The following is a 57,671-nucleotide window of genomic DNA, read 5'->3' on the forward strand; positions in this document are numbered from 1 at the left end:
CAGCGGTATCAATCCGCAGCTGTACGAAGCGGCCAAGATGGACGGAGCTTCCCGCATGCGGCGCATTTGGCACGTCTCTCTGCCAGGGATCGTTCCTGTCATCGTCATTTTGCTCATTCTGGACATCGGCCAATTCATGAACATCGGCTTCGAGAAAATATTACTCATGCAAAACAACTTGAACCTCGAAGCGAGCGACGTCATTTCCACCTTCGTGTACACCACCGGGATTTTGAAGGGAGAATACAGTTACACCGCTGCAATTGGGCTATTCAACTCCTTGATTAACCTGACGCTGCTGCTGATGGTGAACCGGTTCGCACGGAAAACGTCGGAGACGAGCCTTTGGTAATGGAGGAGGAGACGAATAATGCCTAAAGAAGCAATCGTGAAAGGTCCATCGGATGAACGCTGGTTCGATGTTCTCGTATATTTCATCGCAGCGGTGATTATTATCATCGTGCTCTATCCTTTGGTATTTGTAGTCAGCGCTTCGTTCAGCGACCCGGCGAGGGTGTTGAACGGGGAGGTGTGGCTGCTTCCGAAGGGAATCACACTGGATGCCTACAATAACATTTTGCACAACGACAAGATCTGGATTGGTTACCGGAATTCGATCTTTTACACCGTCGTCGGTACGCTGATCAATATTACTATGACACTGTTGGCGGCTTACCCTTTATCAAGACCGGATTTACCGGGGCGTAAGGGACTCATGCTAATTATTACACTAACTATGTTCTTCAGCGGTGGCTTGATTCCGAGTTACCTGCTCGTCAAAAACCTGGGTATGGTCGATACAATGTGGGCACTCATTATTCCCGGGGCCATCTCCACGTACAATCTGATCGTTATGAGAACGTATTTCCAATCCAGCATCCCTTGGGAGCTGCAGGAGGCGGCCCATATCGACGGCTGCTCCAACTGGCGGCTGCTGATCAGCATTATTCTGCCGCTGTCGAAGCCGATTTTGGCGGTCATGGTTCTGTTCTATGCGGTCGGCCACTGGAACTCCTTCTTTAATGCGCTGATTTATATCCGCACGGAAGATCTTTATCCGCTTCAATTGGTGCTGCGGGAAATCTTGATGATCAGCCAGTCTGCGGGCGTGGACGGCGGCAACGTCGGAATGGAGGAGAAGATTCTTCTTTCCGAGAGCATTAAATATGCGGTTATTATCGTATCCAGTCTGCCGGTACTGATTATGTATCCTTTCGTGCAGCGTCATTTTGTTAAGGGCGTCATGATCGGATCGATTAAAGGATAAATGGCAAATGGCAATGGAGGGTGAAAATTGAACAATAAAGCGACGATTACAATCGATTGCAGCCGGGTAAGCGAGCATACGATCAATCCATACTTATTCGGTCATTTCGTGGAGGATATACGCGATCATATGGAGGCCATGCTGGCCTTTCCGTTGATAGACATGGATTTTGAGAGCGAGGCGGATAGCAAGACGGAGGTGTCGGGAAGCTGGTATGCCTTTACGAACGGACGGAATACCAAGTACGCGCTGGAGGCATCCGCACCGAAGCATTCGGGACGCGCCCAGCGGGTCCGCATTCTGAGTGATGATGAGGCCTATGCAGGGATAGCTCAGAAGACTGCATTCAAAGGGCCGATGAAATATACGGTCAAGCTGGTGGCCAGAGCCTCGATCGAGCTTAACTATGTGATCGTTGAGGCTGTGGACCGGCTCAGCCAGGAGCGGCTGGGGTTGGAGCGCATCGAGCTGAATAGCCACAATTGGCAAGAGTATGAAGCGGTGCTGGCGGTCAGCCGGGATTGCGCCGATGCGGAGTTCCGGGTATACGTGCCGGCTGAACATCCGAGATGGCGAGACAGTGTATCTACCGGCATGCTGTGGATCGATCACGTGTCCCTCCTCCCCGAGGATCATATCGGACTCGTGAAGCGGGAAGTCGTTGAAATGTCGAGAGATTTGAATGCCGGCATGATGAGGTTAGCCGGTAACTATATCAGCGCCTACCACTTCGAGCACGGCATCGGACCTGTGCTTGAGCGCCCTGTCATGTTCAATGAGGCATGGGGAGGATGGACCAGCAAATACTTCGGGACGGATGAGTTCATCCATTTCTGCCGGGAGTTGAACGTAGAACCGCTGATTTGCGTGAATGACGGCTCGGGTACTCCGGAGGAAGCTGCGCAGTGGATTGAATATTGCAACGGCGGCATCGACACGCCGATGGGGGCGAAGCGTGCCGCGAACGGACATCCTGAACCGTACGACGTCAAGTATTGGGAAATCGGCAACGAGGTATGGGGAGCCTGGCAGGTAGGGACCTGTACGGGCGAGCAGTTCGCACGGCGAACCTTATCCTTCATCGAAGCGATGAAAGCGGCGGACCCTTCGATTGTGATTCTTGCCTGCGGACATACCGATCAGGACTGGAACAAGGCGGTGCTGGACATCGCGGGGGAAAGAATCGACTATCTGACCCTGCATTTGTATCACGGCTACAATCGTTTTGCGATGGACCGGAGTACGCCTGCGGAGGAACGCTATAAAGCAATCACCGCCTTCCCGGAATGGACGCGGCTCAACATCGAAGAGACACGGGAACAGATCCTCTCCAACCCGAAGCACAGCCATGTGAAGCTGGCGATTACCGAGTACAATACGATGTATTATCCAAATAATGTCCGAAAGGGACTGCCCGACGAGCATACATTGGGCGCGGCGGTCGCTAACGCCGCCAACCTTAACGAAATGCTGCGTTCAAGCGATTTAGTGCATATCGGAAGCTTCTCCGATCTCGTGAACGGATGGCTCGGCGGCTGCATCCGGGTAGGCGATTATTATGCCGATCAATACTGCGGGAAAGCTCCCGGCTGGAGCGGGCATCCGCTCAAGGTATACGGAACGCCTACTTACGAAGTTATGAAGCTGTACGCGGGACGTGATATTTCCAGCATGCTTCCGGCAAAGGTAGAGGGCGGCACCTTCGCTGTTCAATCCAACAAACCGGCACCGATTGATTTGGACGCTTTGCCGGATCTGGATGTCGCTGCATGCACAAATAAAGACAGAAGCACGATCACTCTGTTTATCGTCAACCGGAGTTTGCAAGAGGTAAGAGCTGCTTTGGATCTTAGAGAGCTTTATACTGCCAAAGACACCGTGCTTTATGAAATCACTGGAGAATCCGAGTGGGATATTAATTCCGTCTTTGCCCCGGATTACATCTCCTGCAAGTCCAACTCCATTCCGTTCGAAGCCTGGAAGGCGGGTTATCCATTGCGTCCGGCATCGGTCTATGCACTGGAGATTAGAACTAAATAACTTTCTGGAGGAGCAAGATGACAACCAAGGGCTATATCAAAGATTATCCAAGACCCCAATTCGTGCGCGAAAAATGGATGAACCTGAACGGCGAATGGGACTTCCGTTTTGACGACTATAACGTCGGGGAAATCGAAAAATGGCAGGAACAGCTGGCAGGAAGTCATAAGATTACTGTTCCATTTACGTATGAAACCCAGGCTAGTGGTATCGGCACCTCGGAATTTCATTCGCGGGTATGGTACAGCAAGAATGTGTCGATTCCGAAGGAAGAGGAAGGAAAACGGGTAATCCTGCATTTTCAGGCCGTGGATTATATCGCCAAGGTATGGGTAAACGGTGTGCTTGCCGGCAGCCATCAAGGGGCCTATGCCGCATTTTCCTTCGATATTACGCCTTACCTGATATTTGGCGAGGATAACATTATCACATTAAAAGCGGAGGACAGCGACGACTGCACCCAGCCACGGGGCAAGCAGCGGTGGACGAAGGACAATTTCGAATGCTTCTATGTACAGACCACCGGCATTTGGCAGACGGTATGGCTGGAATATGTGGATGAGCAGCGGCTTGATAGGGTGAAAATTACACCTGATCTCGATCATGCCAGAGTAGCCTTCGATTACCGGGTACACGGCCTGGAAACGGCAAAGGGAACCCTAAGACTGGAAGCCATAGTGACGATGAAGGACCGCCATGTAAAGACGGTAAGCCTGGTGATCGACCGGCCTCGCCAGAGCGTGGAAGTGGACCTGGTGCATGAAGTGAACGGTCCTTGGAAAAGAATCTTCTGGTCACCGCAACAGCCGAATCTCTATGATGTAGAATTTGTGCTGTATCAGGATGATATCGTAGTGGACCGCGTGCTATCCTATTTCGGCATGAGAAAGGTATCCATCGAAAAGGGCAAGGTACTTCTCAACAATGTGCCAATCTATCAAAGACTGATGCTGGACCAGGGCTACTGGACAGAGAGTCATTTGACCCCGCCGAGCGAGGAGGCGCTTATTGCCGACATCGACTATATGCTGGAGATGGGCTATAACGGCGTGCGCAAGCACATGAAGGTTGAAGATGCCCGCTTCTTGTACTGGTGCGACGTTAAGGGCCTCCTGGTATGGTCGGAAATGGCCGCAACGTTCGAATTTCATGATGATGCGGTGGAGAACTTCACCAAAGAATGGTTGGAAATACTTCATCAGCAATATAACCATCCGAGCATTATCACCTGGGTGCCGTTCAATGAGTCCTGGGGAATTCCGTACATTCTGCATGATCAAAGACAGCAGAAATTTACGGAGAGCATTTACCATCTCACCAAGTCGTATGACCCTTACCGTCCGGTAATTACGAATGACGGTTGGGAGCACACGGTCTCCGATATTATAACTTTGCACGACTATGTGGAGACCGGGGAGAAGTTCCTGAAGCGGTATGCAGGTAACAAGGATGCAATCGTCAACAAGGAGATCACCTGCAATCAATGGAAGTACGCGCTCGCCGACGGCTACGAGTATAAAGGCCAGCCGATCATGATCACCGAATTCGGCGGGATCGCCTTCCAGTCGGATAAAGGCTGGGGCTACGGGCATCAGGTACAGACGGATGAAGAGTTCCTTGAGCGCTTTGACGGCTTAGTACAGGCGATCAAGAGTGTGGATTATATTTGCGGATTCTGCTACACCCAGCTTACCGATGTTCAGCAGGAAATCAACGGCCTTCTGACGGAGGACCGCAAGCCGAAATTCCCGCTCGCCAAGATCAAGGAGATTAACTTGAAATAACTCGCAATTGAAGAGAAAGAGCCGAAACTGATAATTTCAGTTTGGGCTCTTTTTTTGTGCAAGACGAATGATGTAAAGAGAGACGCAGTCAGAATTTGATTGCTGATGAAATAGGAAAGCGGATACAATTCCTGAGCTGGATAAAATTAGTCAAACCCTTGTTGCAGCGCGGATTTTTTTGTTTGACAGATCTAAGTAATTCACCCATAATACAATTCATACTAAATTTATCCGCTTTATTGGAATAGGGGGAGTAAGCATGTTGAAGTTAAAAGGGTCTTTTAAAAAATCGGCTTGGATTGGCGCATTATCAGTTCTTATTTTGGTTCTGGTTGCCGGCTGCTCCGGTTCCAACAATAAACCCGCTGAAAATAACGGCGCTCAAAGTCAAAGCACTAATCAGAACGCGGAAGCGGGCAAGCCTGCAGTAGGAGGTACCTTCGTTTACGGGCGGCCTGCTGCGGTAACATCGCTCGACCTACATAACCAGATCACGGCAAACAACGCTTTTGCCATTGATAAAGTATTCGAATCACTGGTCTCTTTCAACAACGAAGGGGAAATCGTAGATTGGCTGGCCGAGTCTCACAACATCAGCGAGGATGGCTTGAAATATACGTTCGTGCTGCGCGAAGGCTTGAAATTTTCAAACGGTAACGAAGTTACGGCGGAGGATGCCGTATTCTCTCTGGAGCGGCATTTGAAGGTAGGGGGACCATTAGCGATTGCGGCAAAAGTGGATTCCGTCAAAGCTACGGATAACCGCACGCTTGAAATTGTTCTCCAGGAGCCGTATACGCCTTTCATTTCCGAGCTGTCCAACTTCTCCAACGGGATTATCCCGAAAGATTTCGGGGGAGTTTCCGAAGAAGAATTTTTCAAAAATCCGGTGGGTACAGGGCCGTTCGTGGTTGAAAAGTGGGACCCGGCAGGCGATCTGACATTTGTTAAGAATTCGAATTATTGGCAGGAAGGGAAGCCGTATATCGACAAGCTTGTTTACAAGCTGATCGAAGATGACAGTCAGGCGATCAACCAGCTCAAAGCGGGAGAAGTGAACGGAATTGAATCCTTGGCGCTGCAAAACGCGAATGAGATCAAGCAAGGTCCCGATACGGCCGTCGTTACTAACGGAAGCTGGGTGACGGAGCAACTGTTCTTCAATACCCTGGATAAGCATTTTTCCGACGTGCATGTTCGCCGCGCTTTAGCGCTGGCTATCGACCGTGAAGGTTTGACCAATGCGCTGACCTTCGGTTTTGCAAAGCCTGCAATTTCCTTGCTGCCGACAGCAATCCCGTACAACTCACACGATCAGGTCAAAGCGCTTGATTTTAATATCGATGCCGCCAAGGAGGAGCTTGCCAAATCCGCCTTCCCTGACGGTTTCAGCACCAAATTGCTGGTCGCTTCCGGCAACAGCACAAGAGCTCAAGAGGCGCAAATTATTCAGGCAGCGGGCAAGGAGATCGGGATTAATATCGAAATTGAATCGATTGAACTCGCTACGTTCCGCGAAAGATTCTTTGCTTACGATTTCTCGGCCATGCTGAACAGCGGCCAAGCCGATGCTCCGGAAGCGAATTCGATCATCGCTTTCCAAACCGATCCGGAAGGCTTCAGCAAATCGTACTGGACGCATTATACCAATGACGAAGTGACCAAGCTGCTGCGCGAAGGACAGAAGTCGCAGGACGGACCGGAACGGGCCGAAATTTATTCCAAGCTGCTGCAAACCTTGGCGGACGAAGTGCCTTACATTCCGCTTTTCTATCCGGATATTTTGAAAGGCGTGTCTTCTTCCGTGGATGGCATCGTTGTTTTGCCGAACGGCAGTATCCGCTTCGAAGAAGTTCAATTTAAAAAATGATGAAACTAAGCAAAACGTTTAGTGCATCGGCCGGAATCAAATCCAGGGGATCCTCCCTTTGGCTGGTGATAGTTCTGGTAAGAGCGCTGGTCGTCATTCTCTGCGTGACTACAGCTGTGTTTTTCTTGATCCGAATTGTCCCTGGGGACCCCGCGAAAATGATCCTGGGCGAATACAGTACACCCGAGGCGCTCGAGAGCATGCATCATGCTCTCGGGCTCGACCTCTCTTTAGGGGAGCAGTTCCTCCGATTTCTCAAGATTCTGTTTACGCAAGGGGATACGGGGAATTCCATCATCTCGGGAACCTCCACAAGGGAGCTGATTGCGGACCGGGCGCCAGTTACCTTGCTGCTTATCGGATTGGCCAGTGTTTTTGCGATCATCATCGCCCTTTTGCTGGCTACGCTTGCGGCTACGAATAAAGATAAGCTGCCGGACCATTTGATCCGTATTTTTCCAACAATTACTTTAGGTATGCCCGTTTTTTGGGTTGGTTTGCTTCTAATTTTACTGTTTAGCGTCAGGTTGGGTTGGTTTCCCGTCGGAGGGGTCAAAGAAGGCTGGGTCGGTACCGTGCATAGCCTCGCGCTTCCGGCGATCACCGTAGCTTTTTCGCAAATTCCCACCCTGGTTCGTTCGTTACGAGCTCAAATGCTGGATGTATTGGAATCCGATTTCGTGGTCACGTTGAAGGCGGCCCGTATTCCAAGAGCGATCATTCTGTTCAAGCATGTGATGCGGAATGCGGCGCTTCCTACGCTGATGCTGTTCGGGGTAAATCTGTCGTACCTGATCGGAGGTACCTTAGTCGTTGAACAAGTATTCGGCATCAAGGGAATCGGCAGCTTGCTGTTCTCCTCCATTGCCAAGCGGGATTTCCCGGTCATCCAAGGAATAGCGCTTTATTGTGCGATCTCTGTCGTGATCATCAGCCTCCTCGTTGAAATCATTTCCTGGTGGCTTGATCCCAGAACGAAAGGAAAATCATGAAACAGATGAGAATAGACCCCAGGTTGAATGGATACGGGAATAGGACAAGTTTTTTCGGCAGAATTTGGAGCACTCCGACCCTGCTGGTGGGAACCTTCATGTTTGCGGTGCTTGTCCTCCTGGCCGTATTCATTCCGTTTATAAGTCCTTATCAGCCTTCCGAGCAAAACCTGAGCGCTTTTTTGCAGCCCCCGTCCGCCGAACATTGGCTGGGGACGGACCAATTGGGACGCGATCTGTTTACGAGACTGATTTATGCGGCCCGGACGGATTTGAAAATCATGGTGCTGGCCGAGATCATTCCGTTTTGTACCGGCCTATTTCTGGGTATGGTTGCGGGGTATTACGGGAAATGGCTTGATACCGTCATTACGTTGCTCACGGACACGTTTATCGCGTTTCCTTTTTATTTGATCGTTATCATCGTTGCTTTTGCCAGCGGGGCAGGGGAACGCGGCATTTATATCACTTTTATACTCGTAGGCTGGATCGTGTTTGCCCGGGTAACTCGCGGGCTTACCGCCTCATTTCGCCAGCAGGAATGGGTAGCGTCCGCTCAAACGCTTGGGCTGCCCGGCATAAGAATTATTTTGCGCCATATTCTGCCGAATGTATTGCCGCAAGCGATCGTGGTCCTCATGACCGATATGGTCGGGCTGCTGGTAGCGATTGTGACGCTAGGGTATCTTGGCATCGGGATTACGCCGCCAACGCCGGATTGGGGAACGATGATTTCCGACGGGCAGTCTTTTATCACCACGGCCTGGTGGCTCTCTGCAGTTCCGGGTTTCGCGGTGGTGTATACGGGAATTGCGTTGTCCCTTGTAGGTGACGGTTTGGCGGATCTATGGAGGAAAAAATAATGTCTTACAATATCATTCTGGAAGTAGAGGATCTGTCGCTGGAGACAAAGCAGCATCATAGATTGGTGAACCGGGTCAGCTTTGCGCTGGGCAAAGGCGAGACTATAGGCTTGGTGGGCGAATCGGGATCCGGGAAATCGTTGACACTGCGTGCGATTCTCGGACTTCTTCCGCGCGGTGTGGAGAAAGTGGACGGAACTATCAAAAGCGATGAGCGCACCGCCATGGTCTTTCAGGATCCCCGAGGGGCGCTCGACCCGCTTTGTCCGGTCGTGAAGCAGCTTTCGGAAGTTGTTCGTTTCAGGCAGCAGGTAAGCAAAAAAGCGGCTCGCGAAATCGCGCTTGAGCTGCTCGAAAGGCTTGGGCTGCCAGATTCTTTAAAAACGGCCGACCGGTATCCAAGCCAGCTTTCGGGCGGACAATGCCAGCGCGTGGTCATCGCGATTGCGCTGGCGTGCAAGCCGAGCATTCTGCTCTGCGACGAGCCTACGACGGCGCTTGACGTCACCGTTCAGAAGCAAATCATAGAAACGATTTCAGCTTTGCAGAAGGAACTGGGCTTTGCCATGGTATTTGTAACGCATAATCTTGCGGTAGCCGCGGCGATGTGTTCCAAACTGTGCGTGATGAAGAACGGGGAGATCGTGGAACAAGGGGAGACCCTCGAACTTCTCCAACATCCGAAAGATCCCTATACGCAAATGTTGATTAACTCGGTGCTTCCCGTGTCGGAGCTGGAAGGGAGCGGGCGGATATGGACTTAGCTCTCCAGGTGAACCATGTTTCGGTGCATTATGGCGGGTTTACGGCCCTGGATGATATCAGTTTGGATTTGCAGCGGCATAAAGTGCTGGGGCTTGTCGGAGAGTCGGGCTCGGGCAAATCCACACTCGCCCGGGTGATTGCCGGGTTAATCACACCCGGTAGCGGCGAGATTAAGCTGGGTACGCAGCCCTTGTTAAAGAAGAGAACCCGTGAACAGCACAAACAGATTCAGATGATCTTTCAGAACCCGGACGCTTCGTTGAATCCAAAGCACTCGGTCCGGCAAATTCTGTCCGAGGCGTTATTGTTTCACCGAATCGTGGATCGCGCCCAAGTCGAAAAAAGATGCAAGGAGCTTCTGTCCAAGGTTCATATCGAAGAAAGCGGGTTGGACCGGTATCCCCATGAATTTTCCGGCGGCCAGCGGCAGCGGATCGCGATCGCGCGCGCTCTAAGCGTGGAGCCGAGCCTGCTGATCGCGGACGAACCGACGAGCGCCCTCGACGTCTCGGTGCAACGAAGCGTACTGGAGCTGTTCGGCAAGCTTAAGGAGGAATTGAATCTGACCATGCTGTTCATTTCCCATGACTTGGGAGTCATCCATGAGATTAGCGATACGGTTGCGGTAATGCGTCAGGGACGGCTGGTGGAACTGAATCCCAAGGACCGGTTCTTCGCCAACCCTGAATCGGAATATAGTCTCGAACTATTATCTGCAGTGCCGAGAATGCCGAAACCAAGCACTCCAGGAGGTTTAACAACATGAGCCAACAATATGCGGGATATGTACCGTTGTCCTTATCCGAATATGAAATACTTAACGTTTTGCTGTCCCGGCTGTTGTCCACAAAGCATGCTCCGGTAATCATTCCCGGGGAGGCGATCCTGGGCATAGAAGCGGTGGCTGCCGGGATCTCGGCTCCGGGCCGTACGATTTTGAATGTAGTGACGGGGCCTTACGGGAGCTTGTTCGGGACATGGCTGGAACGCGGCGGAGCAACGGTAGTCGAGGTGAGAGTCCCTTTTGATGAGGTTGTGACGGTAAAAGAAATTCATGACGCAATCGTCCGGTTCCGTCCGGTCGCGATTTCTTTCGTCCATGCTGAAGTGGTTACGGGGGGATCCAATCCGGCCCGGGACATCTTAAAGCTTGCCCGTGAATATAACCTCATTACGGTGATGGATTCCGTTTCGGCTGTTGGAGGAGAGAGCTTGCCGGTTGATGAATGGGCGGCCGATTTCGTAGCGATCGGAGCGCAAAAGGCGTTGGCCGGTCCCAATGGCGTTAGCGCCGTAAGCGTCTCCCCGCGAGGCTGGGAGTTTCTTGAATCCAACAAGAACGCGCCGCGCAACTCCATCCTGTCTTTACTGGATTTGAAGCCTAGTAAAGATGGTACGGCACCGCTTCGGGTTCCTCCCAACATACCTGTCTTGGAGGCGAGGGCTCTAATCGCTGCTTTGTCGCTTGTCGAAGAGGAAGGGCTGGAACAGGTGATCAAGCGTCATGAACTTGCCGCGGCATCAACCCTGGCAGGCCTTAAAGCATTGGGAATCGAGACTTGGCAAAAGGATAGCAGACATTATTCAACGCTTACTACGACGGTAAGGATTTCCGGGGAAAAGAGCTTGCTGATCGACCGTCCTATCGGTATCGTAGCCCCTGGTGACGGGGAATTATTCGGGCAGCTGCTGCGAATCAACCATTTCGGGGCGAACGCTTGCCGCCGGAGCGTGGAAGAAGCCATCAAGACGCTTGCGCAGTTGTTGAACCGGGACCCGGATCAAGCGCTTGAAGCGATTCTACAAGTTTGGGGGGAGAAGCATGAGTAATAAAGGTCTCCAAGCTCAATCATTTAATCGAGTTTATATTGCGGGCATTCAGGGAGAACGCTTCGATATTTCCATTCGGAACGGAGTGTTCCATTCGATTGCCGAATCGGGGCCGGTTCCTGACGAGGGGGCTGTTCCAGCCCAAGACTTGTGGATTAGCCCGGGGATCATTGATCTCCATACCCATTTGGCTTGGACGGATTTCGATCACGCCGATCAATTGAAACGCGGCGGCCAGGAAATTGAAGAAATGCAGGCTCGAGCCTTTGAAGCCACACTTCGCACCGGCGTAACAACGGCGAGGGACGCGGGCGGACTGTTACCCGGCACGGCCCAACATCTGGTTCAGACGTATCAGGTACCGTTGCGGGTTCATACCAGCAGCGAGATGCTTGGAGCCGCGGACGCCAAGGGCACTATTCATTTGGAGCAGCGACTGAACCAGATCTACGATACTGGTGCGGGCTGGGTCAAGATTATGGCAACGGGCGGCCTAGGGGCGCCGACGGAAAAGGTGCTGGACCCGGTGTTTTCGGAGAAAGAGTTCTCCTTCATCGTGCGCCATGCACATGAACATGGCAAAAGGGTGCTGGTTCATACCTGGGGCGGTGCGACCGTGGACTGGTCCGTCGATGCCGGCGTAGAGTCGATCGAACACGGCATGTTCCTAACCGAGGAGCAAGCCGGAAGACTTGCCGAATCCGGCGTGGCCTTTGTGCCGACGACGTCGATCTACAGGATTGCCGCCGATCCCAAGGGCGTATTGGCGTTGAATCCGGTCATTTGTGAGCGGGCCGCCCGCGCCGCCGAAGCTCATCCTAAAGCGATTGCCTATGCCAAGAGAGCCGGGGTGCAGATCGGATTCGGAACGGATTATGCAACGCCTGCGCTTCATGGTTACAACCTGCAGGAGCTCGACACCTTGACGGATTATGGATTAACCCGCGCGGAAGCCTGGCAGTCAGCCACCGGGAATGCGGCCGAAATTTTGGGTTGGGGTCACCAATTGGGACACATTGCTGAAGGGTACATTGCGGATGCCGTAATTTTCGATACAGATCCGTTTTTGGCGGATAATGCAAATAGCCTTCGTAAACATATCGTTACCGTCCTTACCGGAGCAAAGGAGTAGTATATAAGATGAATAAAGAATGAGATGCAGGCAAGGGAGTAAAATGATTCCGAAGAAAACGACATGGTTGCATTTGGTTCCGGATTTCAACCGATTCAGATTCTATAAGATCATGAAATCTGGAACCAACAGCGATCGCAGGAACATTTTACGTACTTGCCACACATCCATTTCAATAGTTCATCTTATATCGCAAGATTTACAGATGGAATTGGGGAAAATAGGTTAAGCATGAGAGCCGGACTGTATAAATCAGCCCTGGCTCTTTTTGCATTGAGCATGGGAGTGACTCTGTACAGCTTCAAGCTATTGACTTGGAGTGCACTCTAAGTTGTACATTAGTTGCATTAGAAGGATTTGGAAAGGAGATCCATATATGACGGATAAGGATTTGACGATTCAACAGGTCGCAGGCCTGACGGGATTGAGTGTGCATACGCTTCGCTATTATGAAAAAATCGGACTGATGGATCCGATCCGACGGGCGAAAAACGGACATCGAGCCTATCATATGGACGATATGGAATGGATCCAGTTGATCGTTCGTTTACGCTCCACCGGAATGCCGATCGTAGAAATGCAGCGCTTTGCGGATATGATGCGGATGGGGGATGCGGGTATTAGCCGGCGGAGAGCGCTCCTTGAGGAGCACGAACAAAAGCTGATGTTACAGGCGAAGGAACTGGAGGATACGCTGGCGGTTTTGCGCGACAAGATCGCTTATTACCGGGCTTGGGAAAGCGGAGAACATTCGGGTTAGAGTCGGTGTTTTCTGGACTATCTGACGGACCGGATTCAAATTTAATGTTAAGGGGATGTTTTCAGTGCAGCAGATGAAATTAGGTGCCACAAGTCTACAAGTCAGTGCGCTGGCTTTAGGATGTTTGAATTTCGGATCCTGGACGGGCCTGAGTGACTCTTATCGTCTGTTGGATCAATATGTGGATGCGGGAGGATCCTTCCTCGACACGGCGAACAATTACGCTTTTTGGAATGAAGGATGTATTGGCGGGGAAAGCGAGTCCTTATTAGGACGGTGGATGAAAGAACGAGGCAACCGCGGTCAAATGTTTATTGCGACGAAGGCGGGAGCCAAGCCTGCGTATCCCGGAGCGGGGTTCGAGAATATGGAAGGTTTGGGCCGGAAGGCGATTGAAGCCGCCATCGATGAAAGCCTGCGGCGGCTTGGCACGGATTATGTGGATTTGTATTACGCTCATATTGACGATACATCCACCCCGCTCGAAGGGACGCTCGAGGCTCTGGACGAACTTGTTCGGAAGGGAAAGGTAAGGGCGATCGGCTGCAGTAACTACTCTCTCTCACGACTGAAAGAGGCCCAGGGCATCAGCGAAGCGGGGGGCTTGACCCCATACTCCTGCGTTCAGCAACGCTATACCTATCTGCGGCCTCGAAGGGATGCCGATTTCGGGGTTCAAGTCAGCGCCGATGAAGAACTGATAACTTATTGCCGGAACCGGGACGATCTTTCCCTCCTGGCGTATTCTCCATTGCTAAACGGCGCGTATACGAGGAAAGATGTGTCCATCCCGGAATCGTATGGAGGATCGGAATCGTTATCCAGATTAGAGATGTTAAAAGAGGTCGCCGCCGAAACCGGAGGGACGATGAATCAAATCGTTCTGGCCTGGATGTTGCATAGCGATCCGGCAGTAATTCCGGTCATTGCGGCCAGCACTCCGGAGCAGCTCGGAGAGAATTTGGGCTCACTGGATATCAAGTTGAGCAGGGAACAGTTAGAACGATTAAATCAAGCCTAAACAGAGATATTTTTTACGTTGTCATTTTCCCGTTTCCTCATTATAGTTAGTTTATTGCGCTTACATAGATTCGGCACCTTAGATGAGGGCCATGGGGAGAGAGAACATGATTTACGGGTTTTTATTGTTATTGGTAGCTTGTTTTTTTCAAGGAAGCTTCGGGCTCGGGATGAAGAAATATCAGCCTTTTTCCTGGGAAGCGTTTTGGGTGGTCTTCTCGGTCATCGGTATTTTGCTGATTCCGATCGGTTGGACATGGCTGGAAGTGCCGGAATTTATGACATATGTGCGGGAGACTCCGCCGCAAGTTCTGTGGTTGGCTTCATTTTGCGGTCTGCTGTGGGGGATCAGCTCGATCCTGTTTGGCAAAGCGGTGGACTCGATCGGGGTATCTCTCACCTATGGCGTGAATATGGGGATATCCGCTTCGGCGGGCTCGTTAATTCCTTTGCTTATCTTCGGAAATATTCCGGTAGCCCGTTCCTTTATTCTGCTGCTGGCCGGAATGATGATCATGCTGGTCGGGGTGGTTGTCATTACGAAGGCGGGGCTTGATAAAGAAAAAAGCCTCAAGAAGCAATTGCAGCAGGGACAAAAGAGTGGAGCCAAAGCAAGTGATAAGCCGTTGTCCAAGGGACTGATTATGGCTTCCATTGCCGGGTTGGGTTCGGCAGCGATGAATATCGGGTTTTCTTACGCCAACCAGACACTGGACATTGCGGCCGGGCACGGCGTATCCGAGATGAGCGCCAGTCTGATTCCCTGGGTGATCACGTTATCCGGCGGATTCGTGGCCAATTTCTTGTATGCCTTTATTATGCTGATCAAAAACCGGACCTACCGCGATTATGTCGCACCGGGATCGGGGAAGGCCTATGCCAAAGCGATCGTTACCTCATTTGTGTGGTTTTTTGCCCTTGGATTTTATGCGAAAGCTACGGTAATGCTCGGGCCGATCGGCGCAAGCGTCGGCTGGCTGGCTTTTAACGGCTTGGCTTTGATCGTAAGCAATGCATGGGGACTCAAGGACGGGGAATGGAAGGGATTTGCCAAGTCCAAAAACCTGCTGCTTAAGGGAAACGTGATTCTGATCGCTTCCTGGATTGTGGTGGGCATCGCCAATGGTTTGGCATAAACGAAAGCTGCGGAGACTAGAATGCAAAATGACGATGCAGAGGGTATTCATTCATCCTCGGCACCGTCATTTTTTATTGCCCGTCAGATTATAGGTATATCCATTCTTACCCCTGTGCCGAAGTACCCGGCTTCGAATTTGATTTGGGGGCGGCGAAGATGTCCCGGTATTGGCCTGGCGTCATGCCTTCCTGCTTACGGAAGGAACGGATAAAGTTCTGAGAAATTCGCCAAGACTGCAATCCTCTATTGCCGGGTGGGCCGGCATATTCATCCTTTGGGATGGGATAACTGGGATGATCCCGCAAATGAGTCAACCGTTCGCTACGAGGAATATGGATCGAGGAATGTCTCGAATGTGCAACCGGGACGCGTACCGTGGGCGGAATGCTCGGAGACGGCCCCGGGGAGGAGCGGTTCCGGAAGGAGTCGGTTTTTGGCGGGCTTCCATTTTTGTCTAAGACTACTTCGAGGATGCTGGCATACCATGAAAAGTAAGCTTCAAAAGAGATTTGTTTTGCTTGTTGACTCGCTTGAGAAAAGGTGATAATATATATTTCGTTGCTGCAAAACATTGCATCGGCGAAATTTGCGGTCGTGGCGGAATTGGCAGACGCGCACGGTTCAGGTCCGTGTGGGCTAACCCCCCGTGGAGGTTCGAGTCCTCTCGACCGCATCCTTTCATCAAAAACAGGTTTCTGATCTGCTTATCCGGCAGAACAGAAACCTTTTTGCTGTTTGAAATCTTTATTCCATTGCTTTAAACGTTGCAGTCCTCGTTGTGCTATTCCAATCCACTTGAACCCCAAGGATTTCAGCAAGCTGTCTAACGGGTAAGAAAATTACCCCGTTTTTAACGTAGGTACGGCACCTTCCAAATCAACCTTCTTACCGTCCACCCACATTTCCGATTTTCCGATATGCATGACGATGCTTTTTGATCGTCAAATCGTTGGGTGATCCATAACCGGACATGGGCTCCGGCTTATTCCACGGGTGAGACTCGGGCCTATGTCTCCACAATCGCTACCGAACCTGGAACAGGGCTAGCTGCTCTATGGGCGGGAGCAATAAATGAGAAAAGTCTGCTGATGATCTCAGAACCGCCAAGCAGGAAAAATACGGGAACCAGGCCGGTGTAATAATGCCAGGTTTGAGAACAATACTTCCGCGTAACGGGAGTCAGCATATTCTGCACCATCCAGAGGATTGTGCCAATGAATGATGCCAAGGGACCGAAATTTCGGATCATAGGCTCCAAATGTCGGGACAGCCGCTCGTCCTGAATAGAGAATGCTATAATGGTCGCCATAATCGGTTCAGCCGGGGAGGAGAGAAACTCATGTTTGAAAAGTGTGATCGTTCGCGGGTCAAAGGCTTCTTGCGGGCGGAAGGAAAAAAGGTAGTGAACGAAGACGGCGAGGAAATCGTCCTTACAGGCTGGGGACTAGGGAACTGGCTGTTGTGCGAAGGATATATGTGGCTGTCCCATAACAGCCGGTTCGATCGCCCGCACCGTATCGAAGCGGTGATCCGCGAGCTGGCGGGGAGCGAATATGCCGAACATTTTTGGAAGCGGTTTCGGGATGATTATGTTACCCGAGAGGATATCCGGCTTATGGCGGAGCAAGGATACAATTCGGTGCGCATCCCGATTGGATGGCGGGTTCTGATGGAAGACGAGCCCGGAATCCTCTGGAAAGAGGATGGCTTCCAATTGATCGACCGGTGTCTGGATTGGTGCGAGGAGTTCGGACTTTACGCCTTCCTGGATTTGCACGGCGCACCCGGCGGCCAGACCGGAGCGAATATCGATGATTCGATCGATGATTTCCCGCGGTTGCTGACCGATGAGGACAGCTGGATCAAAGGGATCGAGCTATGGAAGGAGCTTGCCCGGAGGTACCGCGACCGCTGGATCGTGGGCGGCTATGATCTTCTGAACGAACCGGTGCGCCCGGGGATCATGGAAGGAAAGCATGAGCACTATCTCGTACGAAAACTGGCGGCATTTTATGAGGAGGCCATCGCCGCGATCCGCGAGATCGACTCCAGGCATATGCTGTCGGTGGAGGGGCATCATTGGGCCACAAATACGGCTGTATTCTACAAGCCATACGATCACAACATGGTCATCCATTTCCACCGCTACGCTTGCATGCCCGGCAAAGAGGCGTATGAAGAATTTCTGGAGCTGTCCGAATCCCTGAATCAGCCGCTATGGCTGGGGGAAACGGGAGAAAACGATCTTGAATGGTTTGCAGCCATGTATCCGCTGGCTGTGTCGCTCGGGATCGGCTATAATTTATGGCCGTGGAAGAAGATGGAGCGCCCGAATTCCCCATACACCGTAAACAAACCTGATGGCTGGGATGAATTCCTTGCCTATACCGAAGGCGGGCCTCGGCCGAGCTATGAACGGACCCAACAGATTCTGGACGGTTACCTCGAAAATATCAAGGTGGAGAACTGCACCGCTCATCCTGTAGTCACGGCTTCCGCTTTCCGGCAGCCCGGATGCCGCGTCCGGGGGACGGATTTCGATGAGTTGCCGGGTAAAGGAGTATCCTTCAGCGGCAACCGCCTGGAAGGCAATCTCTATAAGTATCGGGCCGCTACCGGTATGGGAATCGTTCCGATTTCCGACGAGCCCCAAACAAAGGCGTTCGGTTTTGACAGCGGTTGGAAGAACCTCGCGCTCGAGCTTACCGCAGACGAATTCGCTACTTATAGTTTCTGCTCAATCAAACGAGGCAACACGGTCACATTAGAGCTGATTTGTAAGGAAGAAGCGAGAGTCTCTGTACTGCAAGACGGGGTGGAGACGCTAAAAACTACGCTGTCCCCAAGTGATAAAATATCCGCGCTGCTCACGGCCGAGCTTGCTCCGGCAGACAATTCAAAAATCACGGTCAAGGTGGAGAGCGGCCGTATCGAGCTTCACGCGTTAGGGCTTGACTGATCCTGCCAGGAGGTAAGAAATAAAAAAGAGTTGACTCATTTTATTCCGCGTGATATTTTATATCTTGTCGCTGCGGAAAACATTTCCACGGATAACGACGCCAAGCGGTCGTGGCGGAATTGGCAGACGCGCACGGTTCAGGTCCGTGTGGGCTAACCCCCCGTGGAGGTTCGAGTCCTCTCGACCGCACCACTTCATCAAATGACAGGTTTCTGATCTGCTTTTTCTAGCAGAGAAGGAACCTTTTTTTGTTGTTCAATATCTCTAAGCCGGTGCTCATTACCTGTACCTGGGTAGAATAAATCTTTGAACTGTAATCCAAACGAGCATAAATATTAGCCATTTTTGATCATCGTCTATGAATATCCCACCTTTGCCCAAATCGCGAATGCTGTAGAAAAGTTATTCGAGTACGAGAAAAGAGGCACGGTGTGGCGAGCGGAAGGCATCGCGCCGAACGACTTTAATACGAATCCAAAAGCTTCTGAAGAATAGCAACCATCTGCTAATTAATGAGCACTGCCGAAAAGTCAAATACCGATCCGAAAAAAGCAACAGCGGCGGACTAGGATGCGAATGACCTAGCCTGGCCGCTGTTGTATTTAATGCTCGAAGGAAATCTACCGGCTAAAGTCGGTAGATTTCCACAGGGAGCTAATGGAAAACGAAATTATTATTCTTGATGAATCAATAGCTCAAAAGGGTGGTTTTATTGTTTTTCACCGAGTTGTCGGAAAGAGTTGACCCTTCTATGAACATTTGGGGCGAAGACGTAACCAGGATTGAAATGCTAAAAAGTAAAGATATAATAATTTTAAATATCAGGTTTTGTAAGGCTTTGACGACGTTCAGCGGCAGACGCAGCAGGATCACATGCCGGCACGATCACCGGCAAAAAGGATGCAACTGGCAGGTAAAACGCTACAGGAGCTCGGTGCAAACATGGATGGCAGCCTGATTTGCGAAAAAAGCTCTCTTCCTGCATGCCAAGGCATCCGAATGTTTAATAAACAGCGAGGAACGGTATTGTTGAATATGGCCCAAACCTAGCGTCTTTTCAGGGATCGCTTGGTTATGAGGTGAATGGGTTTGGCGGTATCGCCACGAATGAGTGGGGCAAAAGCACGGTTCCAGGTGTGTACGCTGCCGGGGATGCTGCTTACGTAATGCCTTCCCAGTTGATTTATGCTGCAGCAGACGGAAGCAAAGCGGCAGTTGGCATCAATATGGAACTGACAGAAGAAGATTTCGTTTAACTCTAAGTGGACTGGTCCTTCTCTTTGGGAAATAGTTTCTTAGAGAGAAGGGCTTTTTTCAAAAGTGATAATTGTAATGATTAAGATCCAGATACAGCAGTTAGCAAAATGAAAAAAGCCGTAAGTAGTAAATTTTTGGGAAGCTTGGTGCGGGCCATGCAAAATGTTTGCTCTCGGCCTCTAAATGGAACGGAAAATGGTGAGGAACGTTATGAAAAGAAAACCCGTAATCATTGTCGCTTCTCTAATCGTCGCGAATTTTTTGGCACAATTCATGCAAACCATGCTGAACACGGCTTTGCCACAAATGATGCTTGACCTTGGAATCCAGGTCAATCGTGCGCAATGGCTGATCACCGTCTATCTTCTGGTTTCTGGAATTGTCATCCCTGTGACGGGATTCCTGATCGGAAAATACTCGACGAGAACCCTGTTTTTCGCATCCGCGGGGGCGTTTACGACAGGGACGCTAATTGCCGGCTTCTCCGCCGACTTTGCATTGATACTGAGCGGACGAATTATTCAGGGTATAGGCGCCGGATTGCTGGTACCGGTGTTCCTGAATACGATTATCCTAGTGTTCCCAAAGGAAAAACTCGGGGCAGCGATGGGGCTGGCCAGTCTCATTGTGGGACTCGCCCCTGCACTGGGTCCGACGATTTCCGGCTTCGTGATTCAAAATCATTCTTGGAGAATCTTATTCTACGGGGTGGCGCCCATTGCGATCGCGAACCTGTTTGTCGCCTATTATTGCTTGGAAAACGTTTGGGATACGCATAAAGCGAAATTAGACTGGAGATCTATTCTCTATTCGAGTATAGGCTTCGGCAGCCTGTTGTATGGATTTAGCATCCTTGGCGATCAGGGAAGGGGGATTATGCTTGCGCTGATCATCCTTATCGTAGGATTCGCAATGTCGTTTCTGTTTGTGAAGCGCCAATTCAAACTGGCGGTCCCTTTGCTGGATTTCAACGTATTTCGTTACTCGAGATTTACTTATGCATCGATTATAGGCGTGGTCCTGTTCATTGTAATGGCCGGGGTGGAACTGCTGCTCCCGTTATATGCACAAAATGTCAGGGGACTAATGCCTAGAGAATCGGGGCTAATGCTACTTCCAGGTGCATTGCTTATGGGGGTGTCCGGAGTGGTTTCGGGTAAAATCTACGACCGTTTCGGCGGTCGCTATTTGATTCGGATCGGCTTCTTCGGGATTGCTGCCGTAACGGCCCTATTAACGATGGCGCTATCGATTCATGCTTCCTATGGTCTGTTGGTAGGATTATATGGGTTGCTTATGACCGGGGTGGGTTTTATGATGACCCCAATTACTGCTTTTGCCTTGGCGAGCTTGCCGAATTCGATGATGAATTACGCTTCGCCGATGACAACGGCCATACGGACATTGGGCATGTCAATGGGTGGGGCTCTGCTCATCACCATGGTGACCATTACCGCAGATTATAGCTCAGTATCTTTTCCGTTCAATATGTATGAAGGAATTCAAGCCGCGTTTTGGTCATTAGCCTTCGTTGCGGCGAGTGGTTTTTTTCTTACCTTCTTTGTTCCGTATGGCAAAGGTTCAGCGGAACCGCAGGTCATGGAGAGCCGCCAGATGTCATAAATAAAGGAAGAATCCGGCAGAGGAGATTTGACATAGCCCAATCTAAAAAGTTATTATGGGCAGATAAAGTCCATGATTGAGGTGAACATCACGCTATGAAATTTTCAAAAGCGACAAACTATGCTCTTCATACTATGCTCTTTCTTGCCGCATTCCCGCCGAGCAAACTTATCGGCGTACAGCAATTGGCGGAAAGGCAAGAGGTTTCTCCAACGTATTTATCCAAAATCCTTACCAAGCTGGTCAAGGCGGGAATGATTGAATCCACTTCAGGGGCCAATGGCGGATATCGTCTAAAACGGAATTGGGAAGAAATCTCGTTTCTTGACGTTATTCATGCCATTGAAGGATCCGCCTCTTTATTCGAATGCGAAATGAAACATGGATCAGAGTGTATTATTCAGAAGGTGATGGTATCGGCGGAAGAGAAAATGGAGGACTTTTTAAAGAACCAAAAATTATCGGAGATTGCTAAGAAAATGACGGTTGTTCTGTGAAGAACAACTGTTTTTTCAGAGTTGTTATGGATATAAAAAGTCTTTAAAATCCTGAAAGTTTAGAGAGAAAAATACGCCCGTTATTCAACAGGTGGATCAGGGAAGGTGTACTCTGAATGGCCTGCTGCGTACAAGTACGACAGTGACGCATCCCGAAGTGTGGGCGTAGAGGTGCGATAAAAGGCCGGTGCGGGTAGGGAATGGGGAAGATGAAGCCCGATTAGCCTGGTATAGAGCTAATCGGGCCAATTTCTGCAAAGAATTTAATGTAAATGTAATCGAGCATGTGAAAGGTTACATTCAAAAAAAGGGCCTCCCGCAAAGATCCGGGCGGGATGCCCTTTCTGTGTATGCCGGTGATTATTGCGGGTTGGTCGTGAGAATGCCCGCGGTTTTTAAGACGACGCGCGATGGCAGCGTTAGGGCCGCGATCGCCAGCTGCGCCACGTCCTCGGGCTGCATCATCCGCTCCTCCGGGCCGACCGGCAAGCCCGTCCTGACGGCGAGTTCCGTGTTCACGGTGCTCGGCGTCAAGGCGACGACCCGGATGTTGGACTTGCGGACCTCATGGAAGAGGGATTCCGTCAGCCCCATCACGGCGAATTTAGACGCGCAGTAGGCGGAACCCGTCGCGAAGCCGCGTTCTCCGGCCGTGGACGCGACATTGACAATGTCGCCGGACTTGCGCTCCAGCATCGTTGGCAGCACGGCGCGTGTAACGTAGTACGTGCCCATCAGGTTGACCTGAACGATATGCTGCCACTCCTCGGGATCCATGTCCGCCACGGTGCCGAACGTCGCCGTTCCCGCGTTATTGATCAGGATGTCGACGGTGCCGAGCTCGCCGATCAAGCGGGCGACAGCCGCTTCGACCTCGCCGCGGTTGCCTACGTCGGCCATCGCGATGGCGGCGTCGACGCCGTACGTTTCCTTCAGCTCTTTCTGCGCGCGTTCCAGGTCTGGCGCGGAACGCGCCATCAGGCCCGGACGCACGCCTTCCTGCGCGAGGGCGCGGGCGACCGCGAGTCCGATCCCCTTACCCGCGCCTGTAATAATAGCCGTTTTACCTTTGAGCATGCTTGCCTTTCCCTCCTGTCCGTTATTCCAGATTCGCGTGATTGCCGTACATTTTGCCGGAGTTCTGGCGCTGCGATTCCATGATCCGAAGGATGACAGCGTCTAGTACAACCAGAAGCGTCTGCTCGAACAAGGATCCCATCGGCTGCACCGTCAAATCCCTGCCGGACGCCTGGTCCTTCGGCGCTCCCGGCAGCTGGACGACGATGTCGGCCAGCGCTCCGATCGTAGACTGCGGTTGGATGGTGAGTGCGGCGACGTCCGCATCCAGCGCCTTCGCCCTTTCGGCCATGCCGATCAAGGTCTGCGTCTCGCCCGAACCGGAGCCGATCAGCAACAGGTCACCTTTAGTAATACCTGGTGTTACCGTCTCGCCCACGACATGGGCTTGCAGCCCCAGATGCATCAGGCGCATCGCGAAAGCCTTCATCATGAGGCCGGAGCGTCCCGCCCCCGTCACAAAAATGTGTCCGGCCCCGAGAATCGCTTCCGTCAGCCGTTCGCCGGCGTCTTCTGTGAGCAGCGATGCGGCATGCTCGAGCTCTTGCACGATATGCGCCGCATGACTCTTGATGGACTGCATCATCGCTTAACGCGCCGAAATCAGTCGCTTCATTTCGGCCGCCGCGGCACGCTTGTCCGCCTCGCCCGTAATGCCGCCGCCGACGATGACCAGATCCGGGGACGCCTCGATGACTTCCGGCAGCGTGGCGAGCTTGATCCCGCCTGCAACCGCCGTCTTGGCGTTCTTCACGACCTTTTTGATCACGCGAAGCTGTTCGAAGGAATTCTCGCCCTCCGCCTGTAAATCATACCCGGTATGCACGCAGATGTAATCGACGCCGAGCGCATCGACTTCGCGCGCGCGTTCCTCCAGATTTTTCACATTGATCATGTCGACCAGAATTTTCTTGCCGTGCTTGCGGCCTTCCTCCACCGCACCGCGGATAGTGGAATCGTCGGTCGCGCCCAGCACCGTGATGATGTCGGCCCCGGCTTCGGAAGCCTTCATGACCTCGTAAGCGCCCGCGTCCATGATTTTTAGATCGGCCAGCACGTCCAGATTCGGGAACGCCTCCTTGATTTCCTTCACGGCGAGAAGCCCTTCGTTAATGACGACCGGAGTGCCGATCTCGACGATATCGATATATTCCTGTACTTCCTTGACGACTTCCTTGGCTTCCGGTATGTTCACCAGATCGAGTGCAAGCTGAAGTTTCATGATGAGTGAGTGCCTCCTTTGAGTGTGAATATACTAAGTATGCGCTAGGCTGAACTTAATTATAAAGAGAAGGTATCAAAACTGGAAGTAGGCACAATTTTGTTATATAGTGTCTAAAAGTATACTAAGGTGTAGGAGGCGGACTGCAGCATGAGCAGAAATAAAGACAAGGTATTCAATTGCGAGAAAGAACTGACGCTCTCCATTATCGGCGGCAAGTGGAAAATGATCATCATGTGGCACCTTGGAAAAGAGGGCACCAAACGGTTCAGCGAGCTTAAATCGCTGATTCCGGACATCACGCAGCGCATGCTGACGACGCAGCTGCGGGAGCTGGAAGACGACGGCATCGTGAACCGAAAAGTGTATCCTGTCGTGCCGCCTAAAGTGGAATACAGTCTGACGCCCCGCGGCGAGAGCCTGATTCCCATTCTGGATCTGATGTACGAGTGGGGAAAGGACTATATCGCGGATATGGGAGAGCAGGTGACGATTCGCGGCGCCGAGAGGTGAACTGCAGGGAGTCATTAAGAAACACGGTAAAGATAAGTTCGTTAAAATGCAAAAAAATTTAAAATAATAACAAGGCACAACCTTCATTTAAGCGAAGGTTGTGCCTTCTTTGATACCGGTTATTATCGTGTGATACAAATTGCTGGTCGTATGATTTTTCGATGACAGGGCAAGATAATAACCACACGATTTGGATTACTTTAATAATGGAGAAGACTATGGTTGAAAAAGACCCTCAAATGAAAAATTATCAAATGTCCACATGGCTTGAGGAACTAAAACAGAAATTAAACCATATGGATGATGCCGAAATTGTTGAGCACAGTATGGGTACCAGTACCTCAGTCTATCTTTTATACATAAAAACGTTAATTGATCAAGAGCGTTTAAACGAGACGATTATTCAGCCACTTGATCGTTCTGCCGGCAATTCGCTTTCTTCATGCATAACCAATGCCAAAGTTTCGGATGTTCTATCGATCGAAGATGCTGAGCAAAAAATAATGCAAGGATTTGTTCTTCTAAACGATTCAGTCAACGATCAGTGGTTAGGCGTCCAACTGGAAAACCCTCTTGGTCGGGCAGTTGAACCATCCCAAACGGAAACGGTTATCTATGGAGCGAAAGACAGCTTCAGTGAACAAATCGATAAAAACATTACAATGTTGCGCAGACGTTTGCCTATAACGACATTAAAAACGGAAAGCTTTACTATCGGGTCACTGAGTAAAACGAAAGTTGTGTTACTGTACATAGACGGATTAACTAATCCAGAATTTGTTTCCCTTGCAAGAAAGAAAATTGAAAGTGTGGATTTCGATCAATTTTTAGACTCCTCTCAGCTTGCAGCTTTTATTGAAGATCATAACCATACGGTCTTTCCGGAGTTTCTACAAACGGATCGGCCGGATGCCTGTGCCTACGCCTTAGGTGAGGGAAAGCTGACGCTATTGGTTTCCAATTCGCCGTTTGCCTTAATTGCTCCCATTACTTTTTTTCATCTCATCCAATCGCCGGAAGACTACTTCCTTCGTTGGCCGGTAGCCAGTTTTTTACGTTTAATCCGGTACGTAAGTTTTATTATTTCATTGACGATGATTCCTTTTTATGTTGCGTTAACGACATTTCATTATCAAATGGTTCCGCTGCCGATTCTTTTCGTATTATTGGAATCGAGAAGCAAATTGCCCTTTACTCCGTTTGCAGAAGGATTATTCATGATCGTAACGCTGGAAATCATCAAAGAAGCAAGTTTGCGAATGCCGACCAAAACCAGTCAAACGTTAGGAGTTATCGGTGGTATCGTCATTGGACAAGCTGCTGTAGAAGCAGGCTTTGCAAGTAAAGTATTGATAGTGTTGATGGGTATATCCGCTATTGCTTTCTTTTTAGTTCCCAATTATCAAGTGACAAAATCCATGGTGCTGATGCAAATTCTTCTTCTTATCCTTGCATCGTTTCTTGGGTTGCCGGGAATCGTGATCGGGCTGATCGGGATTCTTGCACATCTCCATGCATTAACGTCTTTAGGTCAACCTTATTTAGCACCGATTGCTCCTTTTTATGGGAAGGATTGGAACGACCTCTTTATCCGCGGCCCTTTAATTTGGATGAAAACGCGTCCGAAGTATCTAAAACCATTACGGAAATGGCGACAGGAGATGAAGAAGTGAAGAGTTTATCCTTATACAATCGAACTTCTACCCTTGGCGGCATCTATTTCCTTTTCTTAGTGAATCGCATGCAAATGCATTATTTTATTTTAATCATGCCGGTTTATTTGGTTCATTCGTATATGGTTTGGGGAATTGTCGTGATAGGGCTGCTGTCCCAACTTAATTTGATGATGATGTCCAAATGGTTTACTTCCAGTTATGCAGCGAAGGGCTATCAAGGATTTGTACAGCTTTTCGGGAAACGGGCGGTTCAAGTGTTCGCAATACTTGGTTTTTTGATCATATTGTTAAAAATTTCAATCATCACACTGGGATACGTTGAAATGCTCCATAGTTTTATTTATCCATCAATGAATAAAAGATGGCTGATCCTAATGATACTTTTGATCAGCCTATTTGTGGCTTCACATGGAATGGAGAACACATTGCGTTTTGTCGTTATCGCCTTTCTTTGCGGGGCTTGGATCGTAATCGTGTTTATTCCTTTTTTCTTTCCGCCGATTGCAAATTACCGCGATTTGTATCCTCTCATACCCACTGAATGGTCAGGGCAATCATGGCAGGGTTTGTTGTTTCTTTGGTCGGCATTTTCCGGTCCAGTATATTTGGTCTTTCTGGTCCCATGGTTAAGCTCCAATAAAAAAATATCGAAATATCTGGTCATTGGAAACATGCTGACGATCATGGAATATTCATTATTGTTCATTGCTTCGGTCTTGTTTTACGGTTCGAATTTCTTAAGCAAGATCAATTTTCCGATAGGATATATGGGAAGCTATATTCAAACGAGCGGTTTGGAACGAATCGATCACATTCTTATCTCTTTCCATATGTTTAATTACGTGTTTGACATTTCAATTCTTCTGTTGTGTTTTTATGGAGCCGGAAGAGTCTTTATGAGAAAAATGAACAAACGCGAGACTCGGATCAGCTTATTGTCGAGTTGGTTCGTCATATTGATAAGCATCATTTTAATGGATCAATGGTTATGGCAAACGGTTCCGGGTCAAAAGATGTTACTGAACATTCAAATCTGGCTGGGTGCTTTCATTTATTTACTTGTTCCTGTGATTCTTTTCACTGCAGTTAAACGAAAGGAGAGTATGTAGGCATGGTACCATATAAGCACTATAGTTTATTAGCGAGTGTATGTCTTATTTGGATGGCCGGCTGTTCTTCTCCATATGTCGAGAACAATTTGATCGAAGAGATCGCTCCGGTAGTTTTCTGGTCGATTGACGAGGGGACGGAAGGAAAGTTGAAAATCAGCACTTTAGTACCACCGCTCATCCAAGAAAAAAAACGTCTTCTCTCCAAGGAAGTCGATCTGCTAAAGCAGGGAGGCAAGGAGTTTGATTTAATTTATTATCGGGAATTAAAGCAGGGGCAGTTGCGAATGGTATTAATCAATGAGGAGCTGGCAAAAAAACGAGGCATTGAAAAGCTGATCAATACCATATTGGTTGATCCCGATATTTCAATGCGTGTCTATTTGTTGATTGTCAGAGGCGATTTTGATGAATACATAAAAAATCAATTGACGAAGCAAGAAAACCAAGATTATTTTCTTTATCGGATGTTAAAGCATTATGAGGAGCATAATCAAGGTGAAATGAGCATCGTCAATTTTCAAACATTTATGAAGAAGGTATATTCCCCTTTTAAGGATCCGATCCTGCCGGTTTTTCATTCGGATAAGAACAATTTCAATTACGTAGGAACAGCCTTCTTCCAAAACGATAAAGAAGTAATGGTTATTCAAGACATGGACGATAATATTTTCCAACTTCTGGATAACAATCATTTCCTAAAAGTCTTGGCCATTCCCAAGTTATCTACCAGTTTAGGACGTATCCGGTCCAATGTTCGAATGAAACTTTCGACGGACTATTCATCCTTGTCTTTACATGTGGGACTGACCGGAAGAATTGAGGAATACCTGGGAGGAAAGGATATTCAAAGTGAGGAACAATTGGAACATTTAATTCATGAGATTGAGGTCTACCTAGAGGAACAAACGTCAGAATTATTAAGAAGTATGCAGCGGTTGAAAGTGGATCCCTTAGAGGTCGGAACCCATTCGCTTAAGCCGTTTTCTAAAGAAATAACCGATGAGCAATGGTTGAAACATTGGGAAAATATGAAAATTAACGTTGACTTTGACATCAAGGTACATCCTTTGATTGATGTTGAACGGCTGTCGTGACTCAAAACAAGCCAATCGTTCCGAGCCGCTTGAAAAAAGCGTTTTTTTGTTTACATTAAAAAGATGCCGTCATTTATGATAGATACGGTTTTACGGCCCGGAACATTGTGTTTTAAGATTTTAACGCTTCAATGTCCACATATACCCTCCAGCTGTTTATAAAGTGGCCGACGGCGAACAGAAGCGAGGGAACGATGAACAAATAAGATCTCATCCAAAGTCCGAGAAGTATGAAATAAAGGATGGGGAACAAGGCCATAGGAACGGGAATAGGACCTAATGGTTTATACAGTAATGCGAATAAATTGCCGCCCGCGAAATAACGGATCCAGCAAGCGTAGTAGACCAGCAGGCAGATTCCCATGAGAACAGGAATAAGATTCATAGGCTGCTCTGCAATTTTTATCCCGAATAACAGGGGCATCGCAAAACAGGATATTTGGCCGACACGCTCCAGAATCGTTATGATCATGGGCGAGGGCGACAGGGATTTAGGCATGTTCCGAGGGCCGCGGAACAAGAAGAGAAGATTCGGCAGCATGACTAAGATCGATATCAGGATTCCGATGAGGTGAAGTCCCATCTTCAGCTGCTCCTTTCTATGTACTTCATACTCATAGTCATCTTATCATCTTACGCGAACTTAAAATGAGGCAAAACAAGGAAAATTTCACCGCGTATTTCTCCGGGGATCTGCAACCCGGGTATCTTTCGCGCATAATCGGACACGAGACAGTCATAATAGGAAAGACGATTGCTGGATAACTTTATGGAAAGGCGGAGGTGATACGTCGGTGACGGAATCGCTTTTTTATTTTATGGCCTACTCGGTTTGCGGCTGGTTCCTGGAAAATGTTTATAGCCTGGCTACAAGGGGCGTATTCTGGAAGGAAGGTTTTATGAAAGGGCCTTATAAGCCAATGTATGGTTTTGCGCCTTTGCTGCTGCTTCATTTCGGCAGGGAAGCTCCGAATCCGTTCCTGATGCTCGGGTTGTGTTTTGCGGTTCCAACGGCGGTTGAATATGCAAGCGGGATGTTGCTTCAAGGTCTGTTCGGGCGCCAGTGGTGGGATTACTCCAATAACCGTTGGCAGTTGCAAGGGCATATTTGTCTCCGGTTTTCACTTTATTGGGGGGTGCTGTCCCTGGGGCTCCTCACCTATATCCATCCTTTCATGGAAAAAGTATATGAAGGGCTGCGTCCGGTTTGGGACACGGCGGGTCCGTTGCTGCTGTTCCTGTTTCTGGTCGATTTGGCCTGGACAAGTACGGTTCGGCGCAGGGACTGGAAGCAAAGCCTCGTTTAGAGGAAGCTGATTATAATTAAGGGGCGTTGTTTATGAGAACCAGTAAAAAGAAGTTCGCGAAAGTAATCTGTATGCTAATGTGCCTGCTGCTATTAATTCCGTTTGGCGGGGTTACGAACGTTCAAGCGGACCGATCTGCTATATCCGTTCCATCCGCCCCGCTTCCGCAAGACGGTCAAGCCCAGGGCCCCGTGGCGAAGGTGGACTCCGTACGGCGGCTGGCCATCATTATTGATGATTTCGGCAATTCAATGGGCGGTACGGAGGAGATTCTGAATCTGCCGGTAAAATTGACGGTCGCCGTCATGCCGTTTATGAGGACAACGGAGCAGGATGCAAGAAGGGCGCATGAGCTCGGGCACGATGTTCTGATCCATATGCCGATGGAGCCGAAGCAGGGCAAACCTGAGTGGCTCGGGCCGGGCGCGATTCTGTCGGGCATGACGAATGAAGAGGTCCGGAAGAAGGTGGAGGAAGCCATTGACAATGTTCCGTTTGCGAAAGGAATCAATAATCATATGGGCTCCAAAATAACGGGGGATGACCGGATCATGGCGGTTATTCTTCAGGTCTGTCGGGAGCGGGGCCTGTTTTTTGTCGACAGTAAAACGAATTATTGGTCGGTTACATCGCAAATCAGCGAAAAAATGGGGATGCCGCGACTGTCCAATGATATATTCCTCGATGACGTGCACAATACGCGCCATATTGCCGGCCAACTGAATAAGATTCAGGAGCTATTGGATCAGAAAGGGAAATGTGTAGCGATCGGACATGTTGGGGTGAAGGGGGCCATAACGGCAGCGACCCTGAAGCAGTATGTTCCTGAATTTCAAGCCCGTGGAGTAAGGTTCATCGGGATTTCGGAATTGGCGAAGGAGCAAAAAGGCCCCGGAACCGAACCGGGGCGGGGAGTTACATCACCGTAAAATATTCTGCGATGCCTGCGTAAATTGCTTCAGCGATTTTCTGTTGACCGCGCGTGCTGATCAGCATGGCGCGGTCTTCGGCATTGCTGATGAATCCGGTTTCTACGATGACGGCCGGCGAATCGACATGCTTTAGCAAATAAAACGGCTTGCCCAGTTCGGGTTGGGTAAATCTTTTCAAATCATAAAGATCTTCTAATGCGTGCTGAAGGGAGCCTGCCAGCAGCGCGCTGCGCGCTTCATCCTGGTGAAGGACCACCGGCCCCCGTTTAGCTTTGTTTCTCCCCCAGTTCACATGCAGGCTCACGACGATCGAGGAGGGCACCTGCTCGCTGAGTTCTTTGCGTTGAGCCAAATCCCTTATATGCCTTGATCGGCTGTTCAGCCAGCGGTTATCATCGCTTAGCGCATAGTCTCCGGTCCGGTTCAGGATGGTTCTGTATCCGTGGCTTCTCAGGATCATATACAACCGGCGGCTGATGGCTAAGTTGATGTCTTTTTCAAGAATATCGCCATAGGAGGTTCCCCCGTCAATGCCTCCGTGACCCGCATCGATCAAGATGACCGGCTCCGGAAAGGCGTGGCGGAATTCATTGTTCCCGTCTTCCGCAAACGCCATGACGGGATTCCCCGCCAAGGTCAAAGCCATGATCACGGAGGCGAAAAGAACCCCAACTGTTTTTATTTGCATTCATATCACCCTTTACGGCTTCATAATCTGCACTTTCTTATCCGTCCATAGCTTGAGCCGATCATAGAAAAAACATGCATTCGTGTTTGGTGTTTATGAAGCGTGATTACGGTGCACAATACGAATAGAGCTTTAGTGTCAAAAGGAGGCGGCAGCATGGCCAAGGGCGATGAACTGGTAAAATATATTACGGAGCGGGTCGTGGATTATGTCGAGACGCCCAAGGAGGTGCGGCGGGAGCGTTCGAAAGGAAGGGAACCCTGGGCAAACAGGTGGTTCGGGATGATTCCGTTCTCGATATCACTCTGGATCGGGCAGATTCCGCGGAAGCGGAAAAAGGACAAGAGGGCATCGCATTTGATGCAGCATACAAAAGGCAGCCGGTAGGGATAACTACATCGGCTGCCTTTTATTATTTACTAATCCGTGTATGCGACAAATTTGCCGCTTTGTTTCAATGCGTCAAGAGCGATCCATCGCTGGGCGGTGTCAGAGCCTGTGAGAACATATATGGCGTCTTCACTGGAAGATTGCGGGTCAGCGCTCCATTTTTGATAACCGATGATCGGTAAAGGAATGGAATAAGTGCGTTCCGGGCCGTTGGTGACAAATACAAGGCGCTTGTAGTTAGCGAGGAGTTCCTCAAACCGGTCTGTTCCGGTCTGGATCGGATCCCCGGCCATCCATAGGATATTGTCGTACGGGTCAAAGAGATCGGCGTGACGGGTAGTCGCCGCTACGGCCAGCGACTTCTGGTCGCTTCCGGCTGCCGCGGAAGGCGGCACATAGCTTGCGGCCTGTTTGTTCCAGCTTTGCAGGCTTTCCGGAATCTGTTCCCCGGTGAGGGCATCAATGAAATGGACGGTGCCGGATTTACCTGCGGCCCGGACCATCCACTCCGCCAGAACCGGCCCCGCGTAAACCGGCGTGACGGTAGGGAGAGACTTTGTCTTCTTGGCTAAGCCGAGCCCGGCGAGACCGGATTCCAGTGTCGGCTTCGCATAAAGCGAGTTCTCCCCCAAACCGTACTCGACCAGCTTATAGTCGCCATCCGGGGTAGCGGAGATAATGAGATACCCCAAGGGAGCGGTGCTTTTGGAGGTGCCGCTGTTTAATGTAACAAGCCAGCTATGCGTCCCGGGGCCAAGCGGCTCGATGATCGGCTTGGCTGCGCTCCAGCCTGTAAATGGAGCGTTTGCCGCCAACTGCTGTATCGTATCGGCCGCAAACCGCCGCAGCGGCTCGGGAGCCGGCGCATCCGGGTTGACTGCCGCCGCGGCGGATGCATGGGAGATCACGGTAGGCTGGCCTGAGACTTGAAATGCCCCGAGCCAGATGATGCCCGCGCAAAGCATTATTTTGGCGAACCTGTGAGTCTTTGTTCGGTGGGTCATGTTTATATCACCTGCAATTCATTGAATTTAAGGTAGAGGCTAATGCTTCAGATGTCGCGATACAGGGCTGCTTGTCCATCCATTGTAGCCAAGCAGGGCTGAAAAGGATGCTGCAATCTGTCGTGCGCCCAAGCCTTCGTCAACTTCTATTTTTGAACTTTTTTAGCGAGAACGGTCAATGTCTGTACCCAGCGGCGAACGCAGGTGAAAGATGCCGCTGCCCAGGGCGGATACGACAATTCTCGGCTCGTATTGCCAGCGTATTTCTCCTCGCCTGGATTCGTACTGCTCCATGACGGCCTGTTTGCGCTCTTCATCGGGATCTTGAAGAAGATCCGTATAATAGGCATCGATCAGAGCCAACTCTTCGTTTAGGCGCTCCCGGGCTTCATCTGCCCAAGCGGTATCGTAAGCTTGCACCTTCTCGTTAATGGTTTGCTCCACCAACTGTCTTCCCTGATCTAGCGACAGGCGGGTCGGTGAAATGTGCATATTCTCCGGCATTCGGGGAACCAGGATTTTACCGTCTACTCTGGTATGAAACTCTGTGTCTATTTGCCCGGTACGCAAGGATACTCCGATAAAGTGCAGCTCCTCTCGCTTCATATCGCAGCTGAACTCAACCTTGAGGCGCACGCCGAGCCACGGCTCGTACGCCGCCGGGAGCAAGGTCGACCGCTGCCTGGGCCCGGGATCTTCAAACAGGTAGACGCTGCGTCCTCCTTGCCTCGCTGCGGCAAAGATCTGTTTGAGCCGGGGACTGCCGAAATGCATCTCCTCCCGCTGAATCCGGCCCGGCCCGAGAATAGGGAGCGGTCGCACCGCGCCGAAATGACGGCCGAGGATCGTATCCTCTTGCGGCGACGCCTCCGGCTGCGATGATGCCTTCTGATCTTCAAGCTGTTTATGCCGCTCGGCGTCAAAAATGAAGGAGAAGGTCATCGTCTCCGGCTCGACGCCCGTTCGTTCAATAAATCCCCAATAATAAGGACGATTCGTCAGATCCTTGTCGGCGCGGGGAGAGAGCTTCACCGTGACATGGTACGGCGACTTTTCGAGAAACTGGCACTCCGTCGTCTCCAAATATGTCAGCACATACTGGCGAATTTGATCCTGCGTCATCGTCATGCTTCATCCACCTCCAGAAGCTGCTGCAACCGGGAATTTTGTGCCGAATTCTCGCCGCTCTCATCCAGTTCGGTACGGATCGAGTGCAGCGATTGGCCCAAAGAATCGACCCGGCTGGCGATTTCGTCGTTACTGCCGGATTCCAGCAATATTTTGTAGAGGCTTTTTTCCAGGGAGTCGCTCTTCTCAAACCGCTCCAGAATGACATCGAGCTGGCCGATGACCATTTCGAACATATTGATTTTTTCATGCAAAAGATTCAGGATATGCTCTTCGATCGTTCCTTTGGTTGAAAGGTTGTAAATCTGAACGTCATTCTGCTGGCCCAGCCGGTGCACACGGCCGATCCGCTGCTCAACCCTCATCGGGTTCCACGGCAAATCAAAATTGATCATCTGATGGCAAAATTGCAGGTTGATTCCTTCTCCCCCGGCTTCGGTTGCAATCATGACCTGGGCGCGGCCGCGGAACAGATCCATCATCCAGTCTTTTTTGCCCCGGTTCATCCCTCCGCGGTAAGGCACTGCGGTCATATTCCGGTCCCGAAAATAATTCAGTAAGTATTCTTGGGTGGCGCGGTATTCGGTGAATACGATTACCTTGTCATCCATGCCGCGGATGAGCTCCATCGCTTTCTCGGCTTTGCTGTTGGCCTTAATCGTCTTGATGATGCCGACGAGGTCCCATATTTTATCGCGCAGCGGCGAATCCGGCGCCAGTTTCTTCGATAAATTGACGAGGGTCACGAATACCGCGTCCCGGCTGCTGCAGACTTCCCGCTGCAAAGTAACGAGCGAGAGCATGCTGTTCAAGTCGCCGCCGGCTGCATGATATTGGTCTTTGACAAAGGAAGTGACGCCATCGTATAATTTCATTTCTTCGGGTGAAAGCTCGACATGAATATTTTTGACGATGCGTTTGGTGAACTCGAGTTCACCGTCGCCGCGCCGGTTGCGGATCATAATTTTAGCTAGCTCGCCTTTGAGCTGGCTTTCGTTTTTTGGAATTCGTTTATCGAATACAAAGTTGGATGCAAAATCGTTTTGCCCGCCCAATTGTCCCGGTTTGAGCAGGGTAATCAGGTTAAACAGCTCGCTCAGGTCGTTCTGGACCGGGGTGGCGGTGAGGAGCAGGCAGTATTTTTTTCGCAGCTTCAACATGAATTGGTAATTGGTCGTCTTCTTGTTCTTTAGCTTGTGCGCTTCGTCCACGATGACCATATCGTATTCGTTGCCGAGCAGTATCTCCTTATGCGGATCGCGCTTGGCGGTATCCATCGATGCTACGACGACGTCATTTTGCCAGGAGTATTCTTTTTTTTGGGCTACTGCCGGGATGGCGAATTTCTGGTTCAGCTCCCGAACCCATTGCAGTACCAGGGATGCGGGAACGAGGATAAGAACTTTACGGACAAGGCCGCGCACGATGTACTCTTTCAGAATTAGGCCGGCTTCAATGGTCTTACCCAGTCCGACTTCATCGGCAAGGATGGCGCGACCGCGCATTTCGAACAGCACCTTTCGGGCCGTCTCGGTTTGGTGCGGCAGCGGGGTGACCTGCTCTTGAGGCAGGTGCTTCAGGCACAGCATGTCTTCGAAGCTCGTAACGAGCGAAGCCGCTTCGGCCTGCCCGGCGAGGTTGAACAGCTTCCAATCGTCCCACGGGCCGCCCTTGTTCAGTTTGGCTTCCAGGTCATCGTACCAGCTGCGGTCGAATTGGACCGGAACGGCGGGGAGCTTGGCGGAATTACCGGCGGAGCCTGGGGGATGCGGATTCAAGATGTAAAACCTCCCTTGTGCGTGACGGCCTGGCGGCCATCAGCCTTTTCTTGGTGCAATACTAAGTCTCTTGCAGAGATAGGTGTAGTATGGACGAAAAAGAGTAACTTCATAACCTGTACGGAATGCAGAAGTAGGGACGTTTATACAGAGCAGAGATAGGGATGTTAGTCATAATCGGGGCGTTTAGGTCACGGAATCCCAAGGGAGCGCTTGGGGCGCGGAGTTGGAAATTTTTTCAGCGGGTTTCATAGAAGGAAGTCGAAAAAAAGAGCAATTCGGAGCAAAATGATGATCGATTGGGCTTGACCCATTTTTATGGCTAAAATTTCATCCTTCGTTGCTGTGACAACGAGATATTGTATAGTATAATGGTATTCGCACACAATATGTTGTGATTTTTACATATTATATACCGTTTCTAATGTGTGCGTTCCGGTTATAGGTTGGTAGGGAAAAGCCCAGAAATCGCGTTATTATGGCCGATTTGAGGGAGGGCCCGTCAACCGGTGACCGATATTTTTTTGTGATTTGGCTGGAAATGGCGAACACTAGGTGAAGCCGATACATTTATAGCGTGTGTTTCCGAAGCGGGTTTGTTTGAAGACTGTTTTTGAAGCTTGCGCTCAACAAAACTTAGGCGTATGCTTCCGAAGCAAGTTTTGTTTCGAAGCTTGTTCCGAAAGCATATGCTCAACAAAACTTTTAGGAGGGTGTTTTCTTTGAAAACCGAGCAAAAACAGCGCCTGGAAGGGCTAAGCGAGAAAATCTTTTTGGACCGTTATGCATGGAAAGATGCTGATCCAAGTCATGCCAAGGTCGGCGACGTGGTTCTGGTCCTGACGAAAGATGATCCGAAATTCCCGACCAAGGAAGTCGGCGAAATCGTTGCCCGCGAAGGCCGTACCGTTACGGTTAAGACACGCAAGGGCGAGTTGGTCCAGTCCGATGTAGAGAAGCTGACGCTGAATATTGAGAAAACCCCTGAAGAAATGTGGGACCGGCTCGCCGGCGCAATGGCTTCGGTAGAAGCAACACCGGAGCTGCAAGCGGAGTGGGCCGAGAAGTTCCGTTATATATTGGATGACTGGAAGCTGGTACCGGGCGGACGGATTGCAGCCGGGGCCGGGGCAAGCGATGAGCTGACCCTGTTCAACTGCTATGTCATCCCGTCGCCAAAAGACAGCCGTGGCGGCATCATGGAAACTCTGTCCGAGATGACGGAAATTATGGCTCGCGGCGGCGGTGTAGGTATTAACCTGAGCTCGCTGCGTCCGCGCCGTGCCGTGGTTAAAGGCGTAAACGGCTCGTCCAGTGGTGCCGTAAGCTGGGGCGGTCTGTTCAGCTACACGACCGGTTTGATCGAACAAGGCGGAAGCCGCCGCGGCGCGCTGATGCTGATGATCAACGATTGGCATCCGGACCTGCTTGATTTTATCACCGTCAAACAAACGATGGGCCAAGTCACCAACGCCAACCTGTCGGTTTGCGTCAGCAACGACTTCATGAAGGCCGTAAAGGAAGATCTGGATTGGGATTTGGTATTCCCGGATACAACGGAAGAGAACTACAACGAAATTTGGGATGGGGATCTCGATAAATGGAAAGCTGCGGGACGCAGAGTGGTCCATTTCAAGACCGTCAAGGCCCGCGATGTTTGGCACACGATCATGGAATCGGCATGGAAATCGGCCGAACCGGGCGTCGTGTTCATGGAGTATTACAATCAAATGTCCAATAGCTGGTATTTTAACCCGATCATTTGTACGAATCCGTGCGGTGAGCAAGGCTTGCCGGCTTGGGGCGTCTGCAATCTGTCTGCAATGAACTTGTCCAAGTTCTATGATGAAGCGAACCATGATGTGGCATGGGACGAATTGGCTACTACGACCCGTTATTCGGTCCGGTTCCTGGACAATGTCATTAACAAAACGCCATATCATTTCGAAGAAAACGAGAAAAACCAGAAGAACGAGCGCCGCGTAGGCCTCGGTACGATGGGCTTGGCCGAATTGATGATCAAATTGAACATTCGTTACGGCAGTCCGGAATCGCTGGTGTTCCTTGATAAATTGTACGGTTTCATCGCGAAGGAAGCTTACTTGGCTTCGGCGGATATCGCGGAAGAAAAGGGTTCCTTCCCGGCATTTGAGGCGGATAAGTATCTGCAAAGCGGATTTATGAAGGTCATGACGGAGGTGTATCCTGAAGTAGGCGAAGCCGTCCGTGAAAAAGGGATCCGCAACGTTACGATCATCACCCAGGCGCCAACCGGCAGCACGGGGACGATGGTAGGAACCTCGACAGGCATCGAGCCGTACTTTGCATTCAAATATTACCGTCAGAGCCGTCTCGGCTTCGACGAGCAATTCGTTCCGATCGCTCAAGAGTGGATCGATGCGCATCCGGGCGAATCGCTGCCTGACTATTTTATTACAGCGATGGATTTGTCGGCGGAGGATCATATCCGTGTTCAAGCTGCGATCCAGCGTTGGGTCGACAGCTCGATCTCCAAAACGGCGAACTGCCCTTCGGACTTCACGATCGAAGAGACAAAACGTCTGTACGAGCTGGCGTTCGATCTCGGCTGCAAAGGCGTAACGATCTACCGCGACGGCAGCCGCGACGTGCAAGTGCTTCAGACGGAGAAGACGGAAGACAAGGCCGAGGCAAAAGAGACGGTATCGGCTGATAACGAAGCGGCAACGGCGGCGGAAAAGCAATCGCTTGACGGCTTGAATCAAACGCTTGCGGTCACTCCGGAAGCTGAGAAAACGCCGGTCGTCGACAAGCAGTACAAAAAACGTCCGCAAGTGCTTCACGGAGCAACGTACAAAATCAATACGCCATTCGGCATGGCTTATATTACGATTAACGATCTGAACGGCATTCCGAGCGAGATCTTCCTGAATGTAGGTAAAGCCGGATCCGACGTCTTCGCCATGGCGGAAGCCCTGGGCCGCGTCTGCTCCTTGTTCCTCCGTTACGGAGATCATGGACAGAAGGTTGAGCTGCTCATCAAGCATCTGAAAGGCATCGGAGGCTCCGGTGCGATCGGCTTCGGTCCGAACCGGGTGGAATCCATTGCCGACGCGGTAGCGAAAGCACTTGAAACCCACGTACAAAACGGTCCGTATGATGACCACGATCCGGCTCCAGTAGCTGCAACCGTGGCGCATCATGAAGAGCCTGCCGAAGCCAGCAGTTCGGCAGGCGGCCACGACCATAACCATGGGGCTGTCGCCACTTCCCGTGACCTGTGCCCATCTTGCGGATCCGCCTCGCTGATCAACATCGAGGGCTGCAAAACCTGCAGCAACTGCGGATACAGCAAGTGCTCGTAAACTGCGGTTTATAATGAAGAAACAGATAAATTAAATAAACAGAGATAGATAAAACAGATAGATAAACAAAAAGATGAGATAACGAAAAAGGTTAGAAATAAGATACCGGGTTAAAAAGAGAATAAGTTACTTCCAAAAGAATAGGAGACTACTGCTTTGGCAGTGGTCTCTTTTTATTTTTAAGAAAGGAAGGTGTGCGAAGGTGGAAAACAAGGGAATTGGTGAAGCGGGTTTTGTTGCAGTAGAAGGTGAGGGGGAAGCATGGCTCAGAGTTAAAATGCCCTATATTCGGGAATGGATTGTTCAAATCCGCAAAGTACCTGGACGGAAATGGGATGGGGTGAAAAAATGCTGGATGATCCCTGCGGATGAAGAGATTGTACTCATACTATGTTCTGTTTTAAAAGAGATTCCGGTGAAAATCAGTGATTCCAAGTTGTATAAGAAATTTCCGTTATTCAGTACTTTATGTGGGCCGGAGGATCACCATGCCATACAATTGCTGAATCAGTTATTGCTACGAAAAGGCTACAGCATGAAGACGCGTAAAGCTTATCGTGGTCATGCAGAACGATTTTTACGACAATCTATAGTTTCCGTTAATGAAGTGAGTCGTGAGCATTTGAATAAGTACCTATTGGAATTGATTGAGACAGGACGTTCGAATTCTTATAAAAACATTAGATTCGCCCAAAAGGTAACAAAACACTTCCTTCCGTGTTATCTGAACAAGAAGTATTATCCTTGCTTGAATCGCTCGCCAATCCTAAACACCGACTATTGCTCACCCTGGCCTACTCCTCCGGTCTTCGGGTAAGCGAAAGTGGTCCCATTACGAAGGGAAGACCTCGATTTTTCGCGTAACTTGATTCATATTCGGCAAGCCAAAGGGGACAAAGACCGTTACACTTTGCTCTCCAATACAGTGATCGACTTATTGCGGACTTACATGAAGACCCATGCGGTGATCGATTACCGCTTTCCTGGCGCACAGTGTGGTTCCCACTTATCCGAACGGGCAGCACAAGCTATCTTCGATCGAGCTAAACATAAGGCAGGAATTTTAAAAAAGGCATCCATCCACACTTTACGGCATTCTTTTGCAACTCATTTATTAGAAGGCGGTACGGACCTTAGGCATATCCAGGAACTCCTAGGCCTTGCTGACGTAAAAACGACCCAGATCTACACCCACGTAAGCAAAAAGGACCTAGCTTATATTCGCAGTCCTCTCGATCGCATTATGGATAATCTACCCAACCGGAAGAAGGAGTAGCAGAGATATGCGTCTAATATACTTATCAAGGATATAAAGTGAAATCGTGGATATAGCGGAATTTGGCTGATGGGTGAATTCGGGGATAGGATGTTAACTGAAATCACCGAGAAAATATAAAAAAAGGAGAAATTGAATTGGATGAAATCCTGATTCTCGATTTGGATAATAATTATCTAAAATTCTTATTTACTGAGGAATCATATAAATATGGAAAAGTTAGAATTGACATAAAAGCTGATAATTATTTCGTAAGTGGTTCAATCTGGCTATATCGAGAAGAGATTTTAGAATTCAAAAGACAAATTGAAAAGATGTATAAAGACTTAAAAGGTACAGCAATTCTAATGGATTCGGAATCGGCACTAGAAGCCGAATTTTCATTTGATGTTAGAGGATATGTAAATATAAAAGGTCAATTTAGAGAGCGATATGAAAGAGAGAATCAATTGAATTTTGCTTTAAAGACTTCTCAAATGCAGATTCAGGAAGCAATAAACAGAATAAATGAATTGTTTAAAAACTAAAGAATTATTTGCAAGTGATTCTGGAAGTCGGTGACATCAGTTAACATTATATTCTCGCTTCGGAGCCTACGGCTCCTAGGTCCGGCAGAGGAATTTCGGGGAGGCGGTAGCAGCTGGACACATCCGACTACGTCGGACGTCGTGAATAAGGGGACGTTATAAGAAATTGGCGTAAGAGCGAAATATATAAGGGCTTAATAAGTGGTAGAAAAGCTATGTCTGGAGCATCCTTATATATTGGGGTATAATAAAGAATGATTAAATAATAGGGGGTACAGTTGATGAGTGTCCCGAATGATGAATTGGAAAACATAATAGGTAATTTAAATGAGAAGAATAAGGTTGTCGCAAAGAGCTTTTTATCATGGTTACTTGAAAAACAGCTTGATGAAGACGATGACTCTTTAACACCTGAAGATATTCAGGCCATAGAACAGGGACGGATTGAATTTCAAAATGGTCAGACCAAATCCTTGGAGGATCTAAAACGTGAACTTGAAATATAAAGTCACATTTTCAAGTGAAGCTGAAAACAACCTGAGGAAAATAGACCGAGTTATCGCAAGAAGAGTCTTTATATCCCTTGAAGAATTATCTAATGACCCATTAAACAATCCGAATACAAAGAAAATGAAAGGTAAAGAAGGGATAATCTATAGATTACGGGTGGGAAATTATCGAATAATCTATGAGGTTCTTAATCATGAATTGATCATTTTTGTAGTTCGTATAGGACCTAGAGGAGACATATATAAATGACATCAGAGCCCTGGCAATAAAGTTGGGGCTCTTTTTTATTTGAAAAGATGATGTGAGGTATTCAAGAAGCCGCCAACATCTTATAACATAACATTTCTGCTTCGTCGCTGACGCTCCTTGGTCGCCAAGATGTAAGTCAGAGAAGTAGAACCTGGCGACACATTCAATCGGCTAAGTCTGACGACCCGGCACTTTGTGCCTTAAGCCGCTTGGACGTCAGAAATGCGGGAACGTTAGACGAAATTCTCTGTAAGAGCAGCTAAAAGTTCTAAAGGACGACGTTTAAACTAACGGGCAGAATTGCTCAGTAAAGAATGACATAATATGGATTTATTAGATAAAATTATATATTGAGGTGGAGATTATGGGAATTTGCGCGGATGTTTTAATAGTAATCGATTTACAGAATGGTGTTTGTTACTATCAAGAGCACTTGTTCGGTTTAGAAAAACTACTTACTAAAGCGAATGAAAGAATCTCCCTTTACAGAAAGCTGAATAAGCCCATTATTTTTGTTCAACACTGTGATGAGGATTTAGTGCCAGGAGAAGAACCATGGGCTATTCATCCTAAACTTGACGTTCAAACACAAGATTTTTTGGTGAATAAAATACATGCGAACTCTTTCTACAAAACGAACTTACAGGAAATTTTAAATCAATTAATGGTACACAATATAGAATTCTGCGGAGCACAAACAGAATACTGCATGGATGCTACGATTAAGTTCGCTCATGGGCTTGGTTACAACAACTTCATGGTACCGAACGGAACTTCTACATTAAACAATTCATTTATGTCTGCAGAAGAGACTATTCATTTTTACGAGAATATATGGAATCGTAGATTTTTAGAGTTCATAAATGATTAAATATAAAATATCCCTCGACGATTATAGCCAATATTGTAGTTGCTTACTATATCTACGATCAATTAACATTTGTTAAGCCTTTATTGCAATCTGTTATTTTATTGGTGATGGTTATCGTTATAGATTGGATTTAAGATTGCGATTATCTGTCGCGGATCGGGGCGGAGCCTTTACGCTAACGGGGAACGATAGTTTAATAATGCGGTTCTTAATCTACTCAGTTTCTGTTTGATCACATAAGAACATCAATGGGATAAGTAAGAACAAAGTAGTCGCGAGTTAGGGGGAAGAGTTAATCCTGCATCGCGGCTTTTTCTTTGCATATATTTTAAGTGCAGAGACAGGCTCTCTTGGATTATAATTCCAATGTAAGGGAAGAACAAATAAAGTTTCAATGAAAGATCTAATCTTTTGAATTACGAAGAACAAAAACAGGAGTATGAGGAAGTTCAAGTTCAGAGGTTTGGAAGTAACTTGAGAAGAGAACTTCGTTTAACACGGTGTTCACGTATTGGGGGACAAGCCCCCTCGGTCTGGCAGAGGAATTTCGGAGAAGATGTAGCAGCCAGACACATCCGCACCGACTAAGCGCATCGCGCGCAGCCACTTCGTGGCTTTAAGTCGGTGGGACGTCGTGAACACAACAACATTATAAGAAATCAGCATAACACAAATGTATGGAGGATCATCTGTGAAGTTAGTTAGTCAAGTTCAAGAGGAATTAGTAATAGCAGAGTTTTTATTTGCAGAGTTTAACTCTGATAGATTTAAGAACGGAATAATACATGCTCTTGGTGATCATGAGTCAAGTTTAATAACTAAACCTAATTTGAATGACAAAACTGAGAACCAAATAAGAAGAGATATTCTAGGTCAGACAAGAGGATTTGGCTGCAATACAGATTTGTTTGAGAATTTTCCTATAGAAGTTAAATGGTATAAAGCGGTTTTTCAGAAACAAGATCTAAGCGACGTAATGTATATTAACTATAGTTATTGGAATGAAATATCAAGTGGTACTAGACTTCCTATGTATGCATCGAAGAATATCATTAATCAAATTGAAGTTTTTGGAGTAAGTAACCAGGGATTTATTGATATCTCTTTAGCGATCAAAGAAGGAATAACGTTTCCAAGACTAATCTTTGTGTCAATGAATGAAAAGTCGAAAGTAGTTGTACTTGAAGGTCACGCTCGTTTGACAGCTTATTTTATTGATATTGAATATATACCCGATGAATTAGAAGTATTAATTGGGTACTCTGAGAAGTTTAGTGAATGGGATTTATATTAAGAACATTGTGTAGGTTGTGCATGAAAGGTACTGACATCCTATAACATCATATTCACGCTTCAGGCCTTTCGGCCTTCGGTTCGCCCGAGGTGTTCGGCAGAGAAGCGGGTTCAAGCGAATACATCCGCACCGACTTAAGCGGACACTCCTAAGGTCGTTTAAGTCGGTGGGATGTCGTGGATACAGTAACGTTAGACGAAATACCCTAGATTTTCAAAGAATGAGGAATAAGAATGGATATTCAAGTAGTGAGTTCAAATAAAACTATAACAAGATCTTTTGGACGATCAGGTTCAAGAGATATTTCTGGGTACTGGATCCAATATAAACATTTGCTTTTTGAGGGGAAATCTTATTTTGTTCCTTACGATGAAGAGGATAAAGGGGATAAATGCTTTTACTCAGTTGAAACTACACAAGAGACAATAGTCCGGTTCAACAAAATCAATGAAACCCAGGAAGATAAAATTGAATACAACGAGCAAGATGAGACTTACACAATCATAGGTAAAGTCATATTTATAAGTGATGATAAGGAAATTGCAATTGTTAATATTGCTGATTGTGATTTTACATTTGATAAAGATGAAATCGATGTAGGAAGCCTTCGATTAATGGATCGAGTAGAAGTAACGTTTATGGGCTTAACATTATGGGATGAGGGCATTTACTAAGAAGTAGGGTACTTCGTCTAACATCGCACTCACGCTTCGGGCCTACGGCCCTTGGTCCACAGAAGGATTTCAGAGGAGTTGTTCAGCGGACAACTCCCTACGGGAGTTCGTGAATGCGGGGAATGTTAGGCGAAATACCTGAGGATATTAATTAAAAGCAAATACACAGGAGATGAATAAATGATCGAAACCGAGAGGCTTGTTTTTCGAAGGTATACTACTAATGACTTGGCTTTGCTTTTTGGTATGACTAACGATCCGGATGTTATGAGATATATAAGACATGGTAGGCCTTGGACTATGGAGGAGACAATTGAAAGTTTGAATCGTTTTATAGGTTGGAATGAAGACGGAATTGGCTTGCAACTCGCATTCAGCAAGGAAGATGGGAAATTAATTGGACATTCTGGACTCATCCCCCAAACCGTAGAAGGAAACCAGGAAATTGAAGTGGGTTACTGGGTGGTTAAGGAAGCATGGGGTAAGGGATATGGATTTGAACAAGCAAAAGCTTGGAAAGAATATGGATTAAACCAATTGGAGCTATCTAGATTAGTGTCCCTCATACACCATGGGAATATCGGATCGATGAAAGTTGCGGAGAAGAACGGGATGAAACACGAGAAGGATATTGATTTTAATAATAAGAATATTGCCTTATTTTCAATAGAGATTTTATAAGTGAGTTTATTCAAAGAGGTCAGGTACATCGCCTAACAATGTGTTCTCGCATCCCTTGATGGTCAGATGTATTATCATGGAAGAAGCACAGACAACAAACGCCCCGACCTAAGATAAGAGCTATCTAAGGCTGGGTCTTTTCGTGAATACAAATACGTTATCAGAAATGACCGAGCTGACTGAAAAGAAGCAAATACAAAATATCTTCCCTATAAGGTGGTTTCTATGAAGACATTAGACTACATTTCCGCTAATGCTGAAGTTGGAGTTGGTTTAGAACTACGTTTAAGAACAGGTCAGTATGTTTTCTTTTTACCAGGGATAAGGCATATGAGGGACGAGGCAATCAATGAAGTATTTTATGCGGGAATCGGAGGGCATCTAGAGCCAGGGGAGGACTTATTAGAATGTGGAAAGCGGGAAGCTCAAGAAGAAATTGGGCTGTCAATTGAATATGAAGGCAGTAAAAGTACGGTATATATTGATTCAAATAAAAATATCCGAACGATCGAAGTTGATGATTCGATAAAACCGTTGGCAATATTCGAGATGATTCATCCCGACGGCAGTCCCAAACCGGGGGGAATATACCATATCGTAGTTTTTAAAGCTCTAATAGATATTGAGCCACATAGATTTCAAATCGAAGAGGTTTCTGGATTGATTTTACTCAATAAAGAACAAATGCTAAATGGGAATCGGAGAGCCACTATACAACAGTTATTAGACGAAGGCGCTAAAGTAATAGGCTCTAACATCAGCATGGAAACAGTCATATATCCGATAGGGACAGCAGAAGCGTTGACACTTATTAGGTGAAATAATTTGAATGAATGATCGAAGAAGGCGATAACATCCCATAACACCGTATTCACGCCGTGTCGCTTAACGCTCCTTGATTCACCCGAAGTGGAATGCTGGAAGTCGATCACCAGGCGAATACCCTGAGAGGCTAAGTCTTCGACCCGGCGCTGACGCGCCTTAAGCCTCTTGGGTTCGTGAATACAAGAACGTTAGGAGAAATTAATGCAGTGTTAATAAAATCGAATGATACATGAATGGAGTTTTGAAATGATAATAAGAACTGAAAATGAGCGGGATCTCAAGGAAGTGTTTGACTTAAACTTTCAAGCGTTTGGAAATAGAGAAGATGAATCGAAATTAGTTGAAAGAGTAAGAGAGTCTGAAGGATTTATACCCGAATTATCACTTGTGGCGGAAATGAATAATAAAATTGTTGGTCATTTATTATTAAGTAAAGCAAAAGTAGAAGATCAAAATGAAGAACATACTGTAATCGTGTTAGCCCCAATAGCAGTGAAGCCAGATCTACAAAAACAAGGAATTGGAAGTAGTTTGATTAAAGAGGGTATTAAGAGATGTAAGGAATTAGGATACGACCTTATATTATTGATAGGACACCCTAGTTATTATCCACGCTTAGGATTTCAACCTGCAAGAAAATTAGGACTTGAATTGAAACAATTTGAAGTACCTGATGAAGTATTTATGGTTTCCGAAGTTAGGGAAGGGGCACTTCATAAAATCAAAGGAGAGTTGAAATATCCTAAAGCCTTTTTTAGTTGATTCGAAGATGGCATTAACATCACCTAACATAGTATTCACGCGGCGGGACGGCTGTAGCCATCCCTTGGTCCTCCCTGAACAATCGGCAGAGAAGCAACTCAGGCGGACAACCCGCAATACAGTTATTATTCTTTTTCTGGTGGTGAAAAAGATATGAACCGAATTATATTTTTGATGACCATATTAATACTTCTGTCTTCTTGTAGTTCGCAACCTAACCTAAATGAACCTAAATCCCAACATACTGATTTATCATATCCTGAAGCAGAGAAGAGAGGTTATGTTGTTGCTGGACCATCAGGAGTAGCGAATGTTGACTTGTTAGAAAACTTCTTTCAAGATTACCAGAACAAAAAAACTAACAAAGTAACAATTGCTCGTTACACTGATGAAGGGGATCCGATTTATGTGGATCTTGTTTATGATGGGAAGAAGATATTGTTTACTTACGATAATACATGGGATGCATTTGGTGGAGGACAGAGAATTAGGAAAACAAGTTGTACTAACTTAGGGAAAAGAACTGGTTCTCGGGGGGACCAGTATGGAACGGAATACTTTTTAACTTCATGCAAAGATGATATTGGATACAGTGATGAAGATAATAAGGAATATTACATACTATTTATAGAAGAAGTCAAGAAATAATGTAGTGTATACATTTCAAAGAAGGCGGTAACATCATCTAACACTGTGTTCACGTATCGGGCCGGCTTCGCCGTCCCTCGGTCGCCAGATGGATTCAGAGGAGCTGATTCTGGCGACACATCCGCACCAGCCAACCGCATCGCGGCCAGTCACTTCGTTCCTTTAGGGTGGTGGGACGTCGTGAACACGGAACCGTTATGCAATACCCCTGAAATACTGATTGAGAAGAGCGAATCAAATTAATGAAGGGAGAGTTTGTAGTGGAATTAGTTTTTCCAGTATTAATTGGACTAGCCTTTCTTTTTACACTTGTAAGAATTGAAATTAATAGTAAGAAAAAACTAGATAACGATGAACGAATAATTGAGCGGCTTGATTTGATCATAAATGAGTTTAGAAAAACAAAAAACTCTGAAGATAATTGAGATAAGTTGGAAGTTTTTTGTGAATATAGGTCTAGATTCTTTTGGTTTTTTTCTTCCTGAACGAATGCCAATAAGACAAAGAAAATAATGCTATGATGTATGGTTTCGAAGAGGTCATCGGCATCGCATAACACCGTATTCACTCTAGAGGTCTATCGCCCTTTGGTTGCCAGTTGTCTAATCGTGGAAGAAGCTCAAACAACAAACGCCCCAGCCTAAGATATATCTAAGGCTGGGGCGTTTCGTGAATACAACAACGTTATACGCAAACCTAGCAAGAACAAGTTAAAGACAGAACCGGAACAACCGGAACAACTCTTTGAGCAGTTTGAAGGCGTTTCACTGAATGAAAAGGGCAAGGCAACTCGTTTGTCTTTTTCGTCTTACTCCATGTATTAACTTTCGTATATGGTGGCTATATCATGTATTTTACGCTTCATTTCTGTGCGGATATGTAACGGCTCTAAACACTCGCATTTATCCCCAAAACTGAAAAGAATATTGTAGTAGTATTCGTTCTCTATGAAAGGAAAACTAACAATGTAATGCTCAGCACCGTCTGGTGAAAAGTGTTCATAAGTGCAATAATCAAGTACCCTGTCCATGACAGATTTATGAATACGAATTTTGATTTTAGTTTGCATAGTTGCCAAAATTTCAGTGAAATCTAACTGCGGTTTTTGATAATCTCGTGGCGTAAACGATTCCTCTTGTATTTGTAGGTTTGATGTGCGGGATAGCCTGAATAAGCGAAAATCATTTCTTTTATGGCAATACCCTTGCCAATACCAATGACTACTTTTCAATACAAGCTGATACGGTTCGGCTGTTCGTGCGGTTTGATTTCCGTAGCGGTCTGCATATTCAAACGAAAGTAGCTTGCTTTCCTGTAAAGCTGTTTTGATAATTTCTAAATACGGTTGTATGTTCCTGTTGCCCATCCATGGACTTAAATCTATATATATCTGATTTGCTTTTAATTCAATGTCTTTCGCTCTGTCGGCGGGGATAAAACTCTTGACTTTCGCAAGGGCGTTTACCAGTTCATCACCCCGGATCATGTTGGAAAGACTGGAAAGTCCCATCAAGATAGCGGAAAGGTCGGCAGTCGAAAAAACTTTTCTATCAATCTTGTATTTCTGCATGATTTCAAAGCCACCGCCCACTCCCGATGCCCCGCGAACAGGAATACCCGCCATGTTGATAGTGTCTATGTCGCGGTAGATTGTGCGGGGTGAAACTTCAAACATATCTGCTAACTCCTGTGCGCCTATACGCTTTTTATCAAGGAGTATCATAATAATGCTAACAAGCCTGTCAACTTTCATCTGATAGCCGCCTTCCAAAGTCTCTTGTTGGCATTATGAATTGTTGCCATACTGTTGTCAACAATTACAAAGTACAATAAAAAAAGAAAACAAATCAACTATCAGGAGGAAACACACTATGCAGAATAAAGCCTTAGTAATAATCGATATTCAAAATGACATAACTAAGAATTACAAGGATGTTATTGGCAATATCAATAAAGCTATTGATTGGGCAGTCAATAATAATATTCATGTTATTTATATAAGGCATGAAAATTTATCAGCCGGCACGAGGACTTTTAAACCTAATACATATGGGTCTGAATTAGCTTCAGATTTGAAAATAGTATCAAAAAATATATTTACTAAATTCAAAGGAAACGCATTAAGCTGTGAAGAATTTACAGACTATATTAGTGAAAATGAAATATGTGATTTCTACATAGCAGGAGCAGATGCTGTTGCTTGTGTTAAATCAACCTGTTACAACTTACGCAAAGCAAATTATGGCGTTACTGTGCTATCAGATAGCGTTACTAGTTATGATAAAAGGAAAATTGACGAAATGCTACGTTATTATGAAAGTAAGGGTAGTAAAATTATTTGTTTGAATGACCTATTAATTTAAGCTCTTTCCATATTAATTGCATAGCGCGGCGGGCGGTTTATCGCCCGCCGCTTTCTCATTTATCGGTGGTCAATGTCGTGCGACCTGCGTGGTTGCTGTTCGCACTGTTCCTGTCGTATGATACTGTAAACGCTTTTAGCCTGCATATTGTCTTGTCAGGCTACAATCTATTGTTTGGGGAAAATATCCAGACGCTGCGACAACGTTTTTTTTCTGCTAAGGACCTAGTAGCCGCAAAGAAATAATAAAAAATTTAAATTACTTTGGAGGTAAGTCGAGATGGAGAGCAAAAAAATTGATAGCAAAGAATTCCCGATATTGGAATTTGATGAAACACGTGTTGCAATAATAGAGGCAACTAATTTTATCCAACCAAAAGAAGAATTTGAATACTGTGTAATAACTTTTTTTAGAGATGTAATTGAAAAAATGAAAACGGAGGGAAAGTTGAAAGAAGTTGCGTGTTTACATTGCGAGACGGTAGATTTGCCAATATATGAAGCATACTATCAAGGAAAAAAAGTACATATTACTTTGGGGTATTTAGGAGCTGCAGGTTCAGCAGGATTCTTAGAAGAACTGATAGCCTATGGTTTTCAGAAATTTATAGTTTGTGGTGGTGCAGGTGTATTAAAAAAAGACATTGCTGTTGGGCATGTAATAGTACCAGTTTCTGCAGTGAGAGATGAAGGTGTATCATACCATTACATTAAGCCATCAAGAGAAATTGAATGTAATCTAGACGTATTAAAAATCATAGAGGACGATTTTATTATACATAATATTAGGTATATAAAGGCAAAAACCTGGACGACAGATTCATTTTATAGAGAGACTAAAGAAAAGGTTGAGTTACGGAAAGCAGAAGGGTGTGTAACTGTAGAAATGGAAGCAGCAGCATTTATGGCTGTTTCACAATTTAGAAATGTAAAATTAGGTATTATCTTGTATGGCGGTGATGATTTAAGTGGTGTCGAATGGGACAGTCGAAGTTGGAATAGCAGATCAGAAATAAGAGAAAACCTTGTAGAAATATCATTACGTATATGTTGTTCTTTATAATGAAACCACCCGATAGCAAAGGAATGATTAAATGATCCATGATGAAGAAATTAAAGAACCTATTAGAATTATAGTAGGGGCATCTAGAATAATGAATTAGGTTTTGTGTCACTCATTGTAGATGCAGTAAAGGAATAGTACTAGTAGTTGGAAGAATGATGAACCAATAGAAAAACTAAATTCAAATAGTTATATGATTTTAAAACAATTAGGTTATATAAGAAATTGGTGAGAGACTAATCATAGTAGCCTGTGACATCATATAACGCCTTATTCACGCTTTAGAGTGTCAGATGTATAATCATGGAAGAAGCTCAGACAACATACGACCCAGCCCAAGATAAGAGCTATCTAAGGCTGGGTCATTTCGTGAATACAAGAACGTTTTGCGAAACTTCCGAAGAGCTGATGTGAAAGCATTCTAAAAGGAGCATTTATATAAATATTATTCAGATTAGTTTGGGAGCTAAACTAAAGAGCAGGAGAACACAATTATCTCGTGAATAGTATGATCATCATCGAAGTTTTAGGGGGCTACTGCATGTTAAAATTATTCAAGTATAACTGGCAAATTCGCAGAGATTGGTTTGATTGGTGTGAAACTGTGAGTGAGGAAGAATTGCTAAAAAAACGCACCGGCGGTATTGGATACATTCTTCCCACGCTATATCACGTTGTGGCAGTCGAGTATGGCTGGATATGCGGTGGAATACAAGGAAAAGCGATTGATATCCCTCCATTCAAGGAAGTGGCCAGCTTACAGCAGGTACAAGATTTTTCCGCCCGTTGTCACAAGGAACTTGCTCCATTTGTGTATGATTGGGATGACAGCTTGGAAGACTGTATAATGATTGATATCACGGATGAAGGGGAGAGAGAGCCCCATAAATACGGTGAAGTTATGCGGCATGTGATAGCACACGAGATTCACCACAGCGGCCAATTATCGATATGGTCACGAGAGATTGGAAAGAAACCGGTTAATGCAAATTTGATTGGCAGAGGGTTATTCGATATTTAACGTAAAGTAAGGGAGCCTACAATGATTGAGCCAACTATCGAATCAATTAATGTTCTATTTCAGAAACATAAAATTAATGATCAGATTGTAAGTTTTCAAAGACTATCAGGAACAACCTCAGGATTAGTTTTAAGATTAGAATCAAAGAATGAATATAAATATATCTTAAAGTTTGATAATCCAAGCCAAATTGGATTAGTTGAACAATTGCTTCATACCTATGAGCACTCAGTATTATTGCCAAAAGTCCTCTTTTCTGCCGAAGACAGTTCGTATTTTGTTTATACATTTCTTGATGGAACAACTCATTTTAATCGTGGTCCAAAGAGTAGTTGGTTGAAAATATTGATAATGGAATTACTCAATAAATACGTGGAACATAAAGAAACAAGTACATGGGGAAGAATAGAATACCCACGAAAGACATGGAAGGAATTTAATGAAATAAGTATTGATGAAGCAAGGATGAATCTGAGGAATGTATTATCAACAGAAGACTATAATTACGTTAAATTAAAAGCTAGCAAACTATTTTTTGATGATTCAAAGCAAGGAAACAAATATTTGCTGCACGGTGATACTGGAGTTCATAACTTCGTCTATAGAAATGAAACATTAATTGGTGTGATTGATCCATCACCAATGGTGGGACCCATCGTATATGATGAGTCTGTAAAATAATTTGTGTAAACTCCCAATTCTACTAAAATGGAAAGTAATAGAAAGGTTGGGGGAACACATGGGACTTTGGACAAAAGAGCAATTACGAGCTTTCATTAAGGAGAACAAACTGGTAACGGCTCAAGATGCACAGAACGCTTTGAAAGAGTTGTTTGCAGAGACCATTCAAGAGATGTTGGAGGCAGAACTCGATACACATCTTGGATATGAGAAGCATGAAGTTAAAGCCAAAGTAACACCCAATAGCCGGAATGGCAAGAGTAAAAAGACAGTGGTTAGCGAGTACGGTGAGCAAGAAATCATGGTCCCTCGGGATCGTTTGGGTGAGTTTGAGCCCTTGGTTATACAGAAACATCAGAAGAATGTGACCGGAATCGAAGATCAGATTATAGCTCTTTACGCTAAAGGTGTCAGCACTCGGGAGATTCAGGATCATCTCCAAAATCTGTACGGAATCGAAGTCTCGCCTACACTCATATCCAATGTTACGAACAAAATCGTACCTCTCATCAAGGAATGGCAAAATCGGCCACTTCAAGGTGTCTACGCGGTCATATACATGGACGCGATTCATTTTAAAGTGAAACAGGACGGAGCTATTGTAAATAAAGCTGCATACATGGTGATCGGAATTGATCTGGATGGGAATAAGGATGTGCTGGGTATGTGGATTGGCGAGAACGAATCCAGCAAGTTCTGGCTCAGCGTACTCAATGACCTTCGAAATCGAGGGGTCCAAGATATCCTTATTATCTGTGTGGACAACCTAAGTGGCTTCTCTGAAGCGATTGCAGCTTGCTATCCAAAGACCGAAATCCAAAAGTGTATCATTCACCAGATCCGTAATTCCACTCGCTACGTATCGTACAAAGATCTTAAGAAAGTCACCGCTGACTTGAAGCCGATTTACAAAGCAGCCACGGAAGAAGGCGCCCTGCTTGAACTGGATCGGTTCGAGGAAGTTTGGGGCACCAAGTATCCGCTCATTGTTCGCTCTTGGAGAAACAACTGGGGAGAGCTCTCAACGTTTTTCAAATACCCGCCGGAGATCCGCAAACTCATCTATACTACCAACATGATTGAAAGCTACCACCGGCAGCTTCGTAAAGTGACCAAAGGAAAAAGCATTTTCCCTACCGATGAAGCCTTGCTTAAAATGCTCTACCTAGCCACAATGGATGTTACTCGTAAATGGACAGGTCGTGTCCAAAATTGGGGGCAAATGCTACTCCAGCTATCCGTCTTCTTTCCGGATCGCATCAGTAACTATTTACGTTAGAAACGCCAAATCCCCCTCGGGGGATTTGCTTGACAATGAGTTTACACAAAAATCTTGACAGACCCTATATGATTTTCTATATGCATTTTGTTCTTCGCCGGACGATATTAATTCTGACACATTGTTTGCCGCAGCGGATTTACTTGAACATGGAAATATTGAAAGAACGAGATTGATTGAGGAAACTTTGATCCAGCTTTATTGTCGAATAGGGCTTAGTGTGCGTCATCATCCGAATGATTTAAAGGAATATATACAGGCATGGGAATATTGGAAACAATTATGTAAAGATGTTGGTACGTCGTGAACACGGAAACGTTAGCTGAGAAAGGGAGAAAGGAGTAAGATCATGAAAACCATATATGAATCTAAAGTCTATAAAGAGACTAAGCAATCATCAATATATGCTGATATTTATTACCATGGAACTCAAACTCCAGTAATCTATGATTTGAGTTATAGAGGACGAAAAAGGACACTGAACTGATGTCAGTGTCCTTTTAGTTGATTCATTATTATTGTTAATGTGTCGATGAGTTCTATGTAATGGTCGATGTGGCTTTTTCAGTAAAAACCTGTACTTGATTTCGACCAGCTCTTTTGGCAGCATAAAGTGCTTCATCAGCTTTTCGGAGAAGTTGATAGATTGTTTCCTCCATAGCTCCTGTCGTTTCAGATACTCCAAAACTGGAGGTAACCTGTACAACTTGTTCATTATTAACTAGAGGCTTTTGTTCGATGCAAAATCTTAGATGATTAGCGAATTTCTCCCCTTCTACTAGTGTATAACCAGTTAAAGCGAGTACAAATTCTTCACCGCCATATCTAGCCAATAGCATATGTTCTCTCAGCTCAGCCTTACATATTTGAGCCACATGTACTAGTACTTGATCTCCGATTTGATGTCCATAAGTGTCATTCACTTGTTTGAAAAAATCAATATCAAAGAGAATAATCGTAAAGGATGATAAATTATCTTTTGCTTTCATTAAACTTTGCTCGCTCTGTTGAAAAAAGGCACGACGATTGAATAATTGTGTTAGCTCATCATAATAGGCTTGGTGCTCTAACTTTTGTTGTAAAGTATGTAGCGCAGTTATATCCGTAAATATAATTAGAAAGCCAGAGTTACTATTTGATTGCTGAAGTTTCGAAATACGTAGTTGATAAACAAAACTAGCTTGATGAATCGTAGTATTCAATTTATCTGATATCGTATCTAGTTCAACAGGAAATGATTGACCCGTTAGCATATACCAAACTTGATCAAAAGGTTTCCCTATCATGGATTGATCCAATTTACTAAACATATCTTTACATGCTTGATTATCTTCGATTAATTGATAGCTACCATTAAGTACAAAAACACCATCACTCATATTATTAAAAATGGTATCTTTCGCAATTGGCATAATGGATAACATTCGAGAAGAAGTAATAGACCAGAGGTACAAAGCAGAAGAGAACCATAAAACCATGGGTACAGGATCGATACCATCGGGTGTCACTCCAATGAATAATAAAAATGCAGTCACTATTGGAAGCAATTGACCACAAATGAGGGCCAATAATTGAGGTTTATATACACTAACCGTTTCCTTCCAGCGTGAACACAACAATAATAACGCAGCTAACATACAGCAACAAATGTAAATATTATGTACAGCAAACCATGTTCCACGTTCAATCTCACTAAATGGAACTCCAAGCACCGAATGTATATCATATACTCTATAGTAAAAATGATGGTATTTATTTGTTACATTGATTATTAAAGTTAGAAGAGGAAATGCAAGTAAAGCGATGGTTCTTTTTCTCTCTAATTTGTAACCTAAATACTGCATGACAAACAATAACCCTAACGGAGGGAAAAATGGCAACCCTAAATACTGTACAATATTCCAAAATCTAAGCTGTTCTAATGATGTGGATGTTAAGCTAAAGGCATAACCCAAGCAATAAATCAAGGAAGTTAATGTATACCACATGAACAATTTCGCGATATTCGTATAATAATGTCTCTTCCAATATGTATAGACTAGTATAGACAAGTTCAATACAACCGAAGTGCAAACTAATGTTACATATGCCTCTACTTTCGGTTCCAATGGTGCTACCCTCTTTTCATATCATCTATCTATATCATATTAACATTTTTATAAAAAAAGTTAATGTATTCCTTGAATTATGTACAGATTTCACCGGGCGCTCGGATGAACGGCCGTTTTTTTTCGCGCTTGCTCTATATCTAGCTTTTTAAATATGCAATAATTATATATATTGAACTACTTGACCCTTTCATCCATTCAATAGTTCATCCTATATAGTTATGATAGCGCATACAAATTTACTAAATACTCGGGTGATCATAGATGATATCAAGCAGGCAACAGCGAATGGTCAAGCAACTGATGGAGAGCGACAAGTACATTCCGCTGCAGCAGATGGCCGATGATTACGGGATCTCTCTGCGGACGGTGCGGGCGGATTTGCTGCAGTTGGAAGACTGGCTGCGGGAACGCGGTGTGAGCCTGGTGCGAGACCGCTCCGCCGGCGTTTCCCTGCGGCTTGCGACCGGGCAATCGGAACAGCTGGCTCTCCAGATGGGAGAGCGGCCGGATTACATGGATGCCGAACAGAGGGTCAGCCTGCTTATGAAGCAGCTTCTCCAGGAGACGAGCTTGTCCGTAAAGACGGTCATGGAAGAGTTCGGGATCAGCAAGAATACACTGCTGCAGGATTTGAACGAAATCAGGGAGCGACTGACCGGCTGGGATTTGACCCTGATCAGAGACCGCGGGCAGCTGCATATCGAAGGATCGGAGAAGCGTAAGCGAAGGGCCTATTTGCATCTGCTGCGGTCGGAAATTACGGACGACAAGCTGCTCCGATATATTCTAGATCAACGGGGAGCGAATTACTCTCCTATGACGCCGTGGAAGGACTGGTTCGAAGCCGACGATGCGGCGATGCTGTTCGACACGATTCAGCGACTTGAGGAGAAAATGGGCGTGCAATTTACGGATGCCGGTTACTCCACGCTGATTCTGCATTTGCTGATGGCGATGGAGCGGCTGAGGGGCACGCATTCGATCGAGATGGACCGCGAATCGCTGTCCGAGCTACAGGACCATGAGGCGTATGAACTCGTCAAGACCGAGGTCGTCCCTCGAATTGAGCGGCATTTCCAAGTGAAGCTGCCCGCCACGGAGATCGGGTATATCACGCAGCATATTCTGGGCGCACAGAAGCAGAGCCTTCCGGCAGAGGACCTCGTTATTGCCGATCTCGCCAAGCAGATCATTGTGCGCACCGAGCAAGAGCTCGGTCGGCCGCTGCAAATGATCGACCAGATCGTTCAAGGGCTCGTAATTCATCTGAAGCCGGCGATTTATCGGGCCAAATTCGGACTGCAGTCCAAGAACCCGCTCATGGAACAGCTCGAAGCCCAGTACGGCTCGCTCTTGAATGTGTTGGAGCGGATCGTCAACGAGGTGATGGCGCCTTGGTCCGTCACGTTCGATCGGGACGAAGTAGGCTATATCATGTTCCATATCGGCAGCGGGCTCATTCCGCCGAAGGCTCCGACGCGCAAGCGCGTAGCGATCGTGTGCGGATCGGGGCTCGGCACCTCCGCGATGCTGAAGCGGCGGGTGGCGGCGATTTTTCCGCAGGTCGATATTGTAGGCACTTATTCGTATAAGGAATCGGCGGAGATTACGTTACAGACAGCGGATGCCATCCTAAGCACGATGGAGATCAGCCATGCCCTGCAGGTGCCGTGGATGAAAGTATCGCCGCTGCTGAACCAGAATGATCAAAAGCAGATCACGAGCTTTCTGGGCGTATCGCCTTCGGGCGAATCGGCGGCGGCTGCGGCGGCGGT

At 47.0% G+C, this 57,671-nt stretch carries 59 protein-coding genes, 2 tRNA genes and 2 pseudogenes (2 of these 63 only partly in view); 51 read left to right on the forward strand and 12 right to left on the reverse strand.

Going from position 1 to position 57,671, the window contains the following annotated elements; translation table 11 throughout:
• From NYE70_RS01380 to NYE70_RS01455, 16 genes are all read left to right on the forward strand, one after another.
• Positions 1–352, forward strand: partial view of an ABC transporter permease gene (locus NYE70_RS01380; protein ID WP_341044784.1) — the 3' end only. The gene continues 608 nt to the left of window position 1, outside the view; 352 of the gene's 960 nt are visible here — the last part of the coding sequence; the start codon falls outside the window, past its left edge; it ends in the stop codon at positions 350–352.
• A gap of 18 nt (positions 353–370) precedes the next feature.
• Positions 371–1,267 carry a carbohydrate ABC transporter permease gene (locus NYE70_RS01385; protein ID WP_211021121.1) on the forward strand — a complete coding sequence of 299 codons (897 nt, stop codon included), beginning with the start codon at positions 371–373 and terminating at the stop codon, positions 1,265–1,267.
• A gap of 27 nt (positions 1,268–1,294) precedes the next feature.
• Positions 1,295–3,307, forward strand: coding sequence for an alpha-L-arabinofuranosidase C-terminal domain-containing protein (locus NYE70_RS01390; protein WP_341044785.1), 2,013 nt, complete (start codon positions 1,295–1,297; stop codon positions 3,305–3,307).
• A gap of 17 nt (positions 3,308–3,324) precedes the next feature.
• Positions 3,325–5,091, forward strand: coding sequence for a glycoside hydrolase family 2 protein (locus NYE70_RS01395; protein WP_341044786.1), 1,767 nt, complete (start codon positions 3,325–3,327; stop codon positions 5,089–5,091).
• A gap of 259 nt (positions 5,092–5,350) precedes the next feature.
• Positions 5,351–6,961, forward strand: a complete 1,611-nt coding sequence (locus NYE70_RS01400; protein WP_341044787.1) for an ABC transporter substrate-binding protein — start codon at positions 5,351–5,353, stop codon at positions 6,959–6,961.
• The gene (locus NYE70_RS01405) at positions 6,958–7,953 is read left to right on the forward strand and encodes an ABC transporter permease (RefSeq protein ID WP_244861489.1); all 996 of its coding nucleotides are present in this window, start codon (positions 6,958–6,960) and stop codon (positions 7,951–7,953) included. Before NYE70_RS01400 ends, NYE70_RS01405 begins: the two co-directional genes overlap by 4 nt.
• Positions 7,950–8,816 (forward strand): ABC transporter permease, encoded by an 867-nt coding sequence (locus tag NYE70_RS01410; RefSeq protein WP_290407460.1) that lies wholly within the window; start codon positions 7,950–7,952, stop codon positions 8,814–8,816. Before NYE70_RS01405 ends, NYE70_RS01410 begins: the two co-directional genes overlap by 4 nt.
• Positions 8,816–9,580, forward strand: coding sequence for an ABC transporter ATP-binding protein (locus tag NYE70_RS01415; protein WP_341044788.1), 765 nt, complete (start codon positions 8,816–8,818; stop codon positions 9,578–9,580). The genes NYE70_RS01410 and NYE70_RS01415 overlap by 1 nt, the downstream gene beginning before the upstream one ends.
• On the forward strand, positions 9,571–10,347 hold the full coding sequence (locus NYE70_RS01420; protein WP_290407458.1) for an ABC transporter ATP-binding protein: 777 nt from the start codon (positions 9,571–9,573) through the stop codon (positions 10,345–10,347). Before NYE70_RS01415 ends, NYE70_RS01420 begins: the two co-directional genes overlap by 10 nt.
• The gene (locus tag NYE70_RS01425) at positions 10,344–11,411 is read left to right on the forward strand and encodes a pyridoxal-phosphate-dependent aminotransferase family protein (protein WP_341044789.1); all 1,068 of its coding nucleotides are present in this window, start codon (positions 10,344–10,346) and stop codon (positions 11,409–11,411) included. The genes NYE70_RS01420 and NYE70_RS01425 overlap by 4 nt, the downstream gene beginning before the upstream one ends.
• The gene (locus tag NYE70_RS01430; RefSeq protein WP_341044790.1) at positions 11,404–12,543 is read left to right on the forward strand and encodes an amidohydrolase family protein; all 1,140 of its coding nucleotides are present in this window, start codon (positions 11,404–11,406) and stop codon (positions 12,541–12,543) included. Before NYE70_RS01425 ends, NYE70_RS01430 begins: the two co-directional genes overlap by 8 nt.
• A 376-nt stretch (positions 12,544–12,919) precedes the next feature.
• Positions 12,920–13,303 carry a MerR family transcriptional regulator gene (locus NYE70_RS01435; RefSeq protein ID WP_341044791.1) on the forward strand — a complete coding sequence of 128 codons (384 nt, stop codon included), beginning with the start codon at positions 12,920–12,922 and terminating at the stop codon, positions 13,301–13,303.
• A 73-nt stretch (positions 13,304–13,376) separates the two neighbouring features.
• Complete coding sequence (locus NYE70_RS01440; protein ID WP_341047484.1) at positions 13,377–14,324, forward strand: aldo/keto reductase; 948 nt, start codon at positions 13,377–13,379, stop codon at positions 14,322–14,324.
• A 106-nt stretch (positions 14,325–14,430) separates the two neighbouring features.
• Positions 14,431–15,459, forward strand: a complete 1,029-nt coding sequence (locus tag NYE70_RS01445) for an L-rhamnose/proton symporter RhaT (protein ID WP_341044792.1) — start codon at positions 14,431–14,433, stop codon at positions 15,457–15,459.
• Between the two features lie 255 nt (positions 15,460–15,714).
• On the forward strand, positions 15,715–16,005 hold the full coding sequence (locus NYE70_RS01450; RefSeq protein WP_435530144.1) for a hypothetical protein: 291 nt from the start codon (positions 15,715–15,717) through the stop codon (positions 16,003–16,005).
• A gap of 44 nt (positions 16,006–16,049) precedes the next feature.
• Positions 16,050–16,134 (forward strand) — tRNA-Leu (locus tag NYE70_RS01455).
• Between the two features lie 71 nt (positions 16,135–16,205).
• Here the strand turns inward: NYE70_RS01455 and NYE70_RS25975 are convergent.
• Both NYE70_RS25975 and NYE70_RS01460 read right to left on the reverse strand, forming a co-directional pair.
• A pseudogene (locus NYE70_RS25975) lies at positions 16,206–16,310 on the reverse strand (stalk domain-containing protein); the annotation flags it as partial.
• A 157-nt stretch (positions 16,311–16,467) separates the two neighbouring features.
• Entirely contained in the window at positions 16,468–16,770 is a 303-nt protein-coding gene (locus tag NYE70_RS01460) for a hypothetical protein (protein ID WP_290407453.1), read from the reverse strand.
• A 30-nt stretch (positions 16,771–16,800) separates the two neighbouring features.
• On the opposite strand from NYE70_RS01460, the gene NYE70_RS01465 reads away from it, so the two are divergent.
• From NYE70_RS01465 to NYE70_RS01495, 8 genes and pseudogenes are all read left to right on the forward strand, one after another.
• On the forward strand, positions 16,801–18,420 hold the full coding sequence (locus NYE70_RS01465) for a glycoside hydrolase family 5 protein (protein WP_290407452.1): 1,620 nt from the start codon (positions 16,801–16,803) through the stop codon (positions 18,418–18,420).
• Between the two features lie 104 nt (positions 18,421–18,524).
• Positions 18,525–18,612: transfer RNA gene (locus tag NYE70_RS01470), tRNA-Leu, on the forward strand.
• Between the two features lie 153 nt (positions 18,613–18,765).
• On the forward strand, positions 18,766–18,915 hold the full coding sequence (locus NYE70_RS01475) for a hypothetical protein (protein WP_341044793.1): 150 nt from the start codon (positions 18,766–18,768) through the stop codon (positions 18,913–18,915).
• A gap of 378 nt (positions 18,916–19,293) precedes the next feature.
• Positions 19,294–19,470 carry a hypothetical protein gene (locus NYE70_RS01480; RefSeq protein WP_341044794.1) on the forward strand — a complete coding sequence of 59 codons (177 nt, stop codon included), beginning with the start codon at positions 19,294–19,296 and terminating at the stop codon, positions 19,468–19,470.
• 29 nt (positions 19,471–19,499) lie between these two features.
• Positions 19,500–19,676: a hypothetical protein gene (locus NYE70_RS01485; protein WP_445323738.1), complete on the forward strand. Its 177-nt coding sequence runs from the start codon at positions 19,500–19,502 to the stop codon at positions 19,674–19,676.
• A 124-nt stretch (positions 19,677–19,800) separates the two neighbouring features.
• A pseudogene (locus tag NYE70_RS25980) lies at positions 19,801–19,860 on the forward strand (thioredoxin domain-containing protein); the annotation flags it as partial.
• 27 nt (positions 19,861–19,887) lie between these two features.
• Entirely contained in the window at positions 19,888–21,300 is a 1,413-nt protein-coding gene (locus tag NYE70_RS01490; RefSeq protein ID WP_341044795.1) for a DHA2 family efflux MFS transporter permease subunit, read from the forward strand.
• Between the two features lie 95 nt (positions 21,301–21,395).
• Entirely contained in the window at positions 21,396–21,797 is a 402-nt protein-coding gene (locus NYE70_RS01495) for an Rrf2 family transcriptional regulator (protein ID WP_290407450.1), read from the forward strand.
• Positions 21,798–22,157: 360 nt separating this feature from the next.
• Here the strand turns inward: NYE70_RS01495 and NYE70_RS01500 are convergent, their stop codons facing one another.
• From NYE70_RS01500 to hxlA, 3 genes are read right to left on the reverse strand one after another with little or no spacing between them, the layout of a single operon-like run.
• A complete protein-coding gene (locus NYE70_RS01500; RefSeq protein ID WP_290407449.1) occupies positions 22,158–22,874 on the reverse strand; it encodes a 3-ketoacyl-ACP reductase in 717 nt (238 codons plus the stop codon).
• Between the two features lie 22 nt (positions 22,875–22,896).
• Positions 22,897–23,460 (reverse strand): 6-phospho-3-hexuloisomerase, encoded by a 564-nt coding sequence (hxlB, locus tag NYE70_RS01505; RefSeq protein WP_341044796.1) that lies wholly within the window; start codon positions 23,458–23,460, stop codon positions 22,897–22,899.
• A gap of 3 nt (positions 23,461–23,463) precedes the next feature.
• Positions 23,464–24,096 carry a 3-hexulose-6-phosphate synthase gene (gene hxlA, locus NYE70_RS01510; protein ID WP_290407448.1) on the reverse strand — a complete coding sequence of 211 codons (633 nt, stop codon included), beginning with the start codon at positions 24,094–24,096 and terminating at the stop codon, positions 23,464–23,466.
• A 150-nt stretch (positions 24,097–24,246) separates the two neighbouring features.
• Here hxlA and NYE70_RS01515 point away from each other — a divergent pair, with 150 nt between their 5' ends.
• From NYE70_RS01515 to NYE70_RS01530, 4 genes are all read left to right on the forward strand, one after another.
• Positions 24,247–24,609, forward strand: a complete 363-nt coding sequence (locus NYE70_RS01515; protein WP_290407447.1) for a winged helix-turn-helix transcriptional regulator — start codon at positions 24,247–24,249, stop codon at positions 24,607–24,609.
• Positions 24,610–24,827: 218 nt separating this feature from the next.
• Entirely contained in the window at positions 24,828–26,282 is a 1,455-nt protein-coding gene (locus NYE70_RS01520) for a spore germination protein (protein ID WP_290407446.1), read from the forward strand.
• A complete protein-coding gene (locus tag NYE70_RS01525) occupies positions 26,258–27,394 on the forward strand; it encodes a GerAB/ArcD/ProY family transporter (RefSeq protein WP_341047486.1) in 1,137 nt (378 codons plus the stop codon). Before NYE70_RS01520 ends, NYE70_RS01525 begins: the two co-directional genes overlap by 25 nt.
• 2 nt (positions 27,395–27,396) lie before the next feature.
• On the forward strand, positions 27,397–28,491 hold the full coding sequence (locus NYE70_RS01530; RefSeq protein ID WP_290407444.1) for a Ger(x)C family spore germination protein: 1,095 nt from the start codon (positions 27,397–27,399) through the stop codon (positions 28,489–28,491).
• Between the two features lie 112 nt (positions 28,492–28,603).
• On the opposite strand, the gene NYE70_RS01535 is transcribed toward NYE70_RS01530, so the two are convergent.
• Complete coding sequence (locus NYE70_RS01535; RefSeq protein ID WP_290407443.1) at positions 28,604–29,074, reverse strand: hypothetical protein; 471 nt, start codon at positions 29,072–29,074, stop codon at positions 28,604–28,606.
• A 211-nt stretch (positions 29,075–29,285) separates the two neighbouring features.
• Here NYE70_RS01535 and NYE70_RS01540 point away from each other — a divergent pair, with 211 nt between their 5' ends.
• Both NYE70_RS01540 and NYE70_RS01545 read left to right on the forward strand, forming a co-directional pair.
• Positions 29,286–29,798 (forward strand): putative ABC transporter permease, encoded by a 513-nt coding sequence (locus NYE70_RS01540; RefSeq protein ID WP_290407442.1) that lies wholly within the window; start codon positions 29,286–29,288, stop codon positions 29,796–29,798.
• A 32-nt stretch (positions 29,799–29,830) separates the two neighbouring features.
• Positions 29,831–30,727, forward strand: coding sequence for a divergent polysaccharide deacetylase family protein (locus tag NYE70_RS01545; protein WP_341044797.1), 897 nt, complete (start codon positions 29,831–29,833; stop codon positions 30,725–30,727).
• Here the strand turns inward: NYE70_RS01545 and NYE70_RS01550 are convergent.
• Complete coding sequence (locus NYE70_RS01550) at positions 30,714–31,376, reverse strand: N-acetylmuramoyl-L-alanine amidase family protein (RefSeq protein WP_435530146.1); 663 nt, start codon at positions 31,374–31,376, stop codon at positions 30,714–30,716. The genes NYE70_RS01545 and NYE70_RS01550 overlap by 14 nt on opposite strands.
• Positions 31,377–31,574: 198 nt before the next feature.
• On the opposite strand from NYE70_RS01550, the gene NYE70_RS01555 reads away from it, so the two are divergent.
• Positions 31,575–31,805: a YqzE family protein gene (locus NYE70_RS01555; RefSeq protein WP_211021145.1), complete on the forward strand. Its 231-nt coding sequence runs from the start codon at positions 31,575–31,577 to the stop codon at positions 31,803–31,805.
• Positions 31,806–31,837: 32 nt separating this feature from the next.
• Here the strand turns inward: NYE70_RS01555 and NYE70_RS01560 are convergent, their stop codons facing one another.
• From NYE70_RS01560 to NYE70_RS01570, 3 genes are all read right to left on the reverse strand, one after another.
• A complete protein-coding gene (locus tag NYE70_RS01560; protein WP_341044798.1) occupies positions 31,838–32,812 on the reverse strand; it encodes a hypothetical protein in 975 nt (324 codons plus the stop codon).
• A 162-nt stretch (positions 32,813–32,974) separates the two neighbouring features.
• Positions 32,975–33,940, reverse strand: a complete 966-nt coding sequence (locus tag NYE70_RS01565) for a YqhG family protein (RefSeq protein WP_211021147.1) — start codon at positions 33,938–33,940, stop codon at positions 32,975–32,977.
• On the reverse strand, positions 33,937–35,718 hold the full coding sequence (locus NYE70_RS01570; protein WP_341044799.1) for a DEAD/DEAH box helicase: 1,782 nt from the start codon (positions 35,716–35,718) through the stop codon (positions 33,937–33,939). The genes NYE70_RS01565 and NYE70_RS01570 overlap by 4 nt, the downstream gene beginning before the upstream one ends.
• Before the next feature lie 722 nt (positions 35,719–36,440).
• Here NYE70_RS01570 and NYE70_RS01575 point away from each other — a divergent pair.
• The 14 genes from NYE70_RS01575 to NYE70_RS01640 all read left to right on the forward strand — a co-directional run bounded on the left by NYE70_RS01575 (position 36,441) and on the right by NYE70_RS01640 (position 47,804).
• Positions 36,441–39,062 carry an adenosylcobalamin-dependent ribonucleoside-diphosphate reductase gene (locus tag NYE70_RS01575; protein ID WP_341044800.1) on the forward strand — a complete coding sequence of 874 codons (2,622 nt, stop codon included), beginning with the start codon at positions 36,441–36,443 and terminating at the stop codon, positions 39,060–39,062.
• A 202-nt stretch (positions 39,063–39,264) separates the two neighbouring features.
• The gene (locus tag NYE70_RS01580) at positions 39,265–39,879 is read left to right on the forward strand and encodes a hypothetical protein (RefSeq protein ID WP_341044801.1); all 615 of its coding nucleotides are present in this window, start codon (positions 39,265–39,267) and stop codon (positions 39,877–39,879) included.
• Positions 39,880–39,885: 6 nt separating this feature from the next.
• Positions 39,886–40,338, forward strand: coding sequence for a tyrosine-type recombinase/integrase (locus NYE70_RS01585; RefSeq protein ID WP_341044802.1), 453 nt, complete (start codon positions 39,886–39,888; stop codon positions 40,336–40,338).
• A 137-nt stretch (positions 40,339–40,475) separates the two neighbouring features.
• Complete coding sequence (locus tag NYE70_RS01590; protein ID WP_211021152.1) at positions 40,476–40,865, forward strand: WapI family immunity protein; 390 nt, start codon at positions 40,476–40,478, stop codon at positions 40,863–40,865.
• A 281-nt stretch (positions 40,866–41,146) separates the two neighbouring features.
• Positions 41,147–41,371, forward strand: a complete 225-nt coding sequence (locus NYE70_RS01595; protein ID WP_341044803.1) for a hypothetical protein — start codon at positions 41,147–41,149, stop codon at positions 41,369–41,371.
• Entirely contained in the window at positions 41,355–41,624 is a 270-nt protein-coding gene (locus tag NYE70_RS01600) for a type II toxin-antitoxin system RelE family toxin (RefSeq protein ID WP_341044804.1), read from the forward strand. Before NYE70_RS01595 ends, NYE70_RS01600 begins: the two co-directional genes overlap by 17 nt.
• A gap of 364 nt (positions 41,625–41,988) precedes the next feature.
• Positions 41,989–42,495, forward strand: coding sequence for a cysteine hydrolase family protein (locus tag NYE70_RS01605; protein ID WP_341044805.1), 507 nt, complete (start codon positions 41,989–41,991; stop codon positions 42,493–42,495).
• A 691-nt stretch (positions 42,496–43,186) separates the two neighbouring features.
• Positions 43,187–43,789 carry a hypothetical protein gene (locus tag NYE70_RS01610; RefSeq protein WP_211021155.1) on the forward strand — a complete coding sequence of 201 codons (603 nt, stop codon included), beginning with the start codon at positions 43,187–43,189 and terminating at the stop codon, positions 43,787–43,789.
• A gap of 233 nt (positions 43,790–44,022) precedes the next feature.
• Complete coding sequence (locus NYE70_RS01615; protein WP_211021156.1) at positions 44,023–44,463, forward strand: hypothetical protein; 441 nt, start codon at positions 44,023–44,025, stop codon at positions 44,461–44,463.
• A gap of 180 nt (positions 44,464–44,643) precedes the next feature.
• Entirely contained in the window at positions 44,644–45,144 is a 501-nt protein-coding gene (locus tag NYE70_RS01620; protein ID WP_341044806.1) for a GNAT family N-acetyltransferase, read from the forward strand.
• A 225-nt stretch (positions 45,145–45,369) separates the two neighbouring features.
• Entirely contained in the window at positions 45,370–45,963 is a 594-nt protein-coding gene (locus NYE70_RS01625; protein ID WP_341044807.1) for an NUDIX domain-containing protein, read from the forward strand.
• A 252-nt stretch (positions 45,964–46,215) separates the two neighbouring features.
• A complete protein-coding gene (locus NYE70_RS01630) occupies positions 46,216–46,731 on the forward strand; it encodes a GNAT family N-acetyltransferase (protein WP_341044808.1) in 516 nt (171 codons plus the stop codon).
• A 174-nt stretch (positions 46,732–46,905) separates the two neighbouring features.
• Complete coding sequence (locus NYE70_RS01635; protein ID WP_341047489.1) at positions 46,906–47,379, forward strand: DUF4362 domain-containing protein; 474 nt, start codon at positions 46,906–46,908, stop codon at positions 47,377–47,379.
• A gap of 260 nt (positions 47,380–47,639) precedes the next feature.
• Positions 47,640–47,804 (forward strand): hypothetical protein, encoded by a 165-nt coding sequence (locus NYE70_RS01640; protein WP_341044809.1) that lies wholly within the window; start codon positions 47,640–47,642, stop codon positions 47,802–47,804.
• A 395-nt stretch (positions 47,805–48,199) separates the two neighbouring features.
• On the opposite strand, the gene NYE70_RS01645 is transcribed toward NYE70_RS01640, so the two are convergent.
• A complete protein-coding gene (locus tag NYE70_RS01645; protein WP_341044810.1) occupies positions 48,200–49,132 on the reverse strand; it encodes a helix-turn-helix transcriptional regulator in 933 nt (310 codons plus the stop codon).
• Positions 49,133–49,250: 118 nt separating this feature from the next.
• On the opposite strand from NYE70_RS01645, the gene NYE70_RS01650 reads away from it, so the two are divergent.
• From NYE70_RS01650 to NYE70_RS01670, 5 genes are all read left to right on the forward strand, one after another.
• Entirely contained in the window at positions 49,251–49,742 is a 492-nt protein-coding gene (locus NYE70_RS01650; RefSeq protein ID WP_341044811.1) for a cysteine hydrolase family protein, read from the forward strand.
• 279 nt (positions 49,743–50,021) lie between these two features.
• On the forward strand, positions 50,022–50,804 hold the full coding sequence (locus NYE70_RS01655) for a nucleoside phosphorylase (RefSeq protein WP_341044812.1): 783 nt from the start codon (positions 50,022–50,024) through the stop codon (positions 50,802–50,804).
• A 541-nt stretch (positions 50,805–51,345) separates the two neighbouring features.
• Entirely contained in the window at positions 51,346–51,825 is a 480-nt protein-coding gene (locus tag NYE70_RS01660; RefSeq protein WP_341047491.1) for a DinB family protein, read from the forward strand.
• A 21-nt stretch (positions 51,826–51,846) separates the two neighbouring features.
• Complete coding sequence (locus NYE70_RS01665) at positions 51,847–52,506, forward strand: hypothetical protein (RefSeq protein ID WP_341044813.1); 660 nt, start codon at positions 51,847–51,849, stop codon at positions 52,504–52,506.
• Between the two features lie 58 nt (positions 52,507–52,564).
• The gene (locus NYE70_RS01670; RefSeq protein WP_211020084.1) at positions 52,565–53,785 is read left to right on the forward strand and encodes an IS256 family transposase; all 1,221 of its coding nucleotides are present in this window, start codon (positions 52,565–52,567) and stop codon (positions 53,783–53,785) included.
• Positions 53,786–54,324: 539 nt separating this feature from the next.
• Here NYE70_RS01670 and NYE70_RS01675 read toward each other — a convergent pair.
• On the reverse strand, positions 54,325–55,893 hold the full coding sequence (locus tag NYE70_RS01675) for a histidine kinase N-terminal 7TM domain-containing diguanylate cyclase (protein ID WP_341044814.1): 1,569 nt from the start codon (positions 55,891–55,893) through the stop codon (positions 54,325–54,327).
• A gap of 288 nt (positions 55,894–56,181) precedes the next feature.
• On the opposite strand from NYE70_RS01675, the gene NYE70_RS01680 reads away from it, so the two are divergent.
• Positions 56,182–57,671, forward strand: partial view of a BglG family transcription antiterminator gene (locus tag NYE70_RS01680; protein ID WP_341044815.1) — the 5' portion only. 586 nt of this gene lie beyond the right edge of the window; only the first 1,490 of its 2,076 coding nucleotides appear in the window; it begins with the start codon at positions 56,182–56,184; the stop codon falls past the right edge of the window.

Origin of the sequence: Paenibacillus sp. FSL R5-0407 (assembly GCF_038009185.1) — a bacterium.
GTDB classification, from domain to species: domain Bacteria; phylum Bacillota; class Bacilli; order Paenibacillales; family Paenibacillaceae; genus Fontibacillus; species Fontibacillus vini.

Coding starts and splice junctions, on each gene's coding strand:
- NYE70_RS01385 (WP_211021121.1), top strand. CDS start 371: ATGCCTAAAGAAGCAATCGTGAAAGGTCCATCGGATGAACGCTGGTTC.
- NYE70_RS01395 (WP_341044786.1), top strand. CDS start 3,325: ATGACAACCAAGGGCTATATCAAAGATTATCCAAGACCCCAATTCGTG.
- NYE70_RS01400 (WP_341044787.1), top strand. CDS start 5,351: ATGTTGAAGTTAAAAGGGTCTTTTAAAAAATCGGCTTGGATTGGCGCA.
- NYE70_RS01405 (WP_244861489.1), top strand. CDS start 6,958: ATGATGAAACTAAGCAAAACGTTTAGTGCATCGGCCGGAATCAAATCC.
- NYE70_RS01410 (WP_290407460.1), top strand. CDS start 7,950: ATGAAACAGATGAGAATAGACCCCAGGTTGAATGGATACGGGAATAGG.
- NYE70_RS01415 (WP_341044788.1), top strand. CDS start 8,816: ATGTCTTACAATATCATTCTGGAAGTAGAGGATCTGTCGCTGGAGACA.
- NYE70_RS01420 (WP_290407458.1), top strand. CDS start 9,571: ATGGACTTAGCTCTCCAGGTGAACCATGTTTCGGTGCATTATGGCGGG.
- NYE70_RS01425 (WP_341044789.1), top strand. CDS start 10,344: ATGAGCCAACAATATGCGGGATATGTACCGTTGTCCTTATCCGAATAT.
- NYE70_RS01430 (WP_341044790.1), top strand. CDS start 11,404: ATGAGTAATAAAGGTCTCCAAGCTCAATCATTTAATCGAGTTTATATT.
- NYE70_RS01435 (WP_341044791.1), top strand. CDS start 12,920: ATGACGGATAAGGATTTGACGATTCAACAGGTCGCAGGCCTGACGGGA.
- NYE70_RS01440 (WP_341047484.1), top strand. CDS start 13,377: ATGAAATTAGGTGCCACAAGTCTACAAGTCAGTGCGCTGGCTTTAGGA.
- NYE70_RS01445 (WP_341044792.1), top strand. CDS start 14,431: ATGATTTACGGGTTTTTATTGTTATTGGTAGCTTGTTTTTTTCAAGGA.
- NYE70_RS01460 (WP_290407453.1), bottom strand. CDS start 16,770: ATGGCGACCATTATAGCATTCTCTATTCAGGACGAGCGGCTGTCCCGA.
- NYE70_RS01465 (WP_290407452.1), top strand. CDS start 16,801: ATGTTTGAAAAGTGTGATCGTTCGCGGGTCAAAGGCTTCTTGCGGGCG.
- NYE70_RS01480 (WP_341044794.1), top strand. CDS start 19,294: ATGCCGGCACGATCACCGGCAAAAAGGATGCAACTGGCAGGTAAAACG.
- NYE70_RS01490 (WP_341044795.1), top strand. CDS start 19,888: ATGAAAAGAAAACCCGTAATCATTGTCGCTTCTCTAATCGTCGCGAAT.
- NYE70_RS01495 (WP_290407450.1), top strand. CDS start 21,396: ATGAAATTTTCAAAAGCGACAAACTATGCTCTTCATACTATGCTCTTT.
- NYE70_RS01500 (WP_290407449.1), bottom strand. CDS start 22,874: ATGCTCAAAGGTAAAACGGCTATTATTACAGGCGCGGGTAAGGGGATC.
- hxlB (WP_341044796.1), bottom strand. CDS start 23,460: ATGATGCAGTCCATCAAGAGTCATGCGGCGCATATCGTGCAAGAGCTC.
- hxlA (WP_290407448.1), bottom strand. CDS start 24,096: ATGAAACTTCAGCTTGCACTCGATCTGGTGAACATACCGGAAGCCAAG.
- NYE70_RS01515 (WP_290407447.1), top strand. CDS start 24,247: ATGAGCAGAAATAAAGACAAGGTATTCAATTGCGAGAAAGAACTGACG.
- NYE70_RS01520 (WP_290407446.1), top strand. CDS start 24,828: ATGGTTGAAAAAGACCCTCAAATGAAAAATTATCAAATGTCCACATGG.
- NYE70_RS01525 (WP_341047486.1), top strand. CDS start 26,258: ATGGCGACAGGAGATGAAGAAGTGAAGAGTTTATCCTTATACAATCGA.
- NYE70_RS01530 (WP_290407444.1), top strand. CDS start 27,397: ATGGTACCATATAAGCACTATAGTTTATTAGCGAGTGTATGTCTTATT.
- NYE70_RS01535 (WP_290407443.1), bottom strand. CDS start 29,074: ATGGGACTTCACCTCATCGGAATCCTGATATCGATCTTAGTCATGCTG.
- NYE70_RS01545 (WP_341044797.1), top strand. CDS start 29,831: ATGAGAACCAGTAAAAAGAAGTTCGCGAAAGTAATCTGTATGCTAATG.
- NYE70_RS01550 (WP_435530146.1), bottom strand. CDS start 31,376: ATGGCTTTGACCTTGGCGGGGAATCCCGTCATGGCGTTTGCGGAAGAC.
- NYE70_RS01555 (WP_211021145.1), top strand. CDS start 31,575: ATGGCCAAGGGCGATGAACTGGTAAAATATATTACGGAGCGGGTCGTG.
- NYE70_RS01560 (WP_341044798.1), bottom strand. CDS start 32,812: ATGACCCACCGAACAAAGACTCACAGGTTCGCCAAAATAATGCTTTGC.
- NYE70_RS01565 (WP_211021147.1), bottom strand. CDS start 33,940: ATGACGATGACGCAGGATCAAATTCGCCAGTATGTGCTGACATATTTG.
- NYE70_RS01595 (WP_341044803.1), top strand. CDS start 41,147: ATGAGTGTCCCGAATGATGAATTGGAAAACATAATAGGTAATTTAAAT.
- NYE70_RS01605 (WP_341044805.1), top strand. CDS start 41,989: ATGGGAATTTGCGCGGATGTTTTAATAGTAATCGATTTACAGAATGGT.
- NYE70_RS01615 (WP_211021156.1), top strand. CDS start 44,023: ATGGATATTCAAGTAGTGAGTTCAAATAAAACTATAACAAGATCTTTT.
- NYE70_RS01620 (WP_341044806.1), top strand. CDS start 44,644: ATGATCGAAACCGAGAGGCTTGTTTTTCGAAGGTATACTACTAATGAC.
- NYE70_RS01625 (WP_341044807.1), top strand. CDS start 45,370: ATGAAGACATTAGACTACATTTCCGCTAATGCTGAAGTTGGAGTTGGT.
- NYE70_RS01630 (WP_341044808.1), top strand. CDS start 46,216: ATGATAATAAGAACTGAAAATGAGCGGGATCTCAAGGAAGTGTTTGAC.
- NYE70_RS01635 (WP_341047489.1), top strand. CDS start 46,906: ATGACCATATTAATACTTCTGTCTTCTTGTAGTTCGCAACCTAACCTA.
- NYE70_RS01645 (WP_341044810.1), bottom strand. CDS start 49,132: ATGAAAGTTGACAGGCTTGTTAGCATTATTATGATACTCCTTGATAAA.
- NYE70_RS01650 (WP_341044811.1), top strand. CDS start 49,251: ATGCAGAATAAAGCCTTAGTAATAATCGATATTCAAAATGACATAACT.
- NYE70_RS01655 (WP_341044812.1), top strand. CDS start 50,022: ATGGAGAGCAAAAAAATTGATAGCAAAGAATTCCCGATATTGGAATTT.
- NYE70_RS01660 (WP_341047491.1), top strand. CDS start 51,346: ATGTTAAAATTATTCAAGTATAACTGGCAAATTCGCAGAGATTGGTTT.
- NYE70_RS01665 (WP_341044813.1), top strand. CDS start 51,847: ATGATTGAGCCAACTATCGAATCAATTAATGTTCTATTTCAGAAACAT.
- NYE70_RS01670 (WP_211020084.1), top strand. CDS start 52,565: ATGGGACTTTGGACAAAAGAGCAATTACGAGCTTTCATTAAGGAGAAC.